This window comes from Leptothrix sp. (in: b-proteobacteria) (assembly GCF_965250675.1).
GTDB lineage: Bacteria > Pseudomonadota > Gammaproteobacteria > Burkholderiales > Burkholderiaceae_C > Sphaerotilus.
Genome location: NZ_CBDFPH010000003.1, coordinates 336914 through 390681 on the forward strand (window position 1 = coordinate 336914; position 53768 = coordinate 390681).

Sequence of the window (53768 nt, forward strand, 5' to 3'; positions counted from 1 at the left end):
CCCGAGATGAGCGTGCTGGAGAACGTCGCCATCGGCGCCTACCTGCGCGGCCGCCGCGGCATGCTCAGCGCCGCGCTGCGCAGCAACCGGGCCGAAGAAGCGCGCCTGCTGCACCTGGCGGCAGAGCAGCTGCGCCGCGTCGGCCTGGGCGATCTGATGAATCAACCTGCCGGCAGCCTCGCGCTGGGCCAGCAGCGCATCCTGGAAATCGCGCGCGCGCTCTGCACCGACCCGGCCCTGCTGCTGCTGGACGAGCCGGCCGCCGGCCTGCGCCTGCAGGAAAAGCAGGCCCTGGCCCGGCTGCTGAGCCAGCTGCGCGCCGAGGGCATGGCCGTGCTGATCGTCGAGCACGACATGGACTTCGTCATGGGCCTCACCGACCGCCTGGTGGTGATGGAATTCGGAACCCGCATCGCGCAGGGCACGCCGGCGGAAGTCCGCCAGGACCCGGCGGTGCTGCGCGCCTATCTGGGCGGAGTGGAAATATCGTGAGCAAACTGCTGTTGAGTACCCGTGGGCTGCACGTCAGCTACGGCAAGAGCGCGGCCCTGATCGACGCCAACATCGAGCTGCACGCCGGCCAGATCGTCAGCGTGATCGGCCCCAACGGCGCCGGCAAGTCCTCGCTGCTGAACGCGATGATGGGCAACCTGCCCGCCAACGCCAGCACCCAGGGCCAGGTCCTGATCGGCGAGGAAAACGTCAGCGACCTGCCGGTCGAGCGCCGCGTGCTGCGCGGCGTCGCGCTGGTGCCCGAGTCGCGCGAGCTGTTCAGCTCCATGAGCATCGAGGACAACCTGGTACTGGGCAGCTACCTGCGCCGCCACCTGGGCCGCCACGACCGCGAGGAGCAGCTCGAACACGTCTTCAACATGTTCCCGCGCCTGCGCGAACGCCGCCCGCAGATGGCCGGCACCCTGTCCGGCGGCGAGCGCCAGATGCTGGTGATCGGCCGCGCGCTGATGAGCCGCCCGCAGGTGCTGATGCTCGACGAGCCCTCGCTGGGCCTGGCGCCCATGATCATGAACGAGGTCTTCCGCGTCATTCAATCGCTGCGCGATGCCGGCGTCTCGATCCTGCTGGTCGAGCAGAACTCGCGCGCCGCCCTGCAGGTGGCCGACCACGCCTACGTGCTCGAAATGGGCGAAACCACCCTGCAAGGCCCAGCAGCCGAGCTGCGCCAGCACCCCAAGGTCATCGAGGCCTACCTGGGCCACGGCTCGGCCGCTGTGGCCTGACGGCCCCTTCCAGATCACATTCCTTCGATTCAAAGCATTCTCATGAAAATCCACGAATACCAAGGCAAGGAAATCCTGCGCCAGTTTGATGTGCCGGTGCCGCGCGGCCATGCTGCGTTCACGGTGCAGGAGGCGGTGGAAGCCGCGCAGAAGCTGGGCGGACCCGTGTGGGTCGTCAAGGCGCAGATCCACGCTGGTGGGCGCGGCAAGGGCGGCGGCGTCAAGCTCGCGCGCTCGCTCGACGATGTGCGCAAGCTCGCCGAGGAAATCCTCGGCATGCAGCTCAAGACCCATCAGACCGGCCCCGAAGGCCAGAAGGTGCGCCGCCTCTACATCGAAGACGGCGCCGACATCCAGAAGGAATACTACGTCTCGCTCGTGACCGACCGCGCCTCGCAGAAGGTCGCCTTCATCGCGTCCTCCGAGGGCGGCATGGACATCGAGGAGGTCGCCCACTCGACCCCCGAGAAGATCGTCACCGAAGTGATCGACCCGCTCACCGGCCTGGGCGCCGAGCAGGCCAGGAAGATTGCTGACGCCATCGGCCTGCCGGCCGACTCGACCGCGCAAGCCGTCACGCTGTTCCAGAACCTCTACCGCTGCTACATGGAGACGGACGCCTCGCTGGTCGAGATCAACCCGCTCAACCGGGACTCCAAGGGCAACCTGATCGCGCTGGACGCGAAGTTCAACTTCGACCCCAACGCCCTCTTCCGCCACCCCGAGATCGTGGCCTATCGCGATCTGGACGAGGAAGATCCGGCCGAAGTCGAGGCGTCGAAGTTCGATCTGGCCTACATCAGCCTCGACGGCAACATCGGCTGCCTGGTCAACGGCGCGGGCCTGGCGATGGCGACGATGGACACCATCAAGCTGTTCGGCGGCGAGCCGGCCAACTTCCTGGACGTGGGCGGTGGCGCCACGGCCGAGAAGGTGACCGAGGCGTTCAAGATCATGCTCAAGAACCCGGACGTCAAGGGCATCCTGGTCAACATCTTCGGCGGCATCATGAAGTGCGACACCATCGCCGAAGGCGTGATCGTGGCGTGCAAGGCCGTGAACCTCAGCGTGCCGCTGGTGGTGCGCATGAAGGGCACCAACGAGGACCTGGGCAAGGAGATGCTCAGCCGTTCGGGCCTGCCCATCATCGCTGCCAACACCATGGCCGAAGCCGCGACGGCGATCGTCGCCGCCGTGAAGTAAGCCGAAGGAACAAGAACATGTCGATTCTCATCAACAAAGACACGCGGGTCATCACCCAGGGCATCACCGGCAAGACCGGCCAGTTCCACACGCTGGGCTGCCAGGCGTATGCCAACGGCAAGAACGCTTTTGTGGCGGGTGTGAACCCGAAGAAGGCGGGCGAGAAGTTCTCGGACATCCCGATCTACGCGACCGTCAAGGAAGCCGCCCAGGCCCAAGGCGCGACCGTCAGCGTGATCTACGTGCCGCCCGCGGGCGCGGCGGCTGCGATCTGGGAGGCGGTCGAAGCCGACCTGGACCTGGCGATCTGCATCACCGAAGGCATCCCGGTTCGGGACATGCTGATGGTGCGCAACAAGATGAAGGCCAAGGAAGCGGCCGGCGGCAAGCGCACGCTGCTGCTGGGGCCCAACTGCCCGGGGCTGATCACGCCCGAGGAGATCAAGATCGGCATCATGCCGGGCCACATCCACCGCAAGGGCCGCATCGGCGTGGTCTCGCGTTCGGGCACGCTGACGTATGAAGCCGTCGCCCAACTCACCGAGATCGGCCTGGGCCAAAGCTCGGCGGTCGGCATCGGCGGGGACCCGATCAACGGCCTGAAGCACATCGACGTGATGCGCGCCTTCAACGACGATCCGGACACCGACGCGGTCATCATGATCGGCGAGATCGGCGGCCCGGACGAGGCTGAAGCGGCACTCTGGTGCAAGGCGAACATGAAGAAGCCGATCGTGGGCTTCATCGCCGGTGTGACGGCCCCGGCCGGCAAGCGCATGGGCCACGCCGGTGCGCTGATCTCGGGTGGCGCGGACACAGCGGACGCCAAGCTCGCGATCATGGAGGAGTGTGGCTTCACCATCACGCGCAACCCCTCCGAGATGGCTCGGCTGTTGAAGGCGATGCTGTAAGGGGAATCGGATGCAGGGGTGGCTTTTGCTGCTCCTGCAAAAGACAAAAAGCCGCTCAGTGAGCGGCTTGACGTCGTGTGTAGAACGTTCCGAATATCGGATCTGGGCTCACACCCCACGCAGCACACTGAACTCCCTGAACAGCCTTGCAGGCAGCGGCATCTCAAGCCGCCAGACGATGCTCATCGGCCGGTCGCCCTCAGCCGACTCCAGCGTCACGCGCCCGCAGGCCCGGTAAGCGTCGCCTTTACGCGGTCGCACAAAAAGCTGGAATTGCCAGCCGTTGCTCGCACTCTCCAGATAACGCCGACCTCCGGGCGTATCCGGGCCGGCGCTACTCTGTGTCTGCCAATGGAAACGCTCTGCGCTGATCGCATAGTCGTGATACGAGATGCGGTCGTGGTAGCCCTCGCTCTTGTCGAGCGTCACGAACAGCAGCTCGATCTTTCGGTGGGTCAGTGGCAACACACCGGCCTGGAACGGCGCACGGCGCGTTGCTGTCAGCCAGCCGACCGCCGTGAGCACTTCGCGCGCGCCATAGGCGGCGTGCAAGCACAACGGCGTGTCTTCGAGACCGGGCAATGCGTTGGCGCCCAGGCTGCTTCGGGCCTGCAGCAGGTCTGACAACTCGACCAGCTCCGCGGCGATGGCAGGGTGGCGTGCCAGTCGCTTGGCAAAAGCCTCGTGACCGGCTGCCTGCGCATGCCGGCCATCGATCTGATAGGCCAGCATCTGCACACCCAATGCACTCTTGGCGTCGAGCACTGCCGAGTGGCCTTGCCTGGCGCCGACCGCAGCCATCATGTCGAGCCGACGCGGGTCGTCCACGTGCAGCAGGTCACCGAAACGGCGGCTGAAGTAGTCCTCTTCCGGACCGGGCTCCGCGACGATCAGGCCGGCGTCGCGCTTGAGCGCCGTCCAGCCGCTGCGGCCTTGGCCGGTGCCCGCGCGGTAGACGTCTTCGAGCTCCAGCGCCTGGTCATGCAGAAAGTCCGCCAAGCGCACCGACGCACGGCCCTTCAGCGCCACATACGTCTGCAACTCGGTCTTCAGGCGGCGCCAGTTCTGCGTCGTCAGCGCACGCAAGCCTTGCAGCACCTGCTCTCGCGTCTGCCGCTGAAGGTGGATGTGGCAACCCGGCGGCAAGCTGCTAAAACCGTTCTCGACGCCCTCCACCAGTTCGCGGCGCGACAGCCCGGTCAGGCTCGACAACAGGCGGTCAAAACGAAACTCGGTGCGGTGCTGGCCGACAAAGTCGAGCACCAGGCAGCTCTCCTTGCCCGGCGCCAAGCGCAGGCCACGGCCGATCTGCTGCTGGAACAGCACCGGGCTCTGCGTGGGCCGCAGCAGCAACAGGGTGTCGACCATCGGCAGGTCGATGCCTTCGTTGTAGAGGTCGACGGTCACCAATGCGCACAGCTCGCCGCTGAGTAGGCGTTGCGGCGCGCGGCGCCGCTCTTCAATCGCTGTCGTGCCGACCACGCAGGCCGCCGGCAGGCCGGCGCGGTTGAACCAGTCGGTCATGAACTCGGCGTGGGCAACCGACACGCAGAACACGATGGCACGCGACCGCAATGCGTCGGAAGCCAGCCGGCGCCATTCATTGACGACGAGCCGCGCACGCACGTCATTGCCGGTCACGAGGTTGTCGATTACCGCGTCGCACTCACGTGCGGATTTCTCCCATGGCACGGCCGAGAAGTCTGTGGCGTCGTCGCAGGCGTAGTACTCGAAGGGTGCCAGCAGTTGCAGGTCGAGTGCGTGCCACAGCCGCAGCTCAATGGCTGGGCTGCCATCCGGGCGTGCATCGAAGTACTGCGCAATGGGTTGCCCGTCGCTGCGTTCGGGTGTCGCGGTCAGGCCGAGCAAGACGCGGGGGCGAACCGACTTGACGAAGGCATCAAAGCGATCGGCGGCCAGCCGGTGGCATTCATCGACCACGACGGTGTGCCAATGATCGGCACCGACGCTGACCACCAGGTCGCGGCTGGTCACGCTGTCGATGGTGGCAAACAGATGGTCCCATCGTTCGGGCTGGTGGCTGCCAGTGAGCAGGTCGCCGAATTCGGGGTCACGCAGCACTTCGCGATAGGTGCGCAGGGCCTGGCGCAGGATCTCTTCGCGATGCGCCACAAACAGCAGGCGAGGGCGGCCGCCTTCAACCCGGCAGGTGTTGCGATAGTCGAACGCCGCCACCACGGTCTTGCCGGTGCCGGTAGCCGCCACCAGGAGGTTTTTGTTCCGGCCGTGGCTGCGCTCGGTGATCAATTGCTCCAGCATCTCTTGCTGATAGGTCTTGGGCTGGAGGTCGAAGAAGCTGATCGTGGCCGTGGGCTCGCCGCCGAAGGACTCGCGGCCAAGCGCGGCGGCCAGTGCCTGCCGGTGCGCGACGTTGTCCGGGTCGTAACGCTGAAACTCGCTGTCGGCCCACAGCGTTTCGAAGTGGGCAACCGCCCGGGCAAACAGCGACTCTTGCGCGCGCTGGGTCAGCTTGACGGTCCACTCCAGCCCACCGGTCAGCGCCGCGCCCGACAGGTTGGCACTGCCGACATAGGCTGAGCCGAAGCCGGTCTTGCGCTGGAACAGCCAGGCCTTGGCATGCAAGCGCGTGCGCCTGCCGTCGAGCGACACGCGCACCTCGCACCCCGGCAGGCGTGCGAGTTCATCCAGCGCCCGCGCCTCGGTCGCGCCGGTGTAGGTCGTGGTGAGGATGCGCAGGCGTGTAGCCGCTTGGCCCTGTCCGTTCCCGCCCTTGGCCGTGATCTGCTGCAGCACGTCCTGCAGCTTGCGAACGCCCGACACGGTGATGAAGCTGACGAGGATGTCCACCTGGTCGCTGGAGACCAGTTCGCGGCGGATCTCCTGCAGCAATGAAGGCGAGCCTTTGCCGGCCGTGAAAAGCCAGGGTACGGCCAGACCGATCTCTGGTGACGTCGGGAACTGCTGGTTGCGCTGCACGGCCCTGAGGACACGCAGCGGCGATGCCACCAGGTCGACGACTTCGGCAGACGCAGCGGCACCGGTCGAACCGTCGCTGACCTTGAGCCGCTGGCGCAGCATCACCAGGAGCTCATTGGCCAGTTCGAGTTGCCGCCTGGCTTTGTCGGCGCCGTCACCGGCGACATCGTCAAGCAGCGTCGCCAACTGCCGCGTGATGACGTCGGCCAGGAACTCGGCGGCGCCACCCTTGAGCGCCGACACATCCGCGCTGCTGGGGTCGATGGTTGCGAGCGATCGGGACAGGCCCTCGGTCAGCAACAGGTCATAGAGACCGTCGGGTAATGCCATTGTCCAGTTCCCCCCCTTGTTTGCGAGGTTGTACCAGGCGCCAGAACGAAGTTGCGGATGGACTCAGCACACGGTCAAACGCAGCACCAACGACTTGCCAGTTCCGTCAATCAAGTTGCAGCTCTCGTCCCGGATAGAGCCAGAGCGCCGTGCGGGCCAGGGAAGTCAGCGACGTGCTGCACGCCTCCTCCGGCGGCAGGATGATCTCCGAATGGGCAAAGCGACCAGAATGCAAGGAGGTCGTGATGAGTGCGAACGACTCTGCCCCGGCAGTCAACATTCCGGAGGTGAAGTAGCCGGCGAACCGCCGATTCACGTCCAACTGCATCGGCGTGACCTGCCGGGCACCCCGGACATCGTCATGCCCGGCCGCAAAGTCGCTGTCTTCGTGCACGGCTGCTTCTGGCATCGTCATCAGGGATGTCGCTACGCCAGGATACCCGCCACGCGCACCGAGTTCTGGAAAGCCAAACTGGAGGCCAACGTCGAGCGCGACCACCGCGCCATCGACAGGCTCCAGGCGTCGGGCTGGCGGGTTCTGTGCGTCTGGGAGTGCGCAACGCGTGACGCTTCGGGCCTCCAAGGCGCAATGCGAGCCTGGATCGAGGGCGATGCCAAGCTAGGCGAGATTGGTGCGCCACTGCGGGTTTGAGCCAAGGCCAACTCCCGCTTGCGAGGAGTTAGAGCCCAGGATAGGGCACACATCGACGACAAACGCAGTGCGTCCATCGCAACGCAGTCTGCCGGCACCTTGAACCGCGCAGGCACCATGCTGAACGACATCAACCGTGCAGCCACCACGCCGTTTCGGTCGTGGAGATGTTGGGAGAACGCTACAAGCCCGAAATGCCAAACGAGCAGTCGTACTTGGCAGCCCCGGACCAGTGATGCACCGCGCAACGGACTTCACAATCAGATGCACAAAAGAAAAAAGGACTTAGCTTTTGCTAAGTCCTTGATTTTCTTCGAGAATTTTTGGTGGGCCCTGAGTGACTCGAACACTCGACCTACGGATTAAGAGTCCGCTGCTCTACCAACTGAGCTAAGAGCCCTAACAAGAATAATATTATAACACAGTTTGGTGGGTTGTGCGGGACTCGAACCTGCGACCTACGGATTAAAAGTCCGCTGCTCTACCAACTGAGCTAACAACCCTTCCAATGCTTAGGCATTGCTGCCAAAACTGCTCGCTTGCTTCTTAACAACCGAGCCCACTATTCTATAGTGATATTCAGATAAAGATCAAGCACTCTCACCGCTTGAACGCAAATATTTACCTCGAACCCACTGCAGCGCCTCAGCAGCAGCCACCATGCCGAAGCAGGCAGTCACAGCCACACTCGATCCATAGCCGTGGCAGTTCAGGCTGCCGTCGACCGGGCAGTTGGCATCGGGCAACGTGACGGCTTCCTTGGAGTACACGCACCGCACACCAAGCGGACCCGTACGCGGCGCACCGTCCTTGCGGAGTTGTTGTCGCATGCGGGCCAGCAAGGGATCGTGGCTGACCTGAGCCAGGTCATCGACTTGCACCAACTCTGGACGTGACTTGCCGCCCGCAGCGCCCACCGTGACCAGTGCATGGCCTGTGACGACAGCCCATCGCGCCAAAGCCTGCTTGACGCGCGTCTGGTCGCAGGCGTCGATCACCACGTCGACCGGCACCGGCAGCAGCGCAGGCCAGTTTTCCACGGTGGCGAATTCTTCGACCGCGTGCACCAGACAGCCGGGATGGATGTCGGCGATGCGCACGCGCAATACCTCCACCTTGGCCGCGCCGACGGTGCTGCCCAGCGCCTGCACCTGGCGGTTGATGTTTGATTCGGCAATCTGGTCGAAGTCGATCAGCACCAGTTGCGCCACACCGCTGCGCGCCAGCGCCTCGACCGCCCAGGAGCCCACGCCACCGACGCCGATCACGGCCACGGAGGCCCCGCGCACTCGTTCGTAAGCCTCGCTGCCCCACAAGCGGCGCAGGCCACCGAAGCGACGCTCCAGATCCGCGTCGGTGTACGTCTCTGAGCCGCTCACTTGACCTGCGACAGACGTTCGCGGCCCGCTTGCGCGGCTTCGGACTGCGGATAGTTCTTGATCAGTTCGTCCAGCGTCTTGCGGGCCGCGCGGTTGTCCTTGAGTTCGATCTGGCAGTTGGCCAGCGCCAGCAGCGCCTCGGCGGCACGTGGGTGATCGGGCGTCGCGCTGACCAGACTGCGGAAGGTCACGACGGCCTCCTTGACCTCGCCCTTGCCGTACTGCGCATTGCCCAGCCAGTACTGCACATGGCCGGCGTAGGCGCTGCCGGGGAAACGGCGCTGGAACGAAGCCAATGCATCAGCGGCCTTGGCAAATTCGCCGCGCCGCAGGATCGCGATGGCGTCGTCGTAGGTCTTTTTCTCGCCCGAATCCACCGTGACGTCCTTGCCGTCCAGGCTGACTTTCTGCGGCTCCAGACGCTTCATGCGCTCATCGAGCGTGGCCAGCGTGGCGAGCAGGTCTTTCTGCTTGCGTTGCAGTTCAGACAGATCGCGCGCCACGTCGCGGGTCGATTGCGTGGCCTGCTCGTCCTGGCCGCGCAGACGCGCCAAGTCGGCGCGCAGGACTTCCAGCTGGTTGTTCAATTCCAGCGTGCCGCGCTTGATGACGTTGACCTGCTCCAGCAGTTCGGCGGTTTCGGCCTTGCGGGCGGCAAGTTCCTTCTGCGTCTGCTGGTCAACCTGATCAAGCCGGGCGCGGATATCGACGATCGCCTTGCGCGCTTCATCGTCATCAAAAATGCCGGCCTGGGCCGTGCCCAAGCCCAGGCTCAAGCATGTGGCCAGGGCCAGCGGTGCGAGCGGTGACAGTCTCTTCATCTCAACGATCCTTCAATTCAGCGCGGCGGTTCTTGGCCCAGGCCGCTTCGTTGCCTTCGGCGGCCAGCGGGCGCTCCTCGCCGTAGCTCACGGCCTCAAGCTGCGACTCCAGCGGGCCCAGCAACGTCAGGGTGCGCACCACGGCGTCGGCGCGCTTCTGGCCCAGCGCCAGGTTGTATTCACGGCCACCGCGCTCGTCGGTGTGGCCCTCGACCAGCATGCGGCGCTGGCGGTTGGCGTTGAGCAGCCGGGCATTGGCCTCCACCACGCTGCGGAACTCGTCCTTGATGACGAAGCTGTTGAAGTCGAAATAGATCACCCGCAGGTTGGCCGGCACGTCGCTGCCATTGGCGGCGCTCAGGCCACCCGCCCCCAGATCGACGCTGGTCACACCCGACGCGCTGGTCTGCCCGGCGCCGACAGCGCCCGTACCAGCCTCGGCGCCACTGGCCGCGCCGCCCACGCCCGCTGCCGCGTTGCGGTCTTCCACCGGTGCGGGCGGGTCGAGCCGGGTGCTGGTCGAGCAGGCCGACAGCAGCATCGTGCCGACCGCCAGGGCCGTGATGGCCGCAGAAAAGCGGCTTCGAATATTGAGTTTCATGGGTCAGATTTCTCCGTGATTCCGTGCCCGGTCAACGGCCGTAGGGGCCCCAGACCGGTTCGCGCACATCGGCCTGCGGCACACCCAGGCGAGCCTTGATGCTGCCGTCGAGCGTGGTCGTCATCAGCACGTCACGCCCGGCGGCGCGTGTGGCGTAGATGATCATGCGGCCATTGGGCGCAAAGGCCGGGCTTTCGTCGTCATTGGTGTCGGTCAAGGGCGTCAGCGTGCCGGTGGCCAACTCCATCAGCATGACGCGGAAACTGCTGCCGCCCGGGCGCGACACGAAGGTCATGTAGCGACCGTCGGTGCTCAGCGCCGGGCTGATGTTGTAGTTGCCTGCAAAAGTCACACGCTCGGCGTTGCCACCCGCCGAGGACATGCGGTAGATCTGCGGGCCGCCGCCCCGGTCGCTGACGAAATAGACGCTGCGACCGTCTGCCGACCAGGCCGCTTCGGTGTCGATGCCACTGCTGTTGGTCAGGCGCCGCAGGTTGTCGCCGGTGCGACTGACGGCATAGAGCTGCGACAGCCCGTCCCGCGTCAGGGTGACCACCAGTTGCTGGCCATCGGGCGACCAGGCCGGCGCACTGTTGGAGCCCTTGTAATTGGCCACGATGCGCCGCTTGCCGGTGCCCACTTCCTGCACGTAGACCACCGCCTTGCGCGACTCGAACGACACGTAGGCCAGTTCGCGCCCGTCCGGCGACCAGGCCGGCGAGATGATCGGCTCGGGGCCGGCCACCGCCACCTGCGCGGCCTCGCCATCGGCATCGGCCACCCAGAGCGTGTAGCGCCCGGAGGCCTTGGAGACATAGGCGATGCGGGTCGAGAACACGCCCTTCTCGCCCGTGAGCTTCTGGTAGATCTCGTCGGCGATGCGGTGCGCGGCCAGCCGCAGGTCTTCCTTGGGCACGGCCAGCGCCTGCGCGGTCAGCTCGACCCCCTTGACCACGTCCCAGAGCCGGTAGCGCACGTCGAAGCGGCCATCGGCCAACCGGGTGATCGAGCCGGCCACCAGCGCGTCCCCGCCCCGGGCGCGCCAATCGGGGAACACCGGCCGCGTGTTCTCGTCGAACACGCCGCCCGAGGCATCGATCAGCTTGAACAGGCCGCTGCGCTCCAGATCTCCCCGCACGATGGCCGACACCGGCTGCGACGCCTTGTCTTCATCGCGCAGCTTGGGGATGGCGATCGGCACCTGCGTGGCGCCCACGCCGGAGATTTCGACGCGGAACTGCGCCTGCGCCCAGGGCATGGCGACGGCAGCGCCGGCACCGGCCACGAGGCGGGAAAATTGTCTGCGGGAGGTCATCTGCACCTGCATTCCTGGGTATTCGAGCCTCGGCAATATAAACGAAGGCACCCACCGCGCCGGGGCGCACCGCACTCCAGCGGTTCGACAGGGCTTCAAAGACAATGAGCCCGGTCCATCCACCTCTCAACTTGCGCACGATCATGACCCAGCCCATCAGCCGCTACCCGGTGCCCGAGATCACCACCCTGCCCGATGACCTGCGCGAGCGCATTCTGGCCGTGCAGGACAAGGCGGGCTTCGTGCCCAACGTATTTCTTGCGCTGGCGCACCGGCCCGACGAATGCCGCGCCTTCTTCGCTTACCACGACGCGCTGATGCTGCGCGAGTCGGGCCTGAGCAAGGGCGAGAAGGAAATGATCGTGGTCGCCACCTCGGGCGCCAACCGCTGCCTGTATTGCGTGGTGGCGCACGGCGCCCTCCTGCGCATCTACGAAAAGGCACCGCAACTGGCCGACGCCGTGGCCATCAACCACCGCAAGGCCGACCTGAGTGCGCGCCAGCACGCCATGCTGGACTTCGCGCTCAAGGTCTGCACCGATTCGGCCAGCGTCACCGATGCCGATCACGCCGCGCTGGCCGCGCACGGCTTCAGCGCCGAGGACATCTGGGACATCGGCGCCATCACGGCGTTCTTCGGCCTGTCCAACCGCATGGCCAACCTGATCGACATGCGGCCCAACGACGAGTTCCATCTGATGGGCCGCCAGCCCCGGCCCGCAAGGTAAGCCCGCTCAGGCCGGCGCGGCCTCGGCCACCGCCGACACCGCCGCACGCAGCGCAAGCAGATAACTGTCGACGCCAAAGCCGCAGATCTGGCCCTTGACGATCTCGGCAAACACCGACACGTGGCGGAAGGTCTCGCGGGCGTGAATGTTGGACATGTGCAGTTCCACGATCGGGCAGGTCAGGATCGCCAGCGCATCGCGGATGCCGTAGCTGTAGTGCGTCCAGGCGCCCGCGTTGATCAGCACGGCGTCGACGCGCTCGGTATAGCCCTGGTGAATGCGCTCGACCATCTCACGCTCGCTGTTGGTCTGGAAGCTCTCGACCTGCGCGCCCAGTTCTGCAGCCAGCGCGGCCAGTCGTTCGTCGATCTGCGCCAGCGTGATCGTGCCGTACTGCTTGGGGTCACGCTTGCCGAACATGTTGTGGTTGATGCCATGCAGCATGAGGATCTTCATCGGGCACTCTCCAACGGCACTGTCATTTTCTCGATCAACGCCCGTGTGTCGGGCCGCACGCCACGCCACCACAGGAAGGCTTCCGCCGCCTGCTCGACCAGCATGCCCACGCCGTCGGCCAGGCGCTTGACGCCCGCGTTCTGCGCCAGCCGCAGGAATGGCGTCAGGCCCTTGCCGTACGCCAGTTCATAAGCGAGGCAGTCCGAGCCGAACACGCCCGCCGGCACCGGCGGCAGCTCGGCCTTCAGACTGGCCGACGTGGCATTGACGACCACGTCGAAGCGCTCACCCACCAGATCGGCATAGCCGCAGGCGACGATGGTGCCGCGCGCGCTGAAGTTGGCCGCCAGTTCCTGCGCCTTGCCCAGCGTGCGGTTGGCCAGCACCAACTCGGCGGGGTTCTGCGCCAGAAACGGCAGCAGCGCACCGCGTGCGGCACCGCCCGCACCCAGCATCAGCACGCGCTTGCCCGCCAGTACGACGCCCAGGTTGCGCTGGATGTCGTTGACCAGGCCGACGCCGTCGAAGTTGTCGGCCAGGATCTTGTCGCCCTCGAACTTGAGCGCGTTGGTGGCGCCGGCCAGCCGGGCGCGCTCCAGCCGGTCGGTGGCCAGCTCGAACGCCTGCAGCTTGAACGGCATGGTCACGTTCATGCCCCGGCCGCCACGCGAGATGAAATCCGCCACGTCCTGCTCGAACGCCTCGGGCGAGCCGGTGTGGCCCTCGATGGCGATGTACTCGATGTCCTGCCCGGTCGCCTGCGCGAAGCTGCGGTGGATCAGCGGCGACTTGGTGTGGCCGATCGGGTTGCCGATGACGGCGTACAGGTCACTCATGTCTAACGTCCTTCACTTTGAGAACAGCACGCCGTCTGCCTGCATCGCCGCGATCTCGTCGGCGCTGAAGCCCAGGCTGGCGGCTACTTCGCCGTTGTGCTGGCCCAGGTCGGGAGCGACCTGGGTGATCGTCGTGTCGCAGTCCGAGAAACGGAACGGCAGGTTCGGCAGCCGCAACGTGCCATGGCGCGGGTGCTGCTGTTCCACGATCATGCCGCGCGCCTGGATCTGCGGGTCGGCGATGACCTCGTCGATGCGCTGTACCTTGGCGGCGGGCACGTCGATGGCGTCGAGCAGTGTCAGCACCTCGGCCACCGTGCGCGCGGCCACCCAGGGCTTGACGGCGGCCAGGATCTCCTCGCGCCCGGCGTTGCGGCCGCTGGAGCTGTGAAAGCGCGCATCGGCACCAAAACCCGCCGGCCCGCCGTGGGCCTCGACCAGCACGGCGAAACGCTTCCACGCGTCATCCACCTGCGCGGCCAGCACCAGGTCGCCATCGGCGGCGCGGAACACGCCGTAGAGCGTGCTGGTCGGCATGTCATGGCCGGTTTGCTCGGGCAACGCGCCGGTCAGCGTGTAGTTCTGCACCGCGTATTCGTGCATCGAGACCAGGCAGTCGTACAGCGCCATGTCGATGTGCTGGCCGCGGCCGGAGTTGACGCGGCCCAGCAGCGCCGCATTGATCGCCGCCACCGCGTGGATGCCGGTGTACATGTCACCCAGCGAGATGCGCAGCAGCGGCGGCGCCTCGCCCGGCGTGCCGACCATCTGCATGATGCCGCTCTTGGCCTCGGCGATCAGGCCGAAGCCGGCGCGGTGCGAATCCGGCCCGGTGTGACCGTAGGCCGAGATCGAGCAGTACACCAGCCTCGGGTTGCGCGCCCGCAACTCGGCCTGGCCCAGACCGAGTTTGTCGAGCGCACCAGGACGGTAGTTCTCAATGAACACGTCGGCTGAGTCGCACAGCTTCTGCATGAAGGCCTTGCCGCGCGCATCACGCATGTTGACGCTGACGCCTTGCTTGCCCATGTTGAGCTGCAAGAAGTAACCGCTGGTCTGGTCGTCCAGCACCGTGGCGTGCTGGCGGCCGGCGTCGCCCGAGCCGGGGCGCTCGACCTTGATGACCTCGGCGCCGAGCGCGGCCAGGCAGCGGCCGACATAGGGGCCGGCCAGGAAGTGCGAGTAGTCGATGACGCGGATGCCCGCGAGCGGAAGTGCTTGTGCCATGTCTTGTCTCCTGGGCGGGCTCAGACGGCGCCGGGGCGACGCGGAATCATCAGGCGGTGTTCGCCACGCTGCACCACCTCGCCGTTCTGGTTGATCAGCTCCGACGGCAGCACCACGATGCCCCAGCCCGGCTTGCTCTTGCTGGCGCGCATCGCGCCGACCTTGAACTTGACGTGCAGTACGTCGTTGACCTTGATCGGCAGCAGAAAGTCCCAGGTCCAGCCCAGCGACATGCCGGGCAGGAAGCGGTAGTCGCTCTGCGTCTTCAGGCCGTCGGCAATGCTCAGGCCGAACAGGCCGTGCGCGACGATGCAGCCGAAGTGGCTGGCGTTGGCGTAGGCCTCGTCGACGTGCACGGGGGTGTGGTCGCCCGTGAGGTCGGCATAGGCCAGGATGCGTTCCTTGGTGACGGTGTAGGTCGGGCTGACGCAGGTGTCGCCTTCCTTCGCATCGTCCCAGTATTTTTCGAGGCTCAGGCTCATGGTGGGTCCTTGTGTTGTCAGTCCGCCGAGCGCGGGTTGATGGCGAGCGCGGCGGCCACGCAGCGCGCGGGTTTCGCCTGCATCAGCTCCACGGCCAGGCCATCCGGCAAACGCAGCCAGTTGCGGCCTTGCGGCATCTCGGTCACGCCAAAGGCCTGCGCGGCGGCGAGGGCCCATTCAAGGTCCTCGCACATCACGCCGAGGTGGCCGAGCCGCCCTTCGGGCTCGTCGAAATCAGGCTTGGCAATGAACTGCATGCCGCCGAGCGTCCAGTACTGAATCGGGTTTTCGGGCGTGCCCTGCACTTCGCGCATCGTCATGCCGAGCACGTCGTGGAAGAACTTGATATGCCAGTGGATGTCACGCACCCAGATGGCGACGTGTTCGAGGTAGGCCTTGGGGGTGGTCATGTTCAGCTCCTGCTGCGCGCCATGCGCATTTCAATGCCCTTGATGCACGCCACCAGCGCCGCGTTCACGGGCGTGGTGACGCCGCAGCGGGCTCCGCAGCGCACGACGGCGCCGTTGATGAAGTCGATTTCGGTGATGGGACCGTCGCTGCGCGAGCCCTTCTCCAGGCTCTGCAGCATCGAGGTCTTGAACTCGGGCGGCAGGCCGGCGGCGGCCAGGTCCCAGGCCTGCTCAGGCTCGGTCAGGCTGAGCCGGATGCCGCTGGCCTGGGCCACGTCCATGGCCTCGGCCACCGCCGCCAGCGCGGTGTGGCGCAACTCGGGCAGCGCGTACAACTCGCCATAGGTCAGGCCGGTGATGCCCGTGAGCGCACCGGTGGCGACGTTGACCAGCAGCTTGTCCCACATCGTGCCCATGATGTTGTCGCTGACGGTGGTCTGCAGGCCGGCACGGTTGAACACGGCGGCAATGGTCTGCACGCGCGGGGTGACGCGGCCATCGAGTTCACCGATCATCGTCTGCTTGCCCGCCACGCCGGAAATGATGCGGCCCGGCGCCAGCATCACGCCGCCGACATAGGTCTTGCCGGCCAGCACGCGCTCGCGGCCGACCACCTCGGCCAGGATGTCCTCATGACCCAGACCGTTCTGCAGCGACAGCACCACAGTGTCGGGGCCAATGAGCTCGGCCGCGCCCTGGATGGCGTCATGGGTATGGAAGGACTTGACCAGCACGATCACCAGGTCCACCGGGCCAATGCCGGCGCAGCGCGTCGCCGCCTGGACCTTGACCTGGCGCTCGCCTTGCGGTGTCACCAGCGTCAAACCATGGGTGTTCATGGCGTCGACGTGGGCGGCGGTGCGGTTGATGAGCCAGACGTCGGCGCCGGCTTCGGTCAGCGCACCACCGATGGCACAGCCCAGGGCGCCCGCGCCGAGGATGCAGATTTTCACGTTTGACCGTCCTGTGAGTGAGATGCAGCGCTCAGGCTGCGATGGGACGGAACGATAGGCAGCTCTTCCCCATCTGTCGATGCAATGGGAACAATAGGTATATTGCCAAACGCAATACACCCCCGCATCACTGAACTCGCCATGGCCCTGCCCGACCTGAAACTGCTGCAACTCTTCGATGTGCTCTACGACAGCCGCAGCGTCACGCGCGCGGCCGAATTGCTGGGCCAGAGCCAGCCGACCGTGAGCATCTGGCTGGCGCGGCTGCGCGAGCAGTTGCGCGACCCGCTGTTCGTGCGCACGCCCGCCGGCATGCAGCCCACGCCGCGCGCCGACGCGCTGATCGGCCAGACGCGCGAGATCCTCGAATCGTTGCGCCGCCTGTCGGCCTGGGAGGCCGACTTTGTGCCCGCCACCGCACAGCGGCGCTTTCGCATCTGCATGACCGACGCCAGCCACATCACGCTGCTGCCGCGCGTGCTGGCGCATGTGCGCGCCGTGGCGCCGCAGGTGCGGCTGGAAGCCGCCCGCATCGACGGCCAGACCGCCAGCGCGCTGGAGTCCGGCGAGGCCGATCTGGCGCTGGGCTACGCGCCGTGGCTGGAGTCCGGCATCTACCAGCAGACGCTGTTTCCGCAGGACTGGGTCTGCCTGGCCAACCCGGCGCATCCGCGCATCGGTACGACGCTGGACTTGACGCTGTATCAGGCCGAGGCCCACATCGCCATCGCCGCCGGCACGGGCTACCAACTGCTGGAAGCGGCCCTGAGCCGCCAACACATCCAGCGCCGCGTGCTGCTGGAATTACCCGGCTTTTTGGGCCTGGCGCCGATCGTGTCAACCACCGATCTGATCGTCACCTTGCCGCGCCACATCGGCGAGACGCTGGCGAACTCGGGCGGCCTGGCCGTGTTGGCCTGTCCGCTGCTGGTGCCGTCGTTCGACGTCAAGCAGCACTGGCACGCCCGCTACCACCAGGACGCCGGCAACCGCTGGCTGCGCAGCGTGATCGCGGGCCTGTTCATGCGGACCTGAGCCACAGCGAAGCTGGGCTGCGCGCCGCTGCGCCTCGTCCGCGGCTCTGAAGTGAGGGGGAAATTCAGTCGAGCTGCAGGTACACGCGCTGACCCTCGATCTTCACGGGATAGCTGCGCAGCGCCTCGGTCACCGGGGCGCAGCTGGGCTGGCCGTTGCGCACGTCGAACTTGCCCTGGTGCAGCGGGCATTCGATCTCGTGGCCTTCCAGAAAGCCATCGCACAGCCGCGCATGACCGTGCGTGCAGAGGTTGTCGGTGGCGTACACCGCGTCGCCGACGGTGTAGATCGCAATGTCGCGGCCCGCGATGGCCAGGCCCATCACGTCGTCGCTGGGCAGGTCGTCAGCCGACAACGCGTCAATCCAGGTGGAAGCAGTCATGGTCACTTCAGAGGGGGTAAATGATGGAGTTGGGGATCATTTCGCTGTCGTAGATGCACTCGCGCGACGCGAACTTGAAGCCCTCGGGCGTGCGCACCACGGTGTCGAGATAGCGGCCGACGTTGAACACGGTCGAGGGTTCCGACAGCTTGGTGCGGAACACCGCGTAGTTGGCCTCGCAGGTGATGCGGCCCTCGGCCACGCTGCGGATCACCGGCACGCCCACCACGTGCCGCTGGTAGTACGGGTCGTGGAACAGCGTCTCCTGGATACCGTAGACGCGGTCCTTCAACATGCCTTTGCTGGTGAACGAAAGTGTCGCCAGCGGAAAGCCGCGCTCGTGGTTCTCGCGCGGCTGCAGGCGGTAGACGCAGTCGTCGGTGAAGAACTCGGGCCACAGCGCCCAGTTTCCGGAATCCACCGCGCTGGCGTAGTCGGCGTAGAGCTGGTTCAGTGCCAGCCAGTCGTCGAAATTGATGTTCGTGGTCATCGCTCAGGCCTCCATCACTTCGCGCCAGTAGCGGTACATGCCGCGAATCAGCGTCTCGGTCACCATGTGCTCGGTGTCTTCCACGCCATGCCCGCCGAGTTCGGCCAGCGTGCGGTGGAAGGGCTTGCTCTCGAAGGCCTGCTGTGAGAACTCGATCACCTCGCCGTCGTCGGCCGACACGAAGCCGGCCGGGCCGAACAGGTTGGCCTGGCGCAGGCGGCGCTGGGTCATGTCTTCGGTGTCATCGTCAAAACCGAAGTGCGTCCAGACGAAGTCGAAGCTGCCGTGGCCGTTGGGCTGGATGTGGCGGGTGCTGACGCTGTTGACCTGCTGCTGCAGGATCACGCTCGGGAAGATCGTCGTCATCACTGCGGTCGGGCCGTTCCACCAGGGCTCGGGCGCGATGTCCAAGAAGCTCGGATCGTTGAGCTGCATGCTCTCCTTGAAGCTGGAGACCTGCGTGACCTGCTCGGACTTGCCCGCCGTGCCCCGCGTCGAGATCATCGCGGCGTGGCGGTGCTTGTCGTCCATGCGCAGCTGGCTCTTGTTGTCGGCACGCCAGAGGCCGAAGGTGACGAACCAGGTGTGCAGCAGGCCCGGGTGGTACGGGTCCTTGATGTTCTCCTGCATCAGCTTCCAGTTGCCCGGAATGCGCTGGCGGTTGTAGCCCAGGATCTTGAGCTGGCGGCCGTTGAAGAGGCGGTCGAAGTAGCCGAGGATGGTCGGGCCCAGGTAGTCCTCCAGCGACTCCACTTCATGGTCGAACGAGGCGAACACCACGCCGCCACGCGTGGCGACCTTCAGCTTGGTCAGGCCGTGGTCGCTGGTCTTGAAGTCGGCCGGCATGCCGCCGTGGACCTGGCCGTCCTGCTTGACGCCGCGGCGGAACGGCACGCCCTGCAGGTCGCCCTTGAGCGTGTAGCTCCACTGGTGGTACGGGCAGACGAAGTCCTTGACCGTGCCGTGGCGCTCGCGGCAGAAGCGCATGCCGCGGTGGGCGCAGACGTTCTCGACCACGCTGATGCCGCCGTCGGCGTCGCGCACCAGGATGACCGAGCGCTCGCCCACCACCGTGCGCTTGAAGTTGCCGACCTCGGGCACCTCGGCCTCCAGGCCGACGTAGCACCAGTGGCCCTGGTAGAAAAAGCGCTCCAGTTCTTTCTTGTAGATCTCGTCGCTGGTGTAGGTCAGGAAGGGAATGCGGTGCGTGCCCTCGCTCTCCCACTGCGGGGTGATCGGAAAGACGGTCGAGGTGTCGCTCATGTGGGTCTCCGGGTCTCTGCGCTGAAAGGAGCGGCCGCCATGGTCGTCGCTGGCGCTGGATCCACCAATAGAATGGCTTGAATGTTGAACATCACAACGGGTGATGTAGCGAGGCGCGCGTGGAACTGAAGGACATCGACCTGAACCAGCTGGTGCTGTTCCACCAGCTGATGATCGAGCGGCGTGTCTCCAAGGTGGCCGACACGCTCGGCCTGACCCAGCCGGCGGTCAGCAACACGCTGGCCAAGCTGCGGCGCCAGTTTGGCGACGACCTGTTCATCCGCACCGCCTCCGGCATGGTGCCGACCCCTTTCGCCGAGCAACTTGCCGAGCCGATCGGCGACGCGCTGGCCATGATCCACAGCGGCCTGAACCAGCAACTGCGCTTTGACCCGGCCAGCGTCAAGCGCTCGCTGACCATCGGCATGACCGACATCGGCGAGATCGTGTTCCTGCCCCGGCTGGTCGAGCGGCTCAGCCGCGAGGCGCCCGGCATCACGCTCAACACGGTCCGCAACACGGCGGTCAACCTGCGCGACGACATGGAGTCCGGTCGGGTCGACCTGGCGATCGGCCTGCTGCCGCAGTTGAAGTCAGGGTTCTTCCAGCGCCGGCTCTTCAGCCAGCGCTATGTCTGCCTGTTCCGGCGCGGACACGCGCTGGATGGCCAGCCGCTCCGCCTGGCGGACTTCCGCAGCGCCGAGCACCTGGTGGTGGTGTCGGCCGGCACCGGTCACGGCAAGGTGGATGAGTTGCTGCAGCGCGCCGGCATCGACCGGGTCGTGCGGCTGACGGTGCCGCACTTCGTCGGCGTCGGCCACATCCTGCAGGGCACCGATCTGGTCGCCACCGTGCCGGAGCGGCTGGCCCAGCGGCTGGCCGAGCCGTTCGGGCTGGTCTGGCTGACCCACCCGGTCAAGCTGCCGGAAGTCGCCATCAATGTGTTCTGGCACGCCAAGGCGCACCGGGCGCCCGCCAACCAGTGGCTGCGCGGTCTGCTGTTCGACCTGTTCACGGACGGCAGCAGCAGCGGGGAACCTGCGTCGGAATCCGAACCGCCGGCCTGACAACGGGCGGCCCGGCCAGGCCGAACATCACTGTCACTGGTCGCTGTCAGCCTTCATCTCCAGGATCCAGACCACCCCGTGAACATCAATAGGCGCCAGCTGCTGCGTCACTTGAGTTGAGCCTGCGGGGCCCGTTGTGCGTCAGGCGCTGCGCGCGCAAGCTCATGGCTCGTCAGCACGAACTGCGAGCCTTCGGTGAGGCGCTCGACCGCAAGATCAACGAAGGCGCGTGCCCGGGCCGGCTGCGAGCTTCTGCTGCCGTAGTAAACGAAGTAGCTGGCGAAGTCCGCCATGTGCGCCAACAGGACGGGAACCAGCCGGCCCGAGCGAATATGGGGCGCGGCTGTAGTGCCCGCCAGCTGCCCCAGCACCTTGCCCGCCAGCACGGCCTGAAGCTCCAGGCCCTCGTCGTTGCTGATGAGGGCGGGCGCCACGGGCTGCTCCACCAGTTGCCCGTCCAGCGCCAGGTGCCAGGGCGCCAGCTGCCCCGTGCCCGGATGGCGAAACACGCTGCAACGGTGGGACGCCAGCGCCGCCAGCGTGTCGGGCACGCCGTGCTTTTCGAAGTACGCGGGTGCGCCGCAGACGATCATCTGCAGCGGCAGCAAGCGGCGCGCAATCACGCCCTCATGTGGTGAATGGCCAAGGCGGAAGCCTACATCCACCCGGTCCTCGACCCAGTTGCCTACGCGGTCATCGAGCAGCACGTCGGGCTGGATGCCGGGGTGACGCTCGCAGAACTCTTCGATCAGCGACCAGAGGATGGGCTGGAAGGTGGTGCGGGGTCCGACGATGCGCAGCGGCCCGGCGAAATCGTCCTTCGCGCCGCGCGCCTTGCTGAGCGCGCGCTGCACCCCGACCAGCGCCGGCTGTACGTCTTCCAGCAGGCGCTGCCCCGCATCGGTCAGCGCCATGACCCGGGTGGTGCGATGGAACAGCCGCGCGTCCAGATGCGATTCGAGCTGCGCCAGCGCTTTGCTGGCCGCCTGCGGGCTGATGCCCAGCGCCTGTGCGGCACGGCGCAGGCTGCCCAGTTCAGCCGCCTTGATGAAGGTGGATACGCAGCGAAGCTCATTGATGGCCATGAAGGACAACCTCCTGCCGAGGATTGTCCCGGTTGAGATGCCAATCCAACAACCGATTAAGCACTTTTGCAATGCGATTCAACGACCTAGAGTGGGCCTGGATCCACACATCTTCAGCTCTCACGCACTGCCGCCCCAGGAGTTCCCATGCGTCGCCCCAATCCCATCGCCCTTTCCACCCGGACGCCAGCCACCGTCGACCGTCGCCAGCTTCTGGCCATGGCCGCGACCCTGGGTGTGGCGCCCTGGCTGCTCTCGGCCTGCGCCAGCGCTGCCGACACCACGACCACCGCCGGACCGCAAGCGGCAGCGGGAGCGCGGCGCCGGCTGGGGCCGCTCGAAGTCTTCCCGGTCGGCCTCGGCTGCCAGTGGCGCCCCGGGGCCGTGCCCGGTGAACTGGCCGACTCCTACAGCAGCCGCTTCGATCGACCGGCCGCGATCCGCCTCATCCGTCGCGCCGTGGACCTGGGCGTGACGCTGATCGACACGGCCGAAGCCTACGGCCCGCACGTGTCCGAGGGCATCGTCGGCGAAGCGCTGCAGGGCATTCGCCACCAGGTGGTTCTGGAAACCAAGTTCGGCTTCAACATCGACCCGGACACCGGCGTGCGCAGTCCCGGCCTGAACAGCCGGCCCGAGCACATCCGGCAGGTGGTCGACGCGCAGTTGAAGCGCCTGCGCACCGATCACATCGACGTGCTGATCCAGCACCGCGTCGATCCGGCCGTGCCCATCGAGGACGTGGCCGGCACGGTCAAGGACCTGATCGCCGAAGGCAAGGTTCGGCATTTCGGGCTGTCGGAGCCGGGCGTGCAGACCCTCCGCCGCGCGCACGCGGTGCAGCCCCTGGCGGTGATCCAGAACGAATACTCGATGCTGTGGCGCGGCCCCGAAGCGCAGGTGCTGTCGCTGTGCGAGGAACTCGGCATCGGCTTCGTGCCCTGGAGCCCGCTGGGCATGGGCTTTCTGGCCGGCACGGTTCGGGCCGATTCGCGCTTTCAATCGGCACCGGTGCTGGATTTCCGCGCGATCTCGCCTCGTTTCGCGCCCGAGGTGCTGCCGGCCAACATGGCGCTGGTGGACGTGGTGCGCACCTGGGCACAGCGCAAGAACGCCACGCCGGCGCAACTGTCCCTGGCCTGGCTGCTGGCGCAGAAGCCCTGGATCGTCCCGATCCCCGGGACCACGAACATCGCGCACGTGGAGGAAAACCTGGGCGCGGCCACGATCGCGTTCACAGGCGATGAACTGCGCCAACTCAACGCAGCAGTCGCCACCGTGCGCATCCAGGGCGAGCGTTTGCCTGCGGCCGTGATGCGCTTGTCGGGCGTGGAGGCGCCGCCCAAGCGCTGAGACCAAGACGGTGTCCGATGGGGTGACCAGCACTTCGGGCACAACGCCATTTCGGCCCGTTGCGGCAGAGGCCCTGGCGGCCACTGAAACCTCACATCAGCACGATGTCGTACTGCTCCGGGTTCATGCTCGGCTCGGTCTGCAGCGAGATCGGCTTGCCGATGAAGTCGCTCAGGCCGGCGAGGTGCTGGCTTTCTTCGTCGAGCAGCATTTCCACCACCGCCGCGCAGGCGATGACGCGGAATTCCTTGGGATTGAACTGGCGCGCTTCGCGCAGGATCTCGCGCAGGATGTCGTAGCAGACGCTGCGCGCAGTCTTGGTCTGGCCGCGGCCGGCGCAGGTGGGGCACGGCTCGCACAGCATGTGGGCGAGTGATTCGCGGGTGCGCTTGCGCGTCATCTCGACCAGGCCCAGCTGGGTGAAGCCGCTGACCGTGGTCTTGGTGCGGTCGCGCGAGAGCTGCTTGCGCAACTCAGACAAGACTTGCTCCTGATGGTCGGGGCGCGTCATGTCGATGAAATCGATGATGATGATGCCGCCCAGGTTGCGCAGCCGCAGCTGGCGGGCAATCGCCAGCGCCGCTTCCAGGTTGGTCTTGAAGATGGTGTCGTCGAAGTTGCGCGCGCCGACGAAGCCACCGGTGTTGACGTCGAACGTGGTCAGCGCCTCGGTCTGGTCGACCACCAGGTAGCCGCCGGACTTGAGGTCGACGCGGCGCAGCAGCGATTTCTCGATTTCCTGGTCGATGTTGAACAGGTCGAAGATCGGCCGCTCGCCCTTGTAGTGCTGCAGGCGGTTGACCGAGCCGGGCGTGTACTGCTGGCCGAAGGCGCGCAGCGCGTCGAACTGCAGGCGCGAGTCGATGCGGATCGACTGCGTGCGCTCATGCACCAGGTCGCGCAGCACGCGCTGGGCGAGGTTCAGGTCTTCGTGCAGCAGCTTGCCGGCGGCCGACTTGAGCGCCTGCGCGCGGATGGTGTTCCAGGCCTTGCGCAGGTAGGCGATGTCTTCGGCGAGTTCTTCGTCGCTCGCGTCCTCGGCATTGGTGCGCAGGATGAAGCCGCCACCGCCACCGGTCTCGCGCGTGCCGGCCAGCACGGCCATGCGCTGGCGCAGTTGGTCGCGCAGTTCGGGCGAGCCGATCTTCTGCGAGATGCCGATGTGCTCGTCCTGCGGCAGGTAGACCAGCAGGCGCCCGGCCACGCTGATCTGGGTGGAGAGCCGCGCGCCCTTGGTGCCGATCGGGTCCTTGATGACCTGCACGACAAGGCTCTGGCCCTCGAACACCAAGCGCTCGATCGGCGTGGCCGGCGTGTTGTCGGCCGAGCGCACCGGAATCTGGCCGGCCACATGCACATCGGCCACGTGCAGGAAGGCGGCGCGCTCCAGGCCGATGTCGATGAAGGCGCTCTGCATGCCCGGCAGCACGCGCGCGACCTTGCCGAGATAGACGTTGCCGACCAGGCCGCGCTCCAGCGTGCGTTCCAGGTGCAGCTCTTGCACCGCGCCGTGCTCGACCACCGCGACACGGGTTTCCTGGGGCGACCAGTTGATCAGAATGTCTTGCATGAGAACCTCAAAGCTTCCAGCCCAGGCCGCGCAGCAGCTGCGCGGTCTCGAACAGCGGCAGACCCATGATGCCGGAGTAGCTGCCGCGAATGGACGCGATCCATGCCGCCGCCTCGCTCTGGATGGCGTAGGCGCCGGCCTTGCCCATCGGCTCGCCGCCCTCGACGTAGGCGCGGATCTGCGCGGCGCTGACAGGTGCAAAGCGCACGCGTGACTCGCTCAGCAGGCAGGTTTCCTGCGTGCTGCCGGCACCACTGGAGAGGGCCACTGCCGTCAGCACACGGTGCTCCTGGCCGGCCAGCAGGCTCAGGATGCGGGTGGCGTCAGCGGTATCGACCGGCTTGCCCAGAATCTGGCGGCCCAGCGCCACCGTGGTGTCGGCGCAAAGAATCGGCGCATCAGGCCAGCCGTGCGCCTGCAGGCGGGCGCGGGCGGCGCCGAGCTTGGCCAGCGTCACGCGCTGCACATAGGTCCTGGGGGCTTCGTTGGGGCGCACGGCCTCCAGCGCTTCGGCGTCCTCGTCGGGCGTGGGCAGCAGCAGCTGGTGCGGCACGCCGATCTGGTCGAGCAACTGGCGGCGGCGCGGGCTTTGCGAGGCCAGGTAGATCCAGTCATGTTGGACAGCTTGATCAGCCATGGCGCAGCGCCTTCATTCGCGGTGATAAGGGTGGCCGACCGTCACCGACCAGGCGCGGTAGAGCGCCTCGGCCAGCATGACGCGCACGAAGGCGTGCGGCAGGGTCAGGTCGGAGATGCGGATCAGTTCGTCGCCGCTCTGGCGCAGCGCGGGGTCCAGGCCGTCGGGCCCGCCCACCAGCAGCGCCACATCGCGGCCGTCGAGCTGCCAGGCGCGCAGGCGCTCAGCCAACTGGACGGTGGTGAGGCGGCTGCCACGCTCATCGAGCACGACGCGCCGGCAGCCGCGCGGCAAGGCGGCTTCGATGCGCACGCGCTCGGCCGCCATCAGCGCCTCGACCGGCTTGCCGCTGGTGCGCGGCTCGGTCTTGACCGCCTTGAGCTCCAGCCTCAGATCAGGTGGAAAGCGCTTGGCGTAGTCGTCATAGGCCGTATCTGCCCAGGCGGGCAGACGCTGGCCCACGGCGACCAGCAACAGCTTCATGCGTCAGGCGCGGGGCTTGCGGACAGCAGCTTTCTTGGCCGGGGCGCGGGCAGGCGCAGCGCGCGTGCCGGCTGCAGCCTTGCGGGCCGGCGCCTTCTTGGCCTCGGTCGGCATGATCACGATGGTCTTGACGGCTTTGTCGGCGGCGGTGGTGGTAGCCGCTTTCCTGGCCGGAGCCTTCTTGGCCGCCAGCGGCGCCGGCACGGCAATGCCCTTGGCCGTGCTCTTGACGACGGTCTTGCGGGCCGGCGTCTTCTTGGCCGCAGGCTTGCGCTCTGCGGCGCGGCTGGCCGCCACTTCCGGCGACTCGGTGTTGGCCGTGACCTTGGGCGCGGCTTTGGGTGCCTTCTTGGCCGCCGGCTTGGCGGCGGAGTCCTTGGCCGCAGGCGTCTTGGTCGCCGGCTTCTTGGCGGTCTTGACGGCCTTCTTGGGCGCGGGCACTTCGTCTTCTTCCTCGACCGGTTCGCTGGCCTTGACCAGACCACGGGTCTGCGACGACAGCGTCATCTTGACCGGCTTGCCACCCCAGATCTCTTCCAGGTGGTAGTACTGGCGGATGGCAGGCTGCATGACGTGCACGACGGCAGAGCCGCAGTCCACGATGATCCACTCGCCGTTGTCCTCACCCTCGATGCTCAGCACCTCGCCGCCTGCGGCCTTGACAGCCACGCTCACGCCGGAGGCGAGCGACTTGGTCTGGCGGTTGCTGGTGCCCGAGGCGATCACCACGCGCTCGAACAGCGGCGAGAGGTGTTCGGTGTTGAAGACCACGATGTCCTGGCCCTTGACGTCTTCCAGGCCATCGACGATGGCGCGTTGCAGCTTGCGAATATCCATGCAGATCTAGTTTCTTCAGTGTGGCGCGCGCGAGGCGGCAAGAGGGGGATGGTACAGCCGGTGGCTGTCAATGTAGGCAGCCACCGGCTCGGCCAGCATGGAGCCGGCCAGCGCAGCGGCGGATTCGCCCGCCGACAGCCGCGCCCGGATGGCGGTGGCCGAGGTCGGACTGGCCGGCATGAGCAGCGTTTCAAGCCGGTGCGGCACGGCAGCCAGATCATGCGGCGTGACCACGGCCTGGCCGTTGCGCGCCGTCACGGCCAGCGTGACAAGCCCGAGCAGTTGCGGCCAGCCGTGCCAGGTAGGGAAGTTGGCGTACTGGTCCTGGCCGAGGATCAGGAACCATTGGCACCCCCGTCCGCCCGACGCCTTCGCCCAGCGCGACTGCAGCTCGGTCACGGTGTCGAGCGTGTAGCTCGGGCCGGTGCGGTTGAGTTCACAGGTTTCGAGCCGGTAGCGCGGCTCATCGGCAATCGCCAGCGCGACCATCGCGGCGCGGTCGGCCGCCGGGGCCAGCTGGCGGGCCTTCTGCCACGGCTGGCCGGCGACGACCCAGCGCAACTCATCGAGCTGCAGTTGCGCCAGTGCCGCATCGGCCAATTGCCGATGCGTCAGATGCACCGGATCGAAGCTGCCGCCGAGCAGGCCGATGCGCCGGCCTGCCGTCACCTCAACTGTGACCCCAACCGCCGCTTCAACCGCCATCGGTTCCGGCCAGCCAGTCGCGCACGGGCAGGAAGTCGGTGTAGAGCCGCGCCTCGGGCGTGCCCGGCTCGGGTGCCCACTGGTAGCGCCAGCTGACGTTGGGGGGCATCGACATCAGAATCGATTCGGTGCGCCCGCCCGACTGCAGGCCGAACAGCGTGCCACGGTCCCACACCAGGTTGAACTCGACGTAGCGGCCACGCCGATAGGCTTGGAACTCGCGTTCGCGCTCGCCATACGGCGTGTCGCGGCGGGCCTGCGCGATCGGCAGCCACGCACCGATGAAAGCGTCGCCCACCGACTGCATCAGCGCCAGGCTGCCTTCGGCGCCCAGTTCCGAGAAGTCATCGAAGAAGATGCCGCCGACGCCGCGCGCCTCGTTACGGTGCTTCAGGAAAAAGTACTCGTCGCACCAGGTCTTGAAGCGCGGGTGATAGGCCTCGCCGAACGGCGCCAGCGCATCGCGGCAGCTGCGGTGAAAGTGCTGCGCGTCTTCCTCGAAGCCGTAGTACGGCGTCAGGTCCATGCCGCCGCCAAACCAGCGCACGGTCTGGCCGGCGGCCGGGCCCTGCGTCGGCGTGGCCGAGAGCATGCGCACGTTCATGTGCACGGTCGGCACATAGGGGTTGCGCGGGTGGAAGACCAGCGACACGCCCATGGCCTCAAAAGGCGCGCCAGCGAGCTCGGGCCGGTGCTGCGTGGCCGACGGCGGCAGCGCCTTGCCGCGCACCTGGCTGAAGGCGCAACCGCCGCGCTCCAGCAGCGCGCCGCCCTCCAGTACGCGGGTCAGGCCGGCGCCATCGAGCAGGCCGCCGGGCGGGCGCTCCCAGGCGTCGTGGATGAACTCGCCACCGTCTTCGGCACCCACCGCCGCGCAGATGCGCGCCTGCAGGCCGCGCAGGTAAGCCGCGACCTGCTCGTTGCTCAGCGTGTCCGCCATGGCCGCCGTGCTCAACGCTTGATGGCGCGGTGGCCGATGTCGTGGCGGTACTGCATGCCGTCGAAACGGATGCCGCGCACGGCCTCGTATGCCCGCTGCTGCGCGCCCTTGACCGAATCACCCAGCGCCGTCACGCACAGAACACGCCCGCCGCTGGTGACCGGCACGCCGGCTTCGGTGCAACTGGTGCCGGCGTGGAAGACCACGCAGTCGTCGGCATTGGCCGGCAGGCCGTGGATGGCATCGCCCTTGCGCGGCGACAGCGGATAGCCGCTGGCGGCCATCACCACGCCCAGCGCAACGCGGCGGTCCCAGTCGAGCTGGACCTGGTCGAGCGTGCCGTCGGTGGCGTGCAGCAGCACCTCGAACAGGTCGCTCTTGAGCCGCATCATGATCGGCTGGGTCTCGGGGTCGCCCATGCGGGTGTTGAATTCGAGCGTCTTGACGTGGCCTTGCGCGTCGATCATCAGCCCGGCGTACAGGAAGCCGGTGAAGACGATGCCGTCGCGCGCCATGCCGTCCACGGTCGGGCGGATGATGTCCTGCATCACCCGCGCATGCACGTTGGGCGTGACCACCGGCGCGGGCGAGTACGCGCCCATGCCACCGGTGTTGGGGCCGGCGTCACCGTCGCCCAGGCGCTTGTGGTCCTGGCTGGTGGCCAGCGGCAGGATGTTCTTGCCGTCGACCATGACGATGAAGCTGGCCTCCTCGCCCGCCAGGAATTCCTCGATCACCACCCGCGCGCCCTGCGCGTTGTGGGTCACGCCCAGCGTGTTGTCGACCAGCATCCAGTCGACCGCCTGATGCGCTTCTTCGAGCGTCGCCGCCACGACCACGCCCTTGCCGGCGGCCAGGCCATCGGCCTTGATGACGATGGGCGCGCCCATCCTGTCGACGTAGGCGTGCGCAGCCGCCGGGTCGCTGAAAGTCTCGTACGCGGCAGTCGGGATGCCGTGGCGCTTCATGAAGTTCTTCGAGAACGCCTTGGAGCTTTCCAGCTGCGCGGCGGCCTGCGTGGGGCCGAAGATGCGCAGGCCGCGCGAGCGGAACTCGTCGACCACGCCAGCAGCCAGCGCCACTTCCGGGCCGACCACGGTCAGCGCGACCTTCTCGGCCTGGGCGAAGTCGGCCAGGGCACCCACATCGCTGATCGGCACATTGACCATGTGGTTGTCCAGCGTCGTGCCGCCGTTGCCCGGCGCGACGAACACCTTCTGCACTCGCGCAGATTGCGCCAGCTTCCATGCCAGAGCGTGCTCGCGGCCGCCCCCCCCGATCACCAGTACGTTCATTTTTTCGTTCTCAATCAAGCTGGAATTCGTGTTCATTCGCCAATGGCAGCGTTGTGATAGACCTCTTGCACGTCATCGAGGTCTTCGATGACGTCCAGCAATTTCTGCATGCGCTGGGCGTCTTCGCCCGCCAGGTCGATGGTGTTCTCGGCGCGCATGGTGACTTCGGCCACCTCGGCATTCAGGCCGGCGGCTTCGAGGGCGAGCTTGACGGCCTCGAAGTCGTGCGGGCCGGTCAGCACCTCGATGGAACCATCGTCGCCGGTGATGACGTCCTCGGCGCCAGCCTCCAGCGCCACGTCCATGACCTGGTCCTCGGACGTGCCGGGCGCGAACACCAGCAGGCCGCAGTGCTTGAACTGGAACGCCACCGAGCCTTCGGTGCCCAGGTTGCCGCCGTACTTGCTGAAGGCGTGGCGCACCTCGGCCACGGTGCGCACGCGGTTGTCGGTCATGGTGTCGACGATGATGGCCGCGCCGCCGATGCCGTAGCCCTCGTAGCGGATCTCTTCGTAGTTGGCGCCTTCGAGGTTGCCCGACGCCTTGTCGACGTTGTACTTGATGCGGTCGGCCGGCATGTTGGCGGCCTTGGCCTTCTCGATGGCCAGGCGCAGGCGCGGGTTCATGGTGGTGTCGGCACCGCCCTGGCGCGCCGCGACCGTGATTTCACGAATGATGCGGGTCCAGATCTTGCCGCGCTTCTCGTCCTGACGGCCTTTGCGATGCTGAATATTGGCCCACTTGGAATGTCCAGCCATGAAGGCTCCTGCTGTATTGTTTTGATCTGAAAACCACAACTCCGGGTCGGCCGGTGGCGGCGCAGAAGTTGGGGTTTCTTTGGCTAGACTGCCATTTTACTTTTGCGCTCGCCCGCTTACCGGAGCCCCCGATGACCGAACCCATTCTGCTTGCCCGCCACAGCGAGATCGAGTGCCACCTGCTGCCGGCGTTGGCCAACCGCCACGGTCTGATCACCGGCGCCACCGGCACCGGCAAGACCATCACGCTGCAGAAGCTGGCCGAGAGCTTTTCGCAGGCCGGTGTGCCGGTCTTCATGGCCGACGTCAAGGGCGACCTGACCGGCATCAGCCAGCCCGGCAGCGCCACGCCCAAGCTCGTCAAGGTGCTGCAGGAACGCGGCCTGGACACGCCGGCCTGGGGCGCCTGCCCCGTGACGCTGTGGGACGTCTTCGGCGAGCAAGGCCACCCAGTGCGCGCCACCGTCTCCGACATGGGGCCGCTGCTGCTGTCGCGCATGCTCAACCTCAACGAAACCCAGCAGGGCGTGCTGCAGCTGGTGTTCAAGATTGCCGACGACAACGGCCTGCTGCTGCTCGACCTGAAAGACCTGCGCGCCATGCTGCAGTACGTCGGCGACAACGCCGCGCAGTTCACCACCGAGTACGGCAACATCAGCGCCGCCAGCGTGGGCGCCATCCAGCGCGGCCTGCTGCAGATCGATGAGCAAGGCGGCGACAAGTTCTTCGGCGAGCCGATGCTCGACATCAGTGACTTCATGCAGACCGTCGATGGCGAGGGTGTGGTCAACATCCTGGCCGCCGACCAGCTCATGAACGCGCCGCGGCTGTACGCCACCTTCCTGCTGTGGATGCTGTCGGAGCTGTTCGAGTCGCTGCCCGAGGTGGGCGACCTGGAGAAACCCAAGCTGGTGTTCTTCTTCGACGAAGCCCACCTGCTGTTCAAGGACGCGCCGGCGGCGCTGACCGAGCGCATCGAGCTGGTCGTGCGCCTGGTGCGCTCCAAGGGCGTGGGCGTGTACTTCGTGACGCAGAACCCGCTCGACATTCCCGATACGGTGCTCGGCCAGCTCGGCAACCGCGTGCAGCACGCGCTGCGCGCCTTCACGCCGCGCGACCAGAAAGCCGTCAAGGCGGCGGCGGAAACCATGCGCGCCAACCCCGGCCTGGACATTGCCACCGTCATTACAGAACTCGGGGTGGGTGAGGCGCTGGTCAGCCTGCTGGACGAAAAAGGCCGCCCCAGCGTGACCGAACGTGTTTTTGTGTTGCCGCCGGGCAGCCGCATCGGCCCGATCGACGCCGCACAGCGCCAGCAACTCCTGGCCGGCTCGCTGGTGGCGGGCGTGTATGAAAAACACGTCGACCGCGAATCGGCCTACGAGCGCATCAAGGGCAGTGCAGCACCGGCCTCAGCCACGACCACCGCCACGCCCAGCGCGCAGGAGTCCTTCCGCAACGCGCCCTCGGCAGCCGGCAACGGCAACAGCAATGGCGCCCCGCAAGAGGCCAGCGGCGGCGGCATGGCCGAGTCGCTCATGAGCGGCCTGAGCGGCCTGCTGTTCGGCAGCACCGGCCCGCGTGGCGGTCAACGCGATGGGCTGGCGCAATCGATGGCCAAGTCGGCCGTGCGCACGGTGGGCTCGGCGGTGGGACGCGAGATCGTGCGCGGCGTGCTCGGCTCGCTGCTGGGCGGCGGTACCAGCCGCCGCCGCTGAACACCCCGGCCGGCTGAACCGCCCGCCACCTGTCAGATGCGCCCCTGCTCCTGCAGGGCGCGCTGCAGGTCGAGCAACTCCTCCAGCACCTCGGGCGCAAAGCCACGCCGACCCGGGCGCGAACTCAGGATCAATTCGCCCAGGTAGCGGGACAGATCGTCAGGATTTCCCCACAGGATGCTGAGCTTGTTGATGATGTGCGCGTGCCGGTTGGCCGTGATCAGCGGACGGATCGGCACAGGCAGCGACTGAAGCCAGTTCGCACCCGGCCGCGTCAGGTGCTCGATGGGCGGAGGCGGCAGGGTTGCATGGAAATCACTGGTCTGCTGCATGTCGAACCCTTTCTGAAAAAACGCTGAAAAGATTGTGCCCTGCGTTACCTCCCGTTGCATCAGAAGAAGCCAGATGGGCTGGCTACAATTTTTGACATGAGCGACGCGAAGCACCCCACCCCCAACGACCACAAGCCGACCCATTTCCTGCGCGGCATCATCGAGCGCGATCTGGAGGCCGGCACCTATGCCCAGCGTCATTTCGCCGGCACCCCGGGCGACGCCGCCCACCACGCCGCCGGCCCACTGGACCCCGCGCGCATCCGCACCCGCTTCCCGCCCGAGCCGAACGGCTACCTGCACATCGGCCACGCCAAGAGCATCTGCCTGAATTTCGGCCTGGCGCGCGACTATGGCGGCGCCTGCCACCTGCGCTTCGACGACACCAACCCTGAAAAAGAAGAAAAAGAGTACGTCGACAGCATCATCGACGCGGTGCAGTGGCTCGGCTTCGGCTGGGAGGCCAACGGCAACAACCACCTCTACTACGCCAGCAACTACTTCGACGTGATGTACCGCGCTGCCGAGGCGCTCATCACTGCCGGCCACGCCTACGTCGATGAGCAGTCCGCCGACGACATGCGCGCCAACCGGGGCGACTTCAACACACCCGGCACCAACAGCCCGTTCCGCAGCCGCACGCCAGCCGAGAACCTGGCCCGCTTCCGCGAGATGCGCGACGGCCTGCTGCCCGACGGCGCCGCCGTGCTGCGCGCCAGGATCGACATGGCCGCGCCCAACATCAACCTGCGCGACCCGGCCATCTACCGCATCCGCCGCGCCACCCACCACAACACCGGCGACACCTGGTGCATCTACCCGATGTACACCTTCGCCCACCCGATCGAAGACGCGCTCGAGCAGATCACTCACAGCATCTGCACGCTCGAATTCGAGGACCAGCGCCCTTTCTACGACTGGCTGCTGGAGCGCCTGATCGAAGCGGGCCTGCTCGCCGCACCCGCACCGCGCCAGTACGAATTCGCGCGCCTCAACCTCACCTACGTCATCACCAGCAAGCGCAAGCTGGCGCAACTGGTCAACGAAGGCCACGTCGAAGGCTGGGACGACCCACGCATGCCGACCATCGTCGGCCTGCGCCGCCGCGGCTACACGCCTGCGGCGCTGCAGCTGTTTGCCGAGCGCATCGGCGTCAGCAAGGACTACAGCTGGATCGACTACAGCACGCTCGACATCGCGCTGCGCGACGACCTCGAAACCAAGGCCCACCGCGGCATGGCCGTGCTCGACCCGGTCAAGCTGGTGCTGACCAACTGGGACGACGTATTTGCCGCCCAAGGGGGCGCCGGCCACCAGGAGCCGTGCAGCCTGCCCGCCCTGCCCCACCCTCCCGAGGGCACGCCCGAGCCCGCGCATCGCCAGTTCAGCATCGGCCGCGAAGTGTGGATCGAGCGTGAAGACTTCGAGGAAGTGCCGCCCAAGGGCTACAAACGCCTTTTCCCGGGCAACAAGGTGCGCCTGAAGGGCGGCTACGTCATTGAGTGCACCGGCTGCGCCAAGGACGCTGATGGCCGCATCACCGAAGTGCTGGCCACCGTCGTGCCTGACACCAAGAGCGGTACGCCCGGCGCCGACCTCGTCAAGGTCAAGGCCGCCATCACCTGGGTCGGCGTGGCCGACGGCGTGGCCGCAGAGGTGCGCCTCTACGACCGCCTGTTCACCGACGCCCAGCCCGACGCCGGCGGCAAGGACTTCCTCGCCCTGCTCAACCCGCAGAGCAAGCGCGTCATCACCGCCTACGTCGAGCCGTCACTGGCGCAGGCCGCGGCCGACACGCGCTTCCAGTTCGAGCGCTTCGGCTACTTCGTCACCGACCGCCACGACCACGCGCCCGGCCGCCCGGTCTTCAACAAGATCACCGGCCTGAAAGACAACTGGTCGAAGTAAGAAGCCCAGAAGCTTCATCGACAAAAAGCCGCGCCAGAGCATGAACGCTCTGGAGCGGCTTTTCTTTTTTGGGTGCGGCTTCAGCCGCGATCCCCACCCGTTCTTACAGCAACTCCGCCGGCACATTGCCGCCGTTGGCCGCCAGCTTCTGCAGCACCGTCTTGTGCAGCCAGATGTTCATCTGCGCCGAGTCGCCCATCTTGTCGGCCGGGCAACCCAGTTCACTCGCCAGTTGCTTGCGCGCGCCCAGGCTGCTGTCCAGGCCCAGCAGCTTCATCAGGTCGACGATCGAGGTCTTCCAGTTCAAGGCCCCGGCATGCGCCGCCGCCAGCGTCTCCAGCTTGGACAACACATCGACGTCGCTCACCGCAGCCACCACCGGCGCGGCTGGCGCCGCTGCGGCTTCAGGTGCGGCGGCCACGGCGGCGGCAGCTGCAGTGGCTTCAGCCACCTTGTCGTCGCCAAAACCCAGCTTGCTCAGAATGCTGCCAAAAATGCCCATGTGAAAACTCCCGAAGGTTGAGGTGAAAGTCGATCGGCGCGCATCGCCACATCGCGCACCGCCCCGACATTCAACGACACACCTCGGCTCAGTTCGTGACATTCATCACAAACCAAACCACGAAACCGACAGGATTTGTTTCACATCAAGGCTGTGCGGCAACCCAACGCTCCCGCGTTGTCAGCACACGACAAGCACGCACCGCGTGCCCGCCCGGTCAACCCCGCGACTTGGCCTGCGCCCGCGCCGCCTTGGCCGCCGCCGCGCTCGACACACCCGCCGCCAGCGCCAGCGTCACGTACTCGCGCACGTTCTTCTTGAACAGCTCCTGCTTGGTCAGCAGCTTGATATGACGGCGCAGCTTGCCCTCGCCTTCGAGCACATGGTGCGGATCGGCCAGCTCGGCGCCCCGGCTGAACTCCAGGGCCACATGCTTCTCGTACGAGAACAGCCCGCAGATCGGCGGCCCGGCCGAGAACAGGATGCCGCCGTACTTCACCTCCTCGGTGATGCGCGGGTCCACCGACAACACCAGCTTGCGCAGCCGCACGACCAGGTCGTACCGCTCGGCGTCGCCGGTGAACAGGTCGTCAAGAAAATCGAGGATGGGTTCAGGGGTCGTTTCTGGAGTCATGCGGGATTGGAGCATGGCGGGGCGGGACCAGCCCCAGCGCCCGCAGTTGCGCCTCCAGTTCGGCCCTGGAACCCCAGGGCAGGATGGGCGAGTTCTGGCGCTCGTCGGGCGGGTTGGCTTCCAGCCCGTCGGACCAGCCGCCGCAGCCTGTCAGCGGCAGCAGCGGCCGGTGGTGCAGCCACGCCAGGCACACCTCCGAGATCGTGCCGGCACGCCCGCCGATCACCAGGCACGCATCGCCGGCCAGCGCCATCAGCAGGTTGCGCGCATCGCCCATGCCACACGGAATCACCACCGTGGCGGGCCAGTCCGCCGCCGGCATCTCGCCGGCGGGGATGATGCTCACCACCTCCCCGCCCGCCGCCACCGCCCGCTCGGCCGCCACGCGGGTGGCCGGGCTGCCGCAACCGCTCACCAGCGTGATGCCCAGCCCGGCCAGCAACTCACCCGCCTGGCCGGCCAGCTCAAAGGCCGGCGAACCCGGCTCGGCGCTGCCCAGGACACACACCTGGGGTCTGCGAAAAGTAGGGGTCATGCCGCGGGCTCCGATGAAATTCAAACGTTGTGGGGGATTGGAGTATGGCGGCGCCACAGGCCCCGTTGCCTCGCTATGCTCGCGCTCGCCCTCACTTCCGGACCCCGCCACCATGCGCCTGCCCCGCTCCCGCCCGCTGTGGCTCACCCTGGCCCTGCTCGCGGCGCTGGCCGGGGGCGCTGGCGCGCTGCAGTCGTGCGCCACGGCCAACCCGCACTTCCAGGCCGACAAGGCCCACCACCGGCCCGGTGGCTTCCGCAATCCGCATGTCGCGTTCGAGCCCAAGGGCATGCTCTCCGTACTGCAGTGGCAATGGGACGCCGCCCGCAACGGCCTGCCGCCTGCACCGCGTACGCCCACGCCCCAGGTGGCGGCCGACGTGCCTTTCATTCAGGCCAACGCCCGGGCCGGCGCGGCCATGCAGCCTGCGGTCACCTGGGTCGGCCACTCGACCATGCTGGTGCAGATGGCTGGCCTCAACCTCATCACCGACCCGGTGTTCTCCGAGCGCGCCTCGCCCGTGCCCTACCTCGGCCCCCAGCGCGCCCAGCCGCCCGGCCTCACCCCGGCGCAACTGCCGCGCATCGATGTCGTGCTGGTCTCCCACAACCACTACGACCACCTCGACGAAGCCAGCGTCCGCCAGCTCAACGCCCAGCCCGGCGGCGCGCCGCTCTTCATCGTGCCGCTGGGCCTCAAGGCCTGGTTTGCCGACGTCGGCATCACCCGCGTCGTCGAACTCGACTGGTGGGACACCCACGCCGTCCCCGGCGCGGCCGGTCCGGTCGACGTCATGCTCACCCCCGCGCAGCATTGGTCAGGCCGCACCCTGTCAGACCGGCTGCAGACCCTGTGGGGCGGCTTCGCGGTGTTTGCCGACGACCTGCACCTGATCTACACCGGCGACACCGGCTACTCCCCCGACTTCCAGGAAATCCGCCGCCGCGCCCAACCGCGCCAGGCCACTGGCGGCGGCTTCGACCTCGCCCTGATCCCGGTCGGCGCCTACGAACCCCGCTGGTTCATGCGCGCCCAACACGTCAACCCGGCCGAAGCCGTGCAAATCCACCGCGACCTGGGCGCCAAACGCTCCACCGGCGTCCACTGGGGCACCTTCAGCCTGGCCGACGAAGCGCTGGACGAACCCGCCGCCGCCCTGCAACGCGCCCGCCAAGACCAGGGCGTGGCCGACGACGCGTTCTTTCTGATGGCGGTGGGGGAGACGCGGCGATTGGCGCGCCGGTAAATGACAGACGCAGCGGCTTGAAAAGCTCAGGCCGAAACCGGCCCGGCCTCGTACAACTCCAGCGGCAGGTCATCCGGATCGGCAAAGAACACGAACCGCCGCCCGGTGTACTCATCCACCCGAATCGGCTCCACCGCCACACCTTTCGATTCCAGCTCGGCCTTGCACTGCGCCACATCGGCCACCTCAAACGCCAGATGCCGCAGCCCCTGCGCTTCAGGGTAGGACGGGCGCGGGGGCGCGTTCTGAAACGAAAACAACTCGATCTGCGAGCCATCGGGCAGTTGCAGATCCAGCTTGTACGAGTTGCGCGCCTCACGGAAATTTTCAGCCAGCACTTTCAGGCCGAGCGTTTCGACGTAGAAGCGCTTGGAGCGCTCGTAGTTGGAGCAGATGATGGCGGCGTGGTGGAGGCGGAGGAGCATGAGGTTTCACTTCAGTTTTGAATCTGCAGAGCTTAAAGCTCGCCAGGCAAGGGGATCAGGCACCGGATGCGGCAAGGACAACGGCAAGTGCGCGAGCTGGGAAGATTGAAGTGAGACCTGACGTTGCGTGAGAGTGATGCAGAGATCGCGGGTGAACCCACACCTAAAGCCGGGCAGCGCATCGCATTTGACACGGCCTGAAGAACTCTTCAGACTAGCCAGATGACTAGTTCCGTTGGAGTTCCCATGCACACATGGCCCGTTCAGGACGCGAAAGCGCGATTCAGCGAGTTTCTGGATGCCTGCCTGCAAGAAGGACCGCAGATGGTGACGCGGCGTGGCGCTGAAGCGGCCGTGCTGGTGCCGGTGCAGGAGTGGCGGCGGTTGCAGGCCGCGGCGCGGCCTTCGTTGAAGCAGTTGCTGCTGTCTGACCAGGCGCGCACCGACTTGGTCTTGCCGGCCCGTGGGCAGGCGCAGCGCCGCAAGGTGGAGCCGATGCTGTGACGGGCCTGTACCTGCTGGACACGAATGTGGTGTCTGAACTGCGCAAGCCGCGCCCGCACGGCGGGGTGGTGGCTTGGCTGGAGGCGCTGGATGATGCACAGCTGTTTTTATCTGCCGTCACCCTGGGTGAGATACAGGCGGGCATCGAGTTGACGCGAGAGCAGAACGCCGCGAAGGCCGGTGAGATCGAAGCGTGGCTGGAATTGGTCGCCAGCGCCTACAACGTGCTGCCGATGGATGCAGCCACCTTCAGGGCCTGGGCGCGGTTGATGCACCGCAAGTCCGACACACTGTATGAAGACGCCATGATCGCGGCCACCGCGAAGGTGCATGGGCTGACGGTTGCGACACGGAATGTGGCCGACTTCAAGGCGCTGGGGTTGGAAGTGTTCAACCCATTTGCGCCGGCATAGATCAAAAACAGCCTCCCATCTTGCACGGGAGGCCGACCTCAGATCACCGCTTCTTACGCGTCGTCCCCGCCGCAGGCGCACGGTTGATGGCACCTGGCACAACGATGCGCGAGCGGTTGGACTCGGGCTTGATGCGACTGCCGCCGGCGCCGGTTTCGCGCGGAGGCAGGCCGGTATGCTGGGTCAGGATGCGGCCCTTCGGCGGCGTGGAGCCGGCCTTGACGCCCACCGGCGTGCTGTTCTTGCGGCGCGCGCTCTGGTAGCTGCCATCGGTGACGGGCTGGTAGGTGGGGATCAGGTGGTGCTTGCCGTTGCCGATGAGGTCGGCACGGCCCATGGCCTGCAGGGCCTCGCGCAGCAGGGGCCAGTTGTTGGCGTCGTGGTAGCGCAGGAAGGCCTTGTGCAGGCGGCGGCGCTTGTCGCCGCGGACGATGTCGACCGCCTCGCTGTCGCGCGTGACCTTGCGCAGCGGGTTGCGGCCGGAGTGGTACATCGCGGTGGCGGTGGCCATCGGGCTGGGGTAGAAGGTCTGGACTTGGTCGGCGCGGAAGCCGTTCTTCTTGAGCCAGACGGCGAGGTTCATCATGTCTTCGTCGCGCGTGCCGGGGTGGGCGGCGATGAAGTACGGGATCAGGTACTGCTTCTTGCCGACTTCTTCGCTGTACTTGTCGAACAGGGTCTTGAAGCGGTCGTAGCTGCCGATGCCGGGCTTCATCATCTTGGACAGCGGGCCGTCTTCGGTGTGCTCGGGCGCGATCTTGAGGTAGCCGCCGACGTGGTGCTGGGTCAGCTCCTTGATGTACTCGGGCGACTCGACGGCCAGGTCATAGCGCAGGCCGGAGCTGATGAGGATCTTCTTGATGCCCTTCAAGGCCCGCGCGCGGCGGTACATCTTGATGAGCGGGCCGTGGTCGGTGTTGAGGTTGGGGCAGATGCCGGGGTAGACGCAGCTGGGCTTGCGGCAGGCGGCTTCGATCTCGGGCGATTTGCAGCCGATGCGGTACATGTTGGCCGTGGGGCCGCCCAGGTCGCTGACGACGCCGGTGAAGCCCTTGACCTTGTCGCGGATGTCCTCGATCTCCTTGATGACGGAGTCTTCGCTGCGGCTCTGGATGATGCGGCCTTCGTGCTCGGTGATCGAGCAGAAGGTGCAGCCGCCGAAGCAGCCGCGCATGATGTTGACGCTGAAGCGGATCATTTCCCACGCGGGGATCTTGGTCGCGCCGTCGTGGCCGCCGTGCTCGTCGGCGTACGCGGGATGTGGGCTGCGCGCATACGGCAGGTCGAAGACGTGGTCCATCTCGGACGTCGACAGCGGAATCGGCGGCGGATTGATCCAGACGTCGCGCGCGGTGGCGCCGTCGCCGTGGCGCTGCACCAGGGCGCGGGCGTTGCCGGGGTTGGTCTCCAGGTGCAGCACGCGGTTGGCGTGGGCGTAGAGCACCGGGTCGCTCTTGACCTGCTCGTAGCTGGGCAGGCGGATGACGCTCTTGTCGCGCGGCGGCATCTTGATGCGGCCGATCGGCTTGACGAAGGTGATGGGCTTGAAGGCCGAATCGGCAGGCGGTGCGGCGCCGTCAGCTGCCTTGCCCTTGCCGGCGGCGTCGTCCTTGGTGCAGGTGGTGCCCTGCGCCACGGCCTGCTCGGCGGTGGTCTGGTAGGGGTTGATGTGCTCGTCGATGCGGCCGACCTGGTCGACCGAGCTGGAGTCGATCTCGAACCAGCCTTGCGCGTCCGGGTCATCCGAGCGGCGCACGAAAGCGGTGCCGCGGATGTCGGTCATGCGGCGCACGTTCTCGCCGGCGGCCAGGCGGTGCGTCACTTCGATGATGGCGCGCTCGGCGTTGCCGTAGAGCAGCAGGTCGCATTTGGCATCGACCACCATCGAGCGGCGAACCTTGTCCTGCCAGTAGTCGTAGTGGGCGATGCGGCGCAGCGAGGCCTCGATGCCGCCCATGATGATCGGCACGTCCGGATAGGCTTCCTTGCAGCGCTGGGCGTAGACCAGGCTGGCGCGGTCCGGGCGCTTGCCGCCGACGTTGCCGGGCGTGTAGGCGTCGTCGCTGCGGATCTTGCGGTCGGCGGTGTAGCGGTTGATCATCGAATCCATGTTGCCGGCGGCGACGCCGTAATACAGATTCGGCTTGCCCAGCACCTGGAAGGGCTCGGCGCTCTGCCAGTCGGGCTGGGCGATGATGCCGACGCGGAAGCCCTGCGCCTCCAGCGTGCGCCCGATCACCGCCATGCCGAAGCTGGGGTGGTCGACGTAGGCGTCGCCGGTGACGATGATCACGTCGCAGCTGTCCCAGCCGAGCACGTCCATCTCGGCACGGCTCATGGGCAGGAACGGCGCCGGCCCGAACCGCTTGGCCCAATGCGGCTTGTAAGACGTCAGCGGCTTGTCGGCACGCGGCGGGGAAACGATCGGGGCAGGAGCAAGAGCAGACACGGCGCGGCAGGTTCGGACGAAAACCGCGATTGTCCCAGCAATGACCCTTTCAGGGGCGGGTTTGCTGGAATAGGCCGGCTCAGTGCATGTCCGCCGGCACCACGGCGGGCGTGGCGTATTCGCGGCCGACCAGCGCACGGGCGGCCAGGTAGTTGAGGCGCTCGCGCTCGCTCAGGGTGTTGATCTCGACCCAGCCCTGCGCATCGCAGGGAAAGCTCAGGCCGCGACCGACCTTGAAGAGGGACTGGAAGCGGATTTCGTAGGCGGCGCTGGCCGTCAGGGGCAGGCGGATGTTCATGATGGGGACTCCTTCGGGGCGGCAGCGGCGGAGCCTGCTGCCTTTCAAGCATTTACGCGACCGCGTAAACCTTGGATGCGACTGTGCGCCGCCCTCGCCCACCCCGAAGCCGCAAATCGCGGCGGAAGAACCCGCTATTTCTGCGCCATCAGGTCAAGGCGGGCGCAGGGACTTGAGCGGGCTCAAGATCATCAACGTCTTCGCCCAGGAAGCCGCCGCTCTGGTGCGCCCACAGCCGGGCATACAAGCCGCCCTGCTCCAGCAACTGCTGGTGCGAGCCCTGTTCGACGATGCGGCCCTGCTCCAGCACGATCAGCCGGTCCATGGCGGCGATGGTCGACAGCCGGTGCGCAATCGCCACCACGGTCTTGCCTTCCATCAGCGTGTAGAGCGTGGCCTGGATGGCGGCTTCGACCTCGGAGTCGAGCGCGCTGGTGGCCTCGTCGAGCAGCAGGATCGGCGCGTCCTTGAGCATGACGCGCGCAATCGCCACCCGCTGGCGCTGACCACCGCTGAGCTTGACGCCGCGCTCGCCCACATGCGCGTCATAGCCCTGGCGGCCTTTGGCGTCGACCAGGGTCTGGATGAAGCCGTGCGCCTCGGCGCGCTGAGCGGCCAGCAGCATGTCGGCGTCACCGGCTTCGGGGCGGCCGTAGAGGATGTTGTCGCGCACCGAGCGGTGCAGCAGCGAGGTGTCCTGCGTCACCATGCCCACCTGCGCGCGCAGGCTGTCCTGCGCCACGTCGGCGATGTTCTGGCCGTCGATCAGGATGCGCCCGCCCTGCACGTCGTAGAAGCGCAGCAGCAGGTTGACGATGGTCGACTTGCCCGCGCCCGACCGCCCCACCACGCCGATCTTCTCGCCCGGGCGGATCACCAGGTCCAGATCCTTGAACAGCGGCGGCGCGTCGCCGTAGCCGAAGGTGACCTTGTCGAAACGCACCTCGCCCTGGCTGACCTTCAGCGGCGCAGCCTCGGGCCGGTCAACCACGCTGTGCGGGCGCGACAGCGTGCCGATGCCGTCCTGCACGGTGCCGATGTGCTCGAACAGCGACGCCATCTCCCACATGATCCAGTGCGAGATGCCGTTGAGGCGCAGCGCCATGGCCGTGGCCGCCGCCACCGCGCCGATGCCGATCTCACCACGCGTCCACAGCCACATCGCCGCGCCCGCCGTGCTCAGCAGGAACGCCATGTTGAGCGTGTGGATGCCGACCTGGAAGCCGCTCACCAGCCGCATCTGCGCGTAGCCGGTCTGCATGAATTCCTGCATGGCCGAGCGGGCAAAACCCGCCTCGCGCCGCGCATGCGAGAACAGCTTGACGGTGGCGATGTTGCTGTAGGCGTCGGTGACGCGGCCGGTCATCAACGAGCGCGCATCGGCCTGCGCCTGGCCGACGCGGGCCAGGTTGGGCACGAAGTACAGCAGCGCGCCGATGTAGAGCACCATCCAGCCCACGAATGGCAGCAGCAGCCACAGGTTGAAGCCGCCCACCAGCGTCGTCATGGTGACGAAATAGATCACCACGAAAACGAGGATGTCGGTGACGATCATCACCGTGTCGCGCACCGCCAGCGCGGTCTGCATCACCTTGGCGGCGACGCGGCCGGCAAACTCATCCTGGTAGAAGCTCATGCTCTGGCCGAGCATCAGGCGGTGAAAGTTCCAGCGCAGCCGCATCGGGAAGTTGATCGCCAGCGTCTGGTGCTTGATGAGCGTCTGCAGCCCCACCACCAGCGGGCTGGCGACGATCACGCCCGCCAGCAGCAGCAGGTTGGCGCGCTCGTCGGTCCACAGCCGCGATGGCTCGACGTGGCTGAGCCAGTCGACCACCTGCCCGAGCATGCCGAACAGCAGCGCCTCGAACGCGCCGGTCAGCGCGGTGAAGCAGGTCATCGCCAGCACATAGCCACGCGTGCCTTCGGTGCAGGCCCAGATGAAGGCGAAAAAGCGGGCGGGCAATCGCCTGGGCAGGGCTTGCGGAAAGCTGTCCACCCTTTTCTCGAAAATACGGAACAACAAGTCTCGCTCCCAGCGGTCAGCAATCGACGACGAACGGCGCAGCACATTCACGCCATGAAAAAAGCCCCGCAAGTCGGAGACTCGCAGGGCTTTTCAATTTTTGGCGGAGGGGGCGGGATTCGAACCCGCGGTGGGGATTAACCCACACACGCTTTCCAGGCGTGCGACTTAAACCGCTCATCCACCCCTCCGCAGAGCGCGCAAGTATAGCCTGCTTCCGGACCGGATTTGACGCCGGTCAGCGCGAACGCTGTTTGGCCAGCTCCTGAGCCACCGCACGACGCACCACGTCGCGCACGATCGTGCCGAGTTCTTCGCGGGTTTCGCGCACCAGCGCTTCGGTCAGGCGCGTCAGCACGGGGGTGAGCGCCTCGCGCACGCGGTACTCGAACAGGTGGTCGATCTGGCGCTGGACGTCGGTCAGCACGGTCTGCACGAGTTCGGTTTCAGCCTGTGCGGCCCAGGTCTGGCGGGCCCAGTCGTCGACTTCATCGGCAAAGTCGATCGGGGTCGCAGCGGCGGGAGGCACGGCGAGTTGCACGGGCACCGGTGCGCCATGCGGCAGGCTTTCGTACTCGGTCGCGGCGTGGGCGGCCTGCTCGAAGCCGATGACCTCGGTCAGGGTCGGCAGGTCAACGGCTGGGGGACGCTGGTTCGGGCTCATGCGCCGACCTCGTGACGTTCGATGGTCAGGCCCTGGCTGGCGTAATGGCGCCAGCGCTCGCGGGCGGCGTTACGCGAGGCGCTGTCCTGGCCGACCACCTCGATCAGCCGCTCGAACTGCTCGAAGCCCACCGGCACCTCACGGCCCATGTTGACAAGGATGCGGTGGCCTTGCGCCGGGCTGGGCTGGTCGACCAGCACCACCGGCGTCGGCTGCAGGCGCTCGGGCAGCGCTTCGGGCCGGGTGCCGCGCCAGTGGGGCACGAACTCCAGCGGCTCGAAGATCCACAGCTGGCGATCCAGCTCATTGAGCGTGGTGGCGTCGGCCGTGACCGCCACCTGGGCGCCGCTGCGCCAGGCCTTGCGCAACAGGCGGCAGCCGTAGTCGCGTGGATCGGCCGCGTTGAAGTGAAAGGCAATGGCCGTCATGCCGAGGGAACCGGGCGCCTCATCGACCGGCGTAAGCCAGCACGAAATGCGTCAGCAGCGGCACGGGGCGACCCGTGGCGCCCTTGGCCGCGCCGCTCTTCCAGGCGGTGCCGGCGATGTCGAGGTGAGCCCAGCGGTAGGCGGCGGTGTAGCGCTTGAGGAACATCGCCGCCGTGATGGCGCCGCCAGCACGCGGGCCGACGTTGGCCATGTCGGCGAAGTTGCTCTTGAGCGCGTCGTCGTACTCGTCGTCCATCGGCATGCGCCAGGCCGGGTCGAGGCCGGTTTCGCCCGCTTGCAACAGGCCGGCGGCCAGCGCGTCATCACTGCTGAACAGGCCACTGCGATGGTGGCCGAGCGCCACGACGCAGGCGCCGGTGAGCGTGGCGATGTCGATCACGGCGGCGGGCTTGAAGCGCTCGGCGTAGGTGAGTGCATCACACAGGATCAGGCGGCCTTCGGCGTCGGTGTTGAGCACCTCGATGGTCTGGCCCGACAGGCTGGTGATGACGTCGCCCGGCTTGATGGCGCGACCGCTGGGCATGTTCTCGCAGGTGGGAATCAGGCCGATCAGATTGACCTTGGGCTTGAGTTGCGCCACGGCGCGGAAGGTGCCCAGCACGCTGGCGGCGCCACCCATGTCGTACTTCATCTCGTCCATCTCGGCCGCGGGCTTGATGGAGATGCCGCCGGTGTCGAAGGTGATGCCCTTGCCCACCAGCACCACCGGCGCCTGCTTGCGCGGCGCGCCGTCATAGCGCAGCACGATGAACTGCGGTGGCTCGTCCGAGCCTTGCGCCACGGCCAGGAAGCTGCCCATGCCGAGTTTTTCGAGCGCCTTGCGATCGAGCACTTCGACCTTGAGGTGCTCATGCTCGCGCGCCAGTTCGACGGCCTGCCCGGCCAGCAGGGTCGGCGTGCAGTGGTTGCCCGGGCGGTTGGCGACTTCACGCGCCAGCTCAATGCCGGCGGCCAGCGCCGTACCGCGCTCGATGCCTGCCTTCACGGTCGCCTGCGCGGCCTTGCTGCAGGCCAGTTGCAGCTTATTCAATGCAGCGGGCGCGGCGGCACTCGGCTTGGTGTGGCGATAGGTGTAGAGCGCCTGCGAGAACGAGCGCACCGCAATCTCGGCCATGCTGTCGGTCAGCTCGCCCGGGCCACCCCAGGCCAGTACGGCGTGACGGGCGCCACCGGCCTTGGCGGGACCGACACAAGCGGCGACGGCAGCCTGCCAGGCGCGGGCGTCGAAGGCTTCGGCGTTGCCGCCGCACAGGCCAACCACCAGGCGGTCGGCTTTCAGGCCGGTGGGACGATGGACATAGAGCGTTCGGGCTGGCTTGAGTTCCAGATCGCCCGCCTGCACCGCGTCATTGACCAGCGCGGCCACGGCCGGCGCGAGCTGCCAGGTGTCGGCCTCGGTCGGCAAGATCAACACGAGCACGTCAGCGGCTTGTTCGGCCAAGTCCTGAGGGGCTGAAACCAGGGTGCGAGCGTCCATAATTCCCTGCTGTTTTGAGACGCATTGATGTTATTCGATTCCGTATTGCGCAAGGACTTGTCACGCAGCTTCGGCGGCACCCTGGTGGTGATCCTGACCATCGTGTTGACCATGCTGCTGATCCGCACGCTGGGGCTGGCCGCCGGTGGGCGGGTCTCGCCCCAGGATGTGGCGCTGCTGCTGGGCTACACCATGCTGGGCTATCTGCCGACCGTGCTGTGCCTGTCGCTGTTCGTGGCCGTGGTGTCGGTGCTGCTGCGCATGTACCGCGACAGCGAGATGGCGGTGTGGTTTGCCAGCGGCCTGTCGCTGCAGCGCTTCGTGGCGCCGGTGCTGCGGTTTGCCGCACCGGTGCTGCTGGCGGTGGCCGCACTGGTGCTGGTGATCTGGCCCTGGAGCAGCCGCAACAGCGTCGAGCTGCGCGACCGCTACGAGCAGCGCTCGGACCTGTCGCGCGTGGCGCCCGGCCAGTTCCAGACCTCGGCCAACGGCCAGCGCGTGTTCTTCATCGACAAGCAGGCACCGCAGGAGCGCACCGGGCGCAACGTCTTCATTCTTGACCAGCGCGAGGGCCGCGAATCGGTCACCACCGCGCAGGCCGGCCGCATCGAGTTGCGCGCCGACGGCAGCCGCGACCTGGTGCTGGAGAACGGCGCCCGCACCGACCTCGACCTGCTGGCCGGCACGCGCACGCTGTCGCGCTTCGACAGCTATGTGGTGCGCATCAGCGAACAGGTCATGACCCATCTTCAGGAGGCGCCGCCCAAGACGCGCAGCACGCTCGACCTGCTCACCTCACGCGACGCCCGCGTCGACGCCGAACTCGCCTGGCGCGCCGGGCTGATCCTGGCCGCCGTCAACCTGCCGCTGCTGGGCATCGGCCTGTGCAGCGGCGGGCCGCGCCAGGGCGCGGGCAGCACGCTGGTGCTGGCGCTGCTGAGCTTCATGGTCTACCTCAACATGGTCAACCTCAGCCAGGCCTGGGTCGGGCGTGGTCGCATCGGGCTGGGCGCGGGCCTGCTGGCGGTGCACGGCACGGCGCTGCTGCTGGCCGTGGGCCTGATCTGGTGGCGCGATTCGGGCTCGGCCCGTTTCTGCTGGCCCTGGCGTGCCGGGAGAACCTGAAGCCATGCGTACCGTCCGTCGACTGCTCTACCGCGAAATCCTGGGCGCCACCTTGCTGGTGATGTGCGCCTTTCTGGGACTGTTTTTCTTCATCGACATGATCGGCGAGCTGGAGAGCCTGGGCCGCCCCGGCTACGGCATCAGCCAGGCGCTGTGGGTCTGCGTGCTGCAGTTGCCCGGCCACGTCTATGAACTGGCACCGATTGCGGTGCTGATCGGCGGCATCTATGCGCTGGCGCGGCTGGCGCAGTCGTCGGAGTTCACCATTCTGCGCACTGCCGGCCTGGGGCCGGGGCTGGCACTCGGTCTGCTGGCCCAGCTGGGGCTGGGCTTTGCAATCCTGACCTTCGTGGTGGGCGACTTCATCGCGCCGTGGTGCGACACGCAGGCGACGCTGCTGCACTCGCGCAGTGCCGGGGCGTTGTCGCTGGGCAGCGGTGCCGGCTGGCTGCGCGACAGCGCCCAGCGGCCCGACGGCGTGCACCGCTACAGCGTCAACTTCGGCGTGGCGCGCTCGCACGACCAGGTCGAGCAGATCCGCATCTTCGAGTTCGGCCCCAAGGGCGATCTGCGCACCCGCACCACCGCCGCCAGCGCCACCATCGGCACCGACGGCGTCTGGCTGCTGCAGGACGTGAGCATCTCGCAGTGGACCACCGAGGCGGGCCCCAAGCTGGGCGCCGACCAGAAGCTGGCCACGCTCGCCTGGCCCTCGACACTGACGCGCGACGTGGTCGCCGCCGCCGTGCTGCCGCTCAGCACCATGTCGACCGCTGCGCTCTACACCTACATGACACACCTGAGCGACCACGCCCAGGCCGCGCAGCGCTACGAGATCCAGTTCTGGAAGAAGGCGCTCTACCCGCTGGCCTGCCTGGTGATGATGGGCCTGGCGCTGCCGTTTGCCTACCTGCACGGCCGCAGCGGCGGCATCAGCCTCAAGGTCTTCGGCGGCATCATGCTGGGCATCAGCTTCGTGCTGCTCAACAGCGTCAGCAGCCACCTGGGTCTGCTCAACAACTGGATTCCCTGGGCCGCCGCCAGCGCGCCCAGCCTCGTCTATCTGGCGTTGTCACTGGCCGCGTTCAGCTGGCTGGTGCGCTACCGCTGAACCCCTCTCACCGAACTGGATTTGTCATGCACGGTCTTCTGCTTTTTGCCCACGGCGCCCGCGATCCCGCCTGGGCCCGCCCGTTTGAATCGATTGCCGCGCAGCTGCGTGCCGCCGCGCCGCAGTGCCCGGTGGTGCTGGGCTTTCTGGAGCTGATGCAGCCCGGCATGGTCGAGGCCGCGCAGGCGCTGGCCCAGGCCGGCGCCACCCGCATCACCGTGGTGCCGCTGTTCCTGGGCTCGGGCGGCCACATCCGCCGCGACATGCCGGTGCTGCTCGATGAAGCCCGCGCCGCGCTGCCCGGCGTCGCCATCGACGCCACGCCCGCCATCGGCGAATCCGACGTGGTGACGCGTGCCCTGGCGGCGGCCGCGCTGACCTTGGCGGGGATCGAGCCGGCCGCATGAACCTGCATCAATTCCGATTTGTGCAGGAGGCCGCGCGCCGCAACCTCAACCTGACCGAAACCGCCCGCGCGCTGCACACCTCGCAGCCGGGCATCTCCAAGGCGATTCTCGAGCTGGAAGAAGAGCTGGGCGTCGACATCTTTGCCCGCCACGGCAAGCGCCTCAAGCGCATCACCGAGCCCGGCCAGCAGGTGCTCAAGTCGATCGAGATCATCATGCGCGAGCTGGCCAACCTCAAGCGCATCGGCGAGGAATACACACTGCAGGAAGCCGGCACGCTGTCGATTGCCGCCACCCACACCCAGGCCCGCTACGTGCTGCCTGCGCCGGTGGCCGCGCTGCGGGCGCGCTACCCCAAGGTGTCGGTCAGCCTGCACCAGGGCACGCCCGATCAGGTGGCGCAGATGGTGCTGGACGATGCGGCCGAAGTCGGCATGGCCACCGAGCGCCTGACGCAGTACGAAGAACTCATCACCCTGCCCTGCTACGAATGGCGCCACGTGGTGGTGGTGCCGCGCGACCATCCGCTGGCCACGGCCGAGCCGATCACGCTCGATTTGCTGGCGCGCGAGCCGCTGATTTCCTATCACCCGTCGTTCACCGGCCGGGGCAAGATCGACGCGGCCTTCGAGGCCCGCCACCTCAAGCCGCAGTACGTGCTCGAAGCCATCGATTCCGACGTGCTCAAGACCTACGTGCGCCTCGGCCTGGGCGTGGGCATCGTCGCCGAGATGGCGGTGCGCGACGACCCCGCCTTCCTGCCCGGCGGCGAACTGGTCGCGCGGCCGGTGGGCCAGTTGTTCGGCTCCAACGTGGCGCGCATCGCCTTCAAGCGCGGCGCCTACCTGCGCAACTTCGTCTTCACCTTCGCCGAGTTGCTGTCCGAACGCCTGCCACGCGCCCTCGTCACCCGCGCCATGCTGGGCGGCACGGCCGAAGACCACGCCGGCGACGATCTCTGACCCTTTTACCCTGACAGACCCGCCCATGAACATCGCCCCCGCCAGCCGCCTGCCCGCCGTGGGCACCACCATCTTCACTGTGATGTCGGCGCTGGCGCAGCAGTGCGGCGCGGTCAACCTGGGCCAGGGATTTCCGGACTTTGACGGCGACCCGCGCCTGATGCAGGCCGTCAAGGATGCGCTCGACGCCGGCCATAACCAGTACCCGCCCATGACCGGCGTGCCGGCGCTGCGCGAGGCCATCGCCACCAAGATCGCCACGCTTTATGGCCACGCGTATGACGCAGGCACCGAAATCACCGTCACCGCCGGCGCCACTCAGGCCATCCTGACCGCGCTGCTGGCCCTCGTCCACCCGGGCGACGAGGTCATCGTGCTGGAGCCGTGCTACGACAGCTACGAGCCCGGCATCGTGCTGGCCGGCGCCACGCCGGTGCGGGTGGCGTTGACGCCGGGCCACTTCCGGCCGGACTTCGACGCGCTGGCCGCTGCCATCACGCCACGCACCCGCGCCGTGATCGTCAACACGCCCCACAACCCCAGCGGCACGGTCTGGAGCGACGCCGACATGCAGCGCCTGGCCGCGCTGCTGCACGGCACCGACGTGATCGTGCTGGCCGACGAGGTCTACGAGCACATGGTGTTTGACGGCGCCGCGCACCAGAGCGTCGCCCGCCACCCGGCGCTGGCCGAGCGCAGCGTGCTGATATCGAGCTTTGGCAAGACCTACCACGTCACCGGCTGGAAGGTCGGCTTTGCCGCCGCGCCGGCCGCGCTGATGGCCGAGTTCCGCAAGGTGCACCAGTTCAACGTCTTCACCGTCAACACGCCGATGCAGCACGCACTGGCCGCCTACATGGCCGACGCCACGCCGTATCTGGAGCTGGGCGACTTCTACCAGCGCAAGCGCGACCGCTTCCGCGCCGGCCTGGCCGCCACGCCGCTGCGCCTGCTGCCGTGCGAGGGCACGTATTTCCAGTGCGTCGACTACAGCGGCCTGGCGCCCGAGGTGGCCGCGCTGCCCGAGGCCGATTTCTGCCGCTGGCTGACGCAGACGGTGGGCGTGGCCGCCATTCCGCTGTCGGCCTTCTACAGCGACCGCCGCAACCAGCAGATCGCCCGGCTGTGCTTTGCCAAGCAGGACGCGACGCTGGAGGCGGCGTTGGGGCGGTTGCAGGCGGGGCTGGGTTTGCGCTGACGGCTTAAAAAGAACGATCGTTCTTTTTATTCGGGCAAAATCTCGCCGCGACTTGCAGACTCTTCGGCCTGAACCGCCCGCCCGTGCATGAAACCACTGACCCACCCGCGACGCCGCCTCTACCTGATGCGACACGGCAGCGTCGAGTATTTCCTGCCCGATGGACGCGTCGCCCGGCCCGACACCGTCGAGCTGAGCGCGTTGGGCCGCAGCCAGGCCGATGCAGCGGGCGCCTTGTTCGCCTCCGCCGGCGTGGTGCCCGACCTGGTGCTGACCAGCGGCCTGCCGCGCACGCTGGAAACCGCGCAACGCGTGCTGGCGGCGGCCGGCTGCACGGCAGCGATCGAGGTCGAGCCGCAGTTGCAGGAAATCCGCTCCGGCCGCATCGCCGACCTGCCGGCGCAGGCGATTCGCGAGGCGTTTCTGGCCGTGTTTCAACCCGGCCCGGCGCACGAACTGGAAGCACGACGCTTTCTGGGTGGCGAGAGCCTGGGCGAGCTGCTCGACCGCGTGCTGCCCGCCTGGACCGCGCTGCTGGCGCGCGACGACTGGCAGTGCGCGCTGGTGGTGCTGCACGGCGGCGTCAACCGGGCGCTGCTGTCATCCGTGCTGGCCGGCGGGCGCGCTTTCTTCGGCGCGCTGGAGCAGACGCCCGCCTGCATCAACGTGCTGGACCTGCCGCAGGCGAGGCGGCTTGATGCGCCGGTGCTGCGCGCCGTCAACCTCTCGCCCACGCTGGGCCTGCAGACCACGGAGCGGCAAAGCACCATGGAGCACCTGCTGGCGGAGTTCGAGACGCGGGTGGCCCGCGCATGACAACGCCGGTGCTGACCCCCGACGAGCGCCAGCAGATCAATGGCGGGCGCTGGTTTTCGCGGCTGAGCCCGGCGCTGCGGCAGGACATCCTGCACCGCTCGGTGATCCGCCGTTATCCGGACGGCATCCAGATCGCCGCGCGCGGCACGCCGCCGACCGACTGGGTCGGCGTGGCCAGCGGTGCGGTGCAGGTCAGCTCGACCTCGCTGGCCGGCAAGCAGTACACGCTGACCTACATCGAGCCGGGCACCTGGTTCGGCGACACCGCGCTGTTCGACGGCCTGCCGCGCACCCACGACGCCACCACCCACGGCGCGACCACGCTGCTGATCGTGCGCAAGCATGACTTCCAGGACCTGTTGAGCCGCCACACCGAGCTGTACGAGGCGCTGCTGCGCCTGAACTGCTGGCGGCTGCGGCTGATGTTCGCGAGCTTCGAGGACCTCAACACCAAGTCGCTGGCCGCCCGGCTGGCCAAGCAGGTGCTGCTGCTGGCGCGCGCCTACGGCGTCGACAACGGCACGGAAGTACGCATCGGCCTGCAGCTGGCGCAGGAAGACCTGGCACAGCTGGTGGGCGCTTCGCGCCAGCGCGTCAACCAGGAATTGAAAAGTTTCGAGCGCGACGGCGCCGTGCGCGTCGAGCCGACCCGGCTGGTGGTGCTGTCGCGCGACAAGCTCGCAGCCATCGCCGACGCCTGAACAAACCTGACGACACCCAGGAACCCTCGCCATGAACTCCAGCACCTCGCAGAACGCCACGCCCTTCGATCTGGATGCCCTCGATCGCTACCTGAGCGAGCACCTGCCTGGTCACTCCGGACCGTTGCAGATCGAGCCCTTCCAGGGCGGTCAATCGAACCCGACCTACAAGCTCACCACGCCCGGCCAGACCTGGGTGATGCGCACCAAGCCCGGTCCGGTGGCCAAGCTGCTGCCGTCGGCGCATGCGATCGAGCGCGAGTTCCGCGTCATGCAAGCGCTGCAAGGCAGCGGCGTGCCGGTGGCGCGCATGGCGCTGCTGTGCACCGATGAAGCCATCATCGGCCGCGCCTTCTACCTGATGGAGTACGTCGCCGGCCGGGTGCTGTGGGACCCGACGCTGCCGGGCATGACGCCGCCCGAACGCACGGCGATCTACGACGAGATGAACCGCGTGCTGGCCGCGCTGCACAGCGTCGACGTGCAGGCAGTGGGCCTGGCGGATTACGGCCGGCCGGGCAATTACTTCGAGCGCCAGATCGGCCGCTGGAGCAAGCAGTACCTGGCCTCGCGCTGCGACGCGCTCGAACCCATTCCCGAGATGGAGCGGTTGATCGAATGGCTGCCCGCGCACATTCCGGCCAGCGCGCGCGACGAGCGGCTGGTGTCGATCGTGCACGGCGACTACCGGATCGACAACCTGATGTTCCACCCCACCGAGCCGCGCGTGCTGGCCGTGCTGGACTGGGAGCTGTCGACGCTGGGCCACCCGATGGCGGATTTCAGCTACCACGCCATGGCGTGGCGGATTGCGCCGGACGTGTTTCGCGGCATCGGCGGGGTCGACCTGGCGGCGCTGGGTATTCCGGCCGAGGCCGACTACATCGCGCGCTACCTGCAGCGCGTCAAGCTACCTCAGGGCCTGAGCCTGCAGTGGCCCGACCTGCGGCCGGACTGGAACTTCTACCTCGCCTACAACATGTTCCGCATTGCCGCCATCCTGCAAGGCATCGCGCGGCGGGTGGTCGATGGCACGGCGTCGAGCGCCCAGGCACGGGATGCAGCCGCAGCGGCCCGCCCGATGGCGGTGCTGGCGTGGCAGCACGCGTTGAAAGGCTGAAGGGCAAAGGGCCGAGCCGAAGCCGGCCGGCTCAGACTTCGATGTCGGTCGGCGGGCCGGCGTCGGGGATCGGCGTCAGGCTGGAATCGAGCGCGCTGGGTTGAAAGCCTGACTCGCCTTCCGCGCCGGGCGTGGCTTCCAGCGGGCCGAGTTGCGTCGGGGGCAAGCCCGCGAATTCGGTCGCGGGCGTATCGCTCGACTTGGCGACCGAGCGCAGGGCGCGGGCGGCCGCGCTTTCGGCCAGCAGGCGCACGCCTTCGAGCACGGTTTCGTCGATCGACGGCGCAGCGGTGCGCAGCAGCAGGTGGCCGCGCGCCACCATCAGCACCAGCGGAGCGTCTGCGGCCAGCC

General features: G+C 67.2%; 58 protein-coding genes and 3 tRNA genes (2 of these 61 running past the window's edge). 22 read left to right on the plus strand and 39 right to left on the minus strand.

What is annotated here, in order from left to right; translation table 11 throughout:
• The 4 genes in view from AC5IG3_RS07050 to sucD are tightly spaced (at most 42 nt apart) and all read left to right on the plus strand, a layout consistent with a single transcriptional unit that may run on beyond the window.
• A protein-coding gene (locus tag AC5IG3_RS07050; protein ID WP_491905569.1) for a branched-chain amino acid ABC transporter ATP-binding protein/permease crosses the window boundary here: on the plus strand, positions 1-492 show its final stretch. The gene continues 1308 nt to the left of window position 1, outside the view; 492 of the gene's 1800 nt are visible here — the last part of the coding sequence; its start codon lies beyond the left edge, outside the window; the stop codon is at positions 490-492.
• Positions 489-1238 carry an ABC transporter ATP-binding protein gene (locus tag AC5IG3_RS07055; RefSeq protein ID WP_491905570.1) on the plus strand — a complete coding sequence of 250 codons (750 nt, stop codon included), beginning with the start codon at positions 489-491 and terminating at the stop codon, positions 1236-1238. Before AC5IG3_RS07050 ends, AC5IG3_RS07055 begins: the two co-directional genes overlap by 4 nt.
• A gap of 42 nt (positions 1239-1280) precedes the next feature.
• Entirely contained in the window at positions 1281-2441 is a 1161-nt protein-coding gene (sucC, locus tag AC5IG3_RS07060; protein ID WP_491905571.1) for an ADP-forming succinate--CoA ligase subunit beta, read from the plus strand.
• 17 nt (positions 2442-2458) lie between these two features.
• Positions 2459-3352, plus strand: coding sequence for a succinate--CoA ligase subunit alpha (gene sucD, locus AC5IG3_RS07065; protein ID WP_491905572.1), 894 nt, complete (start codon positions 2459-2461; stop codon positions 3350-3352).
• A gap of 108 nt (positions 3353-3460) precedes the next feature.
• On the opposite strand, the gene AC5IG3_RS07070 is transcribed toward sucD, so the two are convergent.
• Entirely contained in the window at positions 3461-6640 is a 3180-nt protein-coding gene (locus AC5IG3_RS07070) for a DEAD/DEAH box helicase (protein ID WP_491905573.1), read from the minus strand.
• Positions 6641-6746: 106 nt separating this feature from the next.
• Positions 6747-7034, minus strand: coding sequence for a hypothetical protein (locus AC5IG3_RS07075; RefSeq protein ID WP_491905574.1), 288 nt, complete (start codon positions 7032-7034; stop codon positions 6747-6749).
• Between AC5IG3_RS07075 and AC5IG3_RS07080 the strand changes: the two genes are divergently transcribed.
• Complete coding sequence (locus AC5IG3_RS07080) at positions 7002-7292, plus strand: hypothetical protein (protein ID WP_491905575.1); 291 nt, start codon at positions 7002-7004, stop codon at positions 7290-7292. The genes AC5IG3_RS07075 and AC5IG3_RS07080 overlap by 33 nt on opposite strands.
• A gap of 324 nt (positions 7293-7616) precedes the next feature.
• Here AC5IG3_RS07080 and AC5IG3_RS07085 read toward each other — a convergent pair.
• The 6 genes from AC5IG3_RS07085 to tolB all read right to left on the minus strand — a co-directional run bounded on the left by AC5IG3_RS07085 (position 7617) and on the right by tolB (position 11408).
• Positions 7617-7692 (minus strand) — tRNA-Lys (locus AC5IG3_RS07085).
• Between the two features lie 27 nt (positions 7693-7719).
• Positions 7720-7795: transfer RNA gene (locus AC5IG3_RS07090), tRNA-Lys, on the minus strand.
• A gap of 87 nt (positions 7796-7882) precedes the next feature.
• Positions 7883-8671 carry a tRNA threonylcarbamoyladenosine dehydratase gene (locus AC5IG3_RS07095; RefSeq protein WP_491905576.1) on the minus strand — a complete coding sequence of 263 codons (789 nt, stop codon included), beginning with the start codon at positions 8669-8671 and terminating at the stop codon, positions 7883-7885.
• Positions 8668-9492 carry a tol-pal system protein YbgF gene (ybgF, locus tag AC5IG3_RS07100; protein ID WP_491905577.1) on the minus strand — a complete coding sequence of 275 codons (825 nt, stop codon included), beginning with the start codon at positions 9490-9492 and terminating at the stop codon, positions 8668-8670. Before ybgF ends, AC5IG3_RS07095 begins: the two co-directional genes overlap by 4 nt.
• 1 nt (position 9493) lies before the next feature.
• Complete coding sequence (gene pal, locus AC5IG3_RS07105; protein WP_491905578.1) at positions 9494-10093, minus strand: peptidoglycan-associated lipoprotein Pal; 600 nt, start codon at positions 10091-10093, stop codon at positions 9494-9496.
• 31 nt (positions 10094-10124) lie between these two features.
• Entirely contained in the window at positions 10125-11408 is a 1284-nt protein-coding gene (gene tolB / locus AC5IG3_RS07110) for a Tol-Pal system beta propeller repeat protein TolB (RefSeq protein WP_491905579.1), read from the minus strand.
• Between the two features lie 143 nt (positions 11409-11551).
• Here tolB and AC5IG3_RS07115 point away from each other — a divergent pair, with 143 nt between their 5' ends.
• Positions 11552-12136, plus strand: coding sequence for a peroxidase-related enzyme (locus tag AC5IG3_RS07115; protein ID WP_491905580.1), 585 nt, complete (start codon positions 11552-11554; stop codon positions 12134-12136).
• 6 nt (positions 12137-12142) lie between these two features.
• On the opposite strand, the gene aroQ is transcribed toward AC5IG3_RS07115, so the two are convergent.
• From aroQ to AC5IG3_RS07145, 6 genes are read right to left on the minus strand one after another with little or no spacing between them, the layout of a single operon-like run.
• Complete coding sequence (gene aroQ, locus AC5IG3_RS07120; RefSeq protein ID WP_491905581.1) at positions 12143-12592, minus strand: type II 3-dehydroquinate dehydratase; 450 nt, start codon at positions 12590-12592, stop codon at positions 12143-12145.
• Complete coding sequence (gene aroE / locus AC5IG3_RS07125) at positions 12589-13428, minus strand: shikimate dehydrogenase (protein WP_491905582.1); 840 nt, start codon at positions 13426-13428, stop codon at positions 12589-12591. Before aroE ends, aroQ begins: the two co-directional genes overlap by 4 nt.
• A 12-nt stretch (positions 13429-13440) precedes the next feature.
• On the minus strand, positions 13441-14655 hold the full coding sequence (locus AC5IG3_RS07130) for a CaiB/BaiF CoA transferase family protein (protein WP_491905583.1): 1215 nt from the start codon (positions 14653-14655) through the stop codon (positions 13441-13443).
• A 20-nt stretch (positions 14656-14675) separates the two neighbouring features.
• Positions 14676-15137, minus strand: coding sequence for a MaoC family dehydratase (locus AC5IG3_RS07135; protein ID WP_491905584.1), 462 nt, complete (start codon positions 15135-15137; stop codon positions 14676-14678).
• Positions 15138-15154: 17 nt separating this feature from the next.
• On the minus strand, positions 15155-15547 hold the full coding sequence (locus AC5IG3_RS07140) for a VOC family protein (RefSeq protein WP_491905585.1): 393 nt from the start codon (positions 15545-15547) through the stop codon (positions 15155-15157).
• A 2-nt stretch (positions 15548-15549) separates the two neighbouring features.
• Positions 15550-16500, minus strand: coding sequence for a ketopantoate reductase family protein (locus tag AC5IG3_RS07145; RefSeq protein ID WP_491905586.1), 951 nt, complete (start codon positions 16498-16500; stop codon positions 15550-15552).
• 141 nt (positions 16501-16641) lie between these two features.
• Here AC5IG3_RS07145 and AC5IG3_RS07150 point away from each other — a divergent pair, with 141 nt between their 5' ends.
• On the plus strand, positions 16642-17535 hold the full coding sequence (locus tag AC5IG3_RS07150; protein WP_491905587.1) for a LysR family transcriptional regulator: 894 nt from the start codon (positions 16642-16644) through the stop codon (positions 17533-17535).
• A gap of 64 nt (positions 17536-17599) precedes the next feature.
• On the opposite strand, the gene AC5IG3_RS07155 is transcribed toward AC5IG3_RS07150, so the two are convergent.
• From AC5IG3_RS07155 to AC5IG3_RS07165, 3 genes are read right to left on the minus strand one after another with little or no spacing between them, the layout of a single operon-like run.
• Entirely contained in the window at positions 17600-17917 is a 318-nt protein-coding gene (locus tag AC5IG3_RS07155; protein ID WP_491905588.1) for a non-heme iron oxygenase ferredoxin subunit, read from the minus strand.
• A gap of 7 nt (positions 17918-17924) precedes the next feature.
• Complete coding sequence (locus AC5IG3_RS07160; RefSeq protein ID WP_491905589.1) at positions 17925-18407, minus strand: aromatic-ring-hydroxylating dioxygenase subunit beta; 483 nt, start codon at positions 18405-18407, stop codon at positions 17925-17927.
• 3 nt (positions 18408-18410) lie between these two features.
• Positions 18411-19670, minus strand: a complete 1260-nt coding sequence (locus tag AC5IG3_RS07165) for an aromatic ring-hydroxylating dioxygenase subunit alpha (protein WP_491905590.1) — start codon at positions 19668-19670, stop codon at positions 18411-18413.
• Between the two features lie 119 nt (positions 19671-19789).
• Between AC5IG3_RS07165 and AC5IG3_RS07170 the strand changes: the two genes are divergently transcribed.
• Entirely contained in the window at positions 19790-20737 is a 948-nt protein-coding gene (locus AC5IG3_RS07170) for a LysR family transcriptional regulator (RefSeq protein ID WP_491905591.1), read from the plus strand.
• A 107-nt stretch (positions 20738-20844) separates the two neighbouring features.
• Here AC5IG3_RS07170 and AC5IG3_RS07175 read toward each other — a convergent pair whose 3' ends face one another.
• Positions 20845-21822 (minus strand): LysR family transcriptional regulator, encoded by a 978-nt coding sequence (locus AC5IG3_RS07175; protein ID WP_491905592.1) that lies wholly within the window; start codon positions 21820-21822, stop codon positions 20845-20847.
• Between the two features lie 147 nt (positions 21823-21969).
• On the opposite strand from AC5IG3_RS07175, the gene AC5IG3_RS07180 reads away from it, so the two are divergent.
• Positions 21970-23175, plus strand: a complete 1206-nt coding sequence (locus tag AC5IG3_RS07180) for an aldo/keto reductase (protein ID WP_491905593.1) — start codon at positions 21970-21972, stop codon at positions 23173-23175.
• A gap of 91 nt (positions 23176-23266) precedes the next feature.
• Here AC5IG3_RS07180 and rng read toward each other — a convergent pair whose 3' ends face one another.
• From rng to AC5IG3_RS07220, 8 genes are read right to left on the minus strand one after another with little or no spacing between them, the layout of a single operon-like run.
• A complete protein-coding gene (gene rng / locus AC5IG3_RS07185) occupies positions 23267-24745 on the minus strand; it encodes a ribonuclease G (RefSeq protein WP_491905594.1) in 1479 nt (492 codons plus the stop codon).
• Positions 24746-24752: 7 nt separating this feature from the next.
• Complete coding sequence (locus AC5IG3_RS07190) at positions 24753-25382, minus strand: Maf family protein (RefSeq protein WP_491905595.1); 630 nt, start codon at positions 25380-25382, stop codon at positions 24753-24755.
• Between the two features lie 12 nt (positions 25383-25394).
• Positions 25395-25865 (minus strand): 23S rRNA (pseudouridine(1915)-N(3))-methyltransferase RlmH, encoded by a 471-nt coding sequence (gene rlmH, locus AC5IG3_RS07195; RefSeq protein ID WP_491905596.1) that lies wholly within the window; start codon positions 25863-25865, stop codon positions 25395-25397.
• 3 nt (positions 25866-25868) lie between these two features.
• Positions 25869-26702 (minus strand): ribosome silencing factor, encoded by an 834-nt coding sequence (rsfS, locus tag AC5IG3_RS07200; protein WP_491905597.1) that lies wholly within the window; start codon positions 26700-26702, stop codon positions 25869-25871.
• A gap of 15 nt (positions 26703-26717) precedes the next feature.
• Entirely contained in the window at positions 26718-27371 is a 654-nt protein-coding gene (gene nadD, locus AC5IG3_RS07205; protein ID WP_491905598.1) for a nicotinate (nicotinamide) nucleotide adenylyltransferase, read from the minus strand.
• Between the two features lie 25 nt (positions 27372-27396).
• Complete coding sequence (hemF, locus tag AC5IG3_RS07210; protein ID WP_491905599.1) at positions 27397-28347, minus strand: oxygen-dependent coproporphyrinogen oxidase; 951 nt, start codon at positions 28345-28347, stop codon at positions 27397-27399.
• Positions 28348-28358: 11 nt separating this feature from the next.
• On the minus strand, positions 28359-29642 hold the full coding sequence (purD, locus tag AC5IG3_RS07215; RefSeq protein WP_491905600.1) for a phosphoribosylamine--glycine ligase: 1284 nt from the start codon (positions 29640-29642) through the stop codon (positions 28359-28361).
• Positions 29643-29674: 32 nt separating this feature from the next.
• Positions 29675-30400, minus strand: coding sequence for a YebC/PmpR family DNA-binding transcriptional regulator (locus AC5IG3_RS07220; RefSeq protein WP_491905601.1), 726 nt, complete (start codon positions 30398-30400; stop codon positions 29675-29677).
• A gap of 131 nt (positions 30401-30531) precedes the next feature.
• Here AC5IG3_RS07220 and AC5IG3_RS07225 point away from each other — a divergent pair, with 131 nt between their 5' ends.
• Positions 30532-32118, plus strand: a complete 1587-nt coding sequence (locus tag AC5IG3_RS07225) for a helicase HerA-like domain-containing protein (protein WP_491905602.1) — start codon at positions 30532-30534, stop codon at positions 32116-32118.
• Positions 32119-32150: 32 nt separating this feature from the next.
• On the opposite strand, the gene AC5IG3_RS07230 is transcribed toward AC5IG3_RS07225, so the two are convergent.
• Positions 32151-32450: a hypothetical protein gene (locus AC5IG3_RS07230; RefSeq protein WP_491905603.1), complete on the minus strand. Its 300-nt coding sequence runs from the start codon at positions 32448-32450 to the stop codon at positions 32151-32153.
• A gap of 96 nt (positions 32451-32546) precedes the next feature.
• Between AC5IG3_RS07230 and AC5IG3_RS07235 the strand changes: the two genes are divergently transcribed.
• Positions 32547-34358, plus strand: a complete 1812-nt coding sequence (locus AC5IG3_RS07235; RefSeq protein ID WP_491905604.1) for a glutamine--tRNA ligase/YqeY domain fusion protein — start codon at positions 32547-32549, stop codon at positions 34356-34358.
• A 103-nt stretch (positions 34359-34461) separates the two neighbouring features.
• On the opposite strand, the gene AC5IG3_RS07240 is transcribed toward AC5IG3_RS07235, so the two are convergent.
• The 3 genes from AC5IG3_RS07240 to AC5IG3_RS07250 all read right to left on the minus strand — a co-directional run bounded on the left by AC5IG3_RS07240 (position 34462) and on the right by AC5IG3_RS07250 (position 36029).
• A complete protein-coding gene (locus AC5IG3_RS07240; RefSeq protein WP_491905605.1) occupies positions 34462-34860 on the minus strand; it encodes a DUF3597 domain-containing protein in 399 nt (132 codons plus the stop codon).
• Positions 34861-35077: 217 nt separating this feature from the next.
• The gene (locus AC5IG3_RS07245) at positions 35078-35494 is read right to left on the minus strand and encodes a DUF1801 domain-containing protein (RefSeq protein ID WP_491905606.1); all 417 of its coding nucleotides are present in this window, start codon (positions 35492-35494) and stop codon (positions 35078-35080) included.
• On the minus strand, positions 35472-36029 hold the full coding sequence (locus tag AC5IG3_RS07250) for an SLOG cluster 4 domain-containing protein (protein ID WP_491905607.1): 558 nt from the start codon (positions 36027-36029) through the stop codon (positions 35472-35474). The genes AC5IG3_RS07245 and AC5IG3_RS07250 overlap by 23 nt, the downstream gene beginning before the upstream one ends.
• A 112-nt stretch (positions 36030-36141) precedes the next feature.
• Here AC5IG3_RS07250 and AC5IG3_RS07255 point away from each other — a divergent pair, with 112 nt between their 5' ends.
• Complete coding sequence (locus AC5IG3_RS07255; RefSeq protein ID WP_491905608.1) at positions 36142-37275, plus strand: MBL fold metallo-hydrolase; 1134 nt, start codon at positions 36142-36144, stop codon at positions 37273-37275.
• 26 nt (positions 37276-37301) lie between these two features.
• Here AC5IG3_RS07255 and gloA2 read toward each other — a convergent pair whose 3' ends face one another.
• Positions 37302-37700 (minus strand): SMU1112c/YaeR family gloxylase I-like metalloprotein, encoded by a 399-nt coding sequence (gene gloA2 / locus AC5IG3_RS07260; protein ID WP_491905609.1) that lies wholly within the window; start codon positions 37698-37700, stop codon positions 37302-37304.
• 246 nt (positions 37701-37946) lie between these two features.
• On the opposite strand from gloA2, the gene AC5IG3_RS07265 reads away from it, so the two are divergent.
• On the plus strand, positions 37947-38204 hold the full coding sequence (locus tag AC5IG3_RS07265) for a type II toxin-antitoxin system Phd/YefM family antitoxin (RefSeq protein WP_491905610.1): 258 nt from the start codon (positions 37947-37949) through the stop codon (positions 38202-38204).
• Positions 38205-38209: 5 nt separating this feature from the next.
• Complete coding sequence (locus tag AC5IG3_RS07270; RefSeq protein ID WP_491905664.1) at positions 38210-38617, plus strand: type II toxin-antitoxin system VapC family toxin; 408 nt, start codon at positions 38210-38212, stop codon at positions 38615-38617.
• A gap of 43 nt (positions 38618-38660) precedes the next feature.
• Here AC5IG3_RS07270 and AC5IG3_RS07275 read toward each other — a convergent pair whose 3' ends face one another.
• The 7 genes from AC5IG3_RS07275 to AC5IG3_RS07305 form a co-directional block, all read right to left on the minus strand.
• Positions 38661-40955 carry a YgiQ family radical SAM protein gene (locus AC5IG3_RS07275; RefSeq protein WP_491905611.1) on the minus strand — a complete coding sequence of 765 codons (2295 nt, stop codon included), beginning with the start codon at positions 40953-40955 and terminating at the stop codon, positions 38661-38663.
• A gap of 190 nt (positions 40956-41145) precedes the next feature.
• Entirely contained in the window at positions 41146-41364 is a 219-nt protein-coding gene (locus AC5IG3_RS07280; protein ID WP_491905612.1) for a hypothetical protein, read from the minus strand.
• Positions 41365-41512: 148 nt separating this feature from the next.
• Entirely contained in the window at positions 41513-43384 is a 1872-nt protein-coding gene (locus AC5IG3_RS07285; RefSeq protein WP_491905665.1) for an ABC transporter ATP-binding protein, read from the minus strand.
• A 104-nt stretch (positions 43385-43488) separates the two neighbouring features.
• Positions 43489-43578 (minus strand) — tRNA-Ser (locus AC5IG3_RS07290).
• A gap of 47 nt (positions 43579-43625) precedes the next feature.
• Complete coding sequence (locus tag AC5IG3_RS07295; protein WP_491905613.1) at positions 43626-44051, minus strand: hypothetical protein; 426 nt, start codon at positions 44049-44051, stop codon at positions 43626-43628.
• Positions 44048-44479: a DNA polymerase III subunit chi gene (locus AC5IG3_RS07300; RefSeq protein ID WP_491905614.1), complete on the minus strand. Its 432-nt coding sequence runs from the start codon at positions 44477-44479 to the stop codon at positions 44048-44050. Before AC5IG3_RS07300 ends, AC5IG3_RS07295 begins: the two co-directional genes overlap by 4 nt.
• A 19-nt stretch (positions 44480-44498) precedes the next feature.
• On the minus strand, positions 44499-45977 hold the full coding sequence (locus AC5IG3_RS07305; protein ID WP_491905615.1) for a leucyl aminopeptidase: 1479 nt from the start codon (positions 45975-45977) through the stop codon (positions 44499-44501).
• Positions 45978-46004: 27 nt separating this feature from the next.
• On the opposite strand from AC5IG3_RS07305, the gene lptF reads away from it, so the two are divergent.
• The 8 genes from lptF to AC5IG3_RS07345 all read left to right on the plus strand — a co-directional run bounded on the left by lptF (position 46005) and on the right by AC5IG3_RS07345 (position 53417).
• A complete protein-coding gene (gene lptF / locus AC5IG3_RS07310) occupies positions 46005-47102 on the plus strand; it encodes an LPS export ABC transporter permease LptF (RefSeq protein ID WP_491905616.1) in 1098 nt (365 codons plus the stop codon).
• A 4-nt stretch (positions 47103-47106) separates the two neighbouring features.
• Entirely contained in the window at positions 47107-48213 is a 1107-nt protein-coding gene (lptG, locus tag AC5IG3_RS07315; RefSeq protein WP_491905617.1) for an LPS export ABC transporter permease LptG, read from the plus strand.
• Positions 48214-48239: 26 nt separating this feature from the next.
• Positions 48240-48620: a sirohydrochlorin chelatase gene (locus AC5IG3_RS07320; RefSeq protein WP_491905618.1), complete on the plus strand. Its 381-nt coding sequence runs from the start codon at positions 48240-48242 to the stop codon at positions 48618-48620.
• A complete protein-coding gene (locus AC5IG3_RS07325; RefSeq protein ID WP_491905619.1) occupies positions 48617-49582 on the plus strand; it encodes a CysB family HTH-type transcriptional regulator in 966 nt (321 codons plus the stop codon). The genes AC5IG3_RS07320 and AC5IG3_RS07325 overlap by 4 nt, the downstream gene beginning before the upstream one ends.
• A 25-nt stretch (positions 49583-49607) precedes the next feature.
• Positions 49608-50780, plus strand: coding sequence for a pyridoxal phosphate-dependent aminotransferase (locus AC5IG3_RS07330; RefSeq protein ID WP_491905620.1), 1173 nt, complete (start codon positions 49608-49610; stop codon positions 50778-50780).
• Positions 50781-50867: 87 nt separating this feature from the next.
• Positions 50868-51596 (plus strand): histidine phosphatase family protein, encoded by a 729-nt coding sequence (locus tag AC5IG3_RS07335; RefSeq protein ID WP_491905621.1) that lies wholly within the window; start codon positions 50868-50870, stop codon positions 51594-51596.
• Entirely contained in the window at positions 51593-52297 is a 705-nt protein-coding gene (locus AC5IG3_RS07340) for a Crp/Fnr family transcriptional regulator (protein WP_491905622.1), read from the plus strand. Before AC5IG3_RS07335 ends, AC5IG3_RS07340 begins: the two co-directional genes overlap by 4 nt.
• 31 nt (positions 52298-52328) lie before the next feature.
• A complete protein-coding gene (locus AC5IG3_RS07345) occupies positions 52329-53417 on the plus strand; it encodes a phosphotransferase (RefSeq protein WP_491905623.1) in 1089 nt (362 codons plus the stop codon).
• 31 nt (positions 53418-53448) lie between these two features.
• On the opposite strand, the gene AC5IG3_RS07350 is transcribed toward AC5IG3_RS07345, so the two are convergent.
• Positions 53449-53768, minus strand: partial view of a hypothetical protein gene (locus tag AC5IG3_RS07350; RefSeq protein WP_491905624.1) — the 3' end only. 508 nt of this gene lie beyond the right edge of the window; the window shows 320 of its 828 coding nt (coding positions 509-828); its start codon lies off the right edge, out of view — the gene reads right to left on this strand; it ends in the stop codon at positions 53449-53451.

What these genes read in the sequence shown, in the direction of transcription:
- sucC (WP_491905571.1), top strand. Translation starts at nt 1,281, where the DNA reads ATGAAAATCCACGAATACCAAGGCAAGGAAATCCTGCGCCAGTTTGAT.
- sucD (WP_491905572.1), top strand. Translation starts at nt 2,459, where the DNA reads ATGTCGATTCTCATCAACAAAGACACGCGGGTCATCACCCAGGGCATC.
- AC5IG3_RS07070 (WP_491905573.1), bottom strand. Translation starts at nt 6,640, where the DNA reads ATGGCATTACCCGACGGTCTCTATGACCTGTTGCTGACCGAGGGCCTG.
- AC5IG3_RS07080 (WP_491905575.1), top strand. Translation starts at nt 7,002, where the DNA reads ATGCCCGGCCGCAAAGTCGCTGTCTTCGTGCACGGCTGCTTCTGGCAT.
- ybgF (WP_491905577.1), bottom strand. Translation starts at nt 9,492, where the DNA reads ATGAAGAGACTGTCACCGCTCGCACCGCTGGCCCTGGCCACATGCTTG.
- pal (WP_491905578.1), bottom strand. Translation starts at nt 10,093, where the DNA reads ATGAAACTCAATATTCGAAGCCGCTTTTCTGCGGCCATCACGGCCCTG.
- tolB (WP_491905579.1), bottom strand. Translation starts at nt 11,408, where the DNA reads ATGACCTCCCGCAGACAATTTTCCCGCCTCGTGGCCGGTGCCGGCGCT.
- AC5IG3_RS07115 (WP_491905580.1), top strand. Translation starts at nt 11,552, where the DNA reads ATGACCCAGCCCATCAGCCGCTACCCGGTGCCCGAGATCACCACCCTG.
- aroQ (WP_491905581.1), bottom strand. Translation starts at nt 12,592, where the DNA reads ATGAAGATCCTCATGCTGCATGGCATCAACCACAACATGTTCGGCAAG.
- aroE (WP_491905582.1), bottom strand. Translation starts at nt 13,428, where the DNA reads ATGAGTGACCTGTACGCCGTCATCGGCAACCCGATCGGCCACACCAAG.
- AC5IG3_RS07130 (WP_491905583.1), bottom strand. Translation starts at nt 14,655, where the DNA reads ATGGCACAAGCACTTCCGCTCGCGGGCATCCGCGTCATCGACTACTCG.
- AC5IG3_RS07135 (WP_491905584.1), bottom strand. Translation starts at nt 15,137, where the DNA reads ATGAGCCTGAGCCTCGAAAAATACTGGGACGATGCGAAGGAAGGCGAC.
- AC5IG3_RS07140 (WP_491905585.1), bottom strand. Translation starts at nt 15,547, where the DNA reads ATGACCACCCCCAAGGCCTACCTCGAACACGTCGCCATCTGGGTGCGT.
- AC5IG3_RS07150 (WP_491905587.1), top strand. Translation starts at nt 16,642, where the DNA reads ATGGCCCTGCCCGACCTGAAACTGCTGCAACTCTTCGATGTGCTCTAC.
- AC5IG3_RS07155 (WP_491905588.1), bottom strand. Translation starts at nt 17,917, where the DNA reads ATGACTGCTTCCACCTGGATTGACGCGTTGTCGGCTGACGACCTGCCC.
- AC5IG3_RS07160 (WP_491905589.1), bottom strand. Translation starts at nt 18,407, where the DNA reads ATGACCACGAACATCAATTTCGACGACTGGCTGGCACTGAACCAGCTC.
- AC5IG3_RS07165 (WP_491905590.1), bottom strand. Translation starts at nt 19,670, where the DNA reads ATGAGCGACACCTCGACCGTCTTTCCGATCACCCCGCAGTGGGAGAGC.
- AC5IG3_RS07175 (WP_491905592.1), bottom strand. Translation starts at nt 21,822, where the DNA reads ATGGCCATCAATGAGCTTCGCTGCGTATCCACCTTCATCAAGGCGGCT.
- AC5IG3_RS07180 (WP_491905593.1), top strand. Translation starts at nt 21,970, where the DNA reads ATGCGTCGCCCCAATCCCATCGCCCTTTCCACCCGGACGCCAGCCACC.
- rng (WP_491905594.1), bottom strand. Translation starts at nt 24,745, where the DNA reads ATGCAAGACATTCTGATCAACTGGTCGCCCCAGGAAACCCGTGTCGCG.
- AC5IG3_RS07190 (WP_491905595.1), bottom strand. Translation starts at nt 25,382, where the DNA reads ATGGCTGATCAAGCTGTCCAACATGACTGGATCTACCTGGCCTCGCAA.
- rlmH (WP_491905596.1), bottom strand. Translation starts at nt 25,865, where the DNA reads ATGAAGCTGTTGCTGGTCGCCGTGGGCCAGCGTCTGCCCGCCTGGGCA.
- rsfS (WP_491905597.1), bottom strand. Translation starts at nt 26,702, where the DNA reads ATGGATATTCGCAAGCTGCAACGCGCCATCGTCGATGGCCTGGAAGAC.
- hemF (WP_491905599.1), bottom strand. Translation starts at nt 28,347, where the DNA reads ATGGCGGACACGCTGAGCAACGAGCAGGTCGCGGCTTACCTGCGCGGC.
- purD (WP_491905600.1), bottom strand. Translation starts at nt 29,642, where the DNA reads ATGAACGTACTGGTGATCGGGGGGGGCGGCCGCGAGCACGCTCTGGCA.
- AC5IG3_RS07220 (WP_491905601.1), bottom strand. Translation starts at nt 30,400, where the DNA reads ATGGCTGGACATTCCAAGTGGGCCAATATTCAGCATCGCAAAGGCCGT.
- AC5IG3_RS07225 (WP_491905602.1), top strand. Translation starts at nt 30,532, where the DNA reads ATGACCGAACCCATTCTGCTTGCCCGCCACAGCGAGATCGAGTGCCAC.
- AC5IG3_RS07230 (WP_491905603.1), bottom strand. Translation starts at nt 32,450, where the DNA reads ATGCAGCAGACCAGTGATTTCCATGCAACCCTGCCGCCTCCGCCCATC.
- AC5IG3_RS07235 (WP_491905604.1), top strand. Translation starts at nt 32,547, where the DNA reads ATGAGCGACGCGAAGCACCCCACCCCCAACGACCACAAGCCGACCCAT.
- AC5IG3_RS07240 (WP_491905605.1), bottom strand. Translation starts at nt 34,860, where the DNA reads ATGGGCATTTTTGGCAGCATTCTGAGCAAGCTGGGTTTTGGCGACGAC.
- AC5IG3_RS07245 (WP_491905606.1), bottom strand. Translation starts at nt 35,494, where the DNA reads ATGACTCCAGAAACGACCCCTGAACCCATCCTCGATTTTCTTGACGAC.
- AC5IG3_RS07250 (WP_491905607.1), bottom strand. Translation starts at nt 36,029, where the DNA reads ATGACCCCTACTTTTCGCAGACCCCAGGTGTGTGTCCTGGGCAGCGCC.
- AC5IG3_RS07255 (WP_491905608.1), top strand. Translation starts at nt 36,142, where the DNA reads ATGCGCCTGCCCCGCTCCCGCCCGCTGTGGCTCACCCTGGCCCTGCTC.
- gloA2 (WP_491905609.1), bottom strand. Translation starts at nt 37,700, where the DNA reads ATGCTCCTCCGCCTCCACCACGCCGCCATCATCTGCTCCAACTACGAG.
- AC5IG3_RS07265 (WP_491905610.1), top strand. Translation starts at nt 37,947, where the DNA reads ATGCACACATGGCCCGTTCAGGACGCGAAAGCGCGATTCAGCGAGTTT.
- AC5IG3_RS07275 (WP_491905611.1), bottom strand. Translation starts at nt 40,955, where the DNA reads ATGAGCCGTGCCGAGATGGACGTGCTCGGCTGGGACAGCTGCGACGTG.
- AC5IG3_RS07280 (WP_491905612.1), bottom strand. Translation starts at nt 41,364, where the DNA reads ATGAACATCCGCCTGCCCCTGACGGCCAGCGCCGCCTACGAAATCCGC.
- AC5IG3_RS07295 (WP_491905613.1), bottom strand. Translation starts at nt 44,051, where the DNA reads ATGAGCCCGAACCAGCGTCCCCCAGCCGTTGACCTGCCGACCCTGACC.
- AC5IG3_RS07300 (WP_491905614.1), bottom strand. Translation starts at nt 44,479, where the DNA reads ATGACGGCCATTGCCTTTCACTTCAACGCGGCCGATCCACGCGACTAC.
- AC5IG3_RS07305 (WP_491905615.1), bottom strand. Translation starts at nt 45,977, where the DNA reads ATGGACGCTCGCACCCTGGTTTCAGCCCCTCAGGACTTGGCCGAACAA.
- lptF (WP_491905616.1), top strand. Translation starts at nt 46,005, where the DNA reads ATGTTATTCGATTCCGTATTGCGCAAGGACTTGTCACGCAGCTTCGGC.
- lptG (WP_491905617.1), top strand. Translation starts at nt 47,107, where the DNA reads ATGCGTACCGTCCGTCGACTGCTCTACCGCGAAATCCTGGGCGCCACC.
- AC5IG3_RS07320 (WP_491905618.1), top strand. Translation starts at nt 48,240, where the DNA reads ATGCACGGTCTTCTGCTTTTTGCCCACGGCGCCCGCGATCCCGCCTGG.
- AC5IG3_RS07325 (WP_491905619.1), top strand. Translation starts at nt 48,617, where the DNA reads ATGAACCTGCATCAATTCCGATTTGTGCAGGAGGCCGCGCGCCGCAAC.
- AC5IG3_RS07330 (WP_491905620.1), top strand. Translation starts at nt 49,608, where the DNA reads ATGAACATCGCCCCCGCCAGCCGCCTGCCCGCCGTGGGCACCACCATC.
- AC5IG3_RS07335 (WP_491905621.1), top strand. Translation starts at nt 50,868, where the DNA reads ATGAAACCACTGACCCACCCGCGACGCCGCCTCTACCTGATGCGACAC.
- AC5IG3_RS07340 (WP_491905622.1), top strand. Translation starts at nt 51,593, where the DNA reads ATGACAACGCCGGTGCTGACCCCCGACGAGCGCCAGCAGATCAATGGC.
- AC5IG3_RS07345 (WP_491905623.1), top strand. Translation starts at nt 52,329, where the DNA reads ATGAACTCCAGCACCTCGCAGAACGCCACGCCCTTCGATCTGGATGCC.